Genomic DNA, 57,671 nt, shown 5'->3' with positions numbered 1-57,671 from the left:
AGTCGACGTCAGCGATGGCACCGCAGGACCGGCACACGACGTGGTGGTGGTTGTCCCCGACCCGCGACTCGTAGCGCGCAACGGAGCCCCGCGGTTGGATGCGCCGCACCAGCCCCGCGTCGGTCAGTGCGTGCAGCACGTCGTACACCGCCTGGTGGGACACTTGACCGAACCGCTCACGCACAGCACCGATGATCGCGTCGGTGTCGGCATGCGGATGGTCGTGCACCGCGGATAGCACCGCTACCCGAGGGCGCGTCACACGCAGCGCTACCTCGCGCAACATGCGCTCGAAGTCCGTAGTCGTTGGCACCTCTCGCAGTGTGCCCCACAATCTTGAATAAGTCAAGAATATGACGCAGCGTGGCGTGCACGCTGGCTCAGCCCGTAGCGACGTCGCGCTCGCCCGGCCTGTTCACCCTTTTTGTCAGATCAGCAAAAAACCTCTTCCTGTCGATCTGACATAAATGTAGGGTCGCCACCATGTCCGATGGCTCCTGGACACCTCCAACCGTCCTACTCGCGGTCGACCTCGTCATCCTGACGCTGCGTGCCTCGAAGCTTCATGTCCTGCTCGTGGAGCGGGGAATCGAGCCGTACTCGGGTACCGCGGCTCTGCCCGGCGGCTTTCTCAACAACGCCGGTGAGGACATCCTGGCTGCGGCACACCGCGAGCTCCGCGAGGAGGCGAACCTCGATGCGTCACGGCTGCACCTGGAACAACTGGGCACGTACGGAGACCCTGACCGCGACCCTCGCGGTCGGATCATCTCCGTGGCGTACCTCGCGATCGCCCCGGGACTTCCCGAACCGGTGGCGGGCACCGACGCGGCGGGGGCTTCCTGGCAGCCGGTCGAGTCGGTCCTGTCCGCACACCTGACCCTGGCCTTCGACCACCGACAGATCGTCACCGACGGTGTGGAACGGGCACGAAGCAAGCTCGAACATTCCGCACTCGCCACCGCGTTCTGCGAGACGACGTTCACGATCTCGGAGTTGCAGCGCGTCTACGAGGCGGTATGGGGAGTCCGGCTCGACCCGCGCAACTTCTATCGCAAGGTCCAGGCCGTGCCCGGCTTCATCATGCAGGCCGGACCGGAACGCAGAACCACGAAAGGACGGCCTGCCCGGCTGTTTCGGGCAGGTCCGCGAACCGTGCTCCACCCACCGCTCGTCCGACCCGACGACGCGACCACGAACAGGGGAGACCAATGACGCAGCGCCCGGTCGTGATCCTCACCGCCCTCAACCTCGAGTACGACGCCGTCCGGCAGCATCTGACCCACCCGCGGGTGCACCGCCACGAGCGGGGCACGCGATTTGAGGTCGGCATGCTGCGGGATACCGAGTGTCGCGTGGCACTCGGTATCACCGGTAAGGGAAACGAACCTGCCGCGGTTCTGGTCGAGCGGGCGATACAGCGATTCTCACCGACAGCGGTGCTGTTCGCGGGCGTGGCCGGTGCGTTGTGGGACGCGACCCCGCTGGGCGATGTCGTGCTGGCAACGCAGGTTTACGCCTACCATGGCGGCACCAGCGAGGACGACGGACTCAAAGCACGTCCACGATCCTGGGAAGTTCCCCACGCGATCAGCCAGCTCGCACACGACCTCGCCCGTAAGGCGGACTGGATCAGCCACATAGCTAACGGTTCCGCGGTGCCGCACATCCACTTCGGTCCTATTGCAGCTGGCGATATCGTGCAGAACTCGCGGATCTCGCACGAGGCTCGGTGGATCCGCCAGCACTACAACGACGCACTGGCGATCGAGATGGAATCCGCTGGCGTGGCGCAGGCCGGGCATCTGAACGGTACTCAGGTGGCCATCGTGCGGGGCATCAGCGACCGCGCCGACGGGACCAAGTCCTCCGACGAGGACCGTGCGTGGCAGCCGACGGCGGCGGCGAACGCCGCGGCGTTCGCTGTCCGACTCGCCGAGGAAATGATCAAGGAACGGGATGTGAGTGCGATGCACGAGGGAAACGACATGACCGACCGCAACACCACCATCCACAACGTCGCCTCGGGACAGGTCGGCATCCAAGCCGCACACGTAACCGGAAGCACCGTGAGGATGGAGTCACCAACCCCGTCGTCCACCGCGGCCGACCTCGTGTCCGAGCTGCGCGACCTCCGGGAGCAGTTGAAGCGCGAACGCTCCACCGGCATGCTCGACGACGACACCTACGAGGCTGCCGAAGCCGAGCTCGATATCGCGAGCGAAGCACTGGAGTCCAACACGCCGGACGGCAGGAACAGGTTCGTCGTGGCGATGAAGCGACTGGGGGGCCTGGTGACCGACGTGGCCGCGCTGGCGACGAAGGTCGCCACACTGATCGCGGTAGCGAGGGGGCTCACATGAGTGAACCCGGAGGGGCCTCGAACAACTCAGAAGCCGCGACGACCAATGCCGCGGGCGCCGGATCCACCATCGGAATCCAGGCCAACGAGGTTCGCGATTCGACCGTATACCAGGTACTTCCGGACATGTCGCCAAGTCGGAAGTACGAGGTCGGCTTGCGGTACCTGGAAGACGGCGTGCCCAGCCGGGCGCGGGAGCTCATTCACGAAGCCATCGCGCACGGGCACGAAAACGGCGAGGTCCGGTTCCACTGGATGCTGGCCATGCTCAGCAAGCGTTCGTACCGCGACCTCGCCCCGTCGGACCGCGAGAAGCTGAGCGATGTGTCCACGACGCTGCACAAGTACGACGATGACGAGTGGAAGCACGCGCTCGGAACGATATGTGAGCTGCTGAGCTGCCTGAACGATCCCCGTGGCGACCCCAGACTGGCACTGGAGAAACTGCATGCCGTGTCGAGCGACCAACGCGACAAGATCGTCCGACACCTCGATCTGGTGATCACCGGCGGCATGAAGGATGCTCTCTGGGCCGACACCCGTCGCGCGGCAGCAAACGGCAGGCTCGGTGGTAACCGCCTCGATCGGGTCTGGGCCTACTTCTACCCTGACCCGATCGACGCGCGAACGCGCCGACCCACCACGATTGCCACCTCCGCCGTCGACCGGAACCTCGCCATGATGTGGTCCGGCGTGTTCGCCATCGCCATCGGGTACCTCGGCTGGTCGGTACTCGCGCAGGCGAGCATGGCACCGATACTCGCCTACCTCGGCGCGATCGCAAGCGGGTTCCTCGGAGCCCGAACCGGCTACGAGTGGCGTTACCGTACGAGCCGGCTGCATGCCAAGGAACAGGAGTTCTTCGGCCGTAGAAGAATCAACCGAGCGCCCGACGGCGGATTCACCAGGAAAGTCGAGCGATCCTTCGAGTATTACTTCAACAAGTATGTTCCCCCGGACGCTGATCGCGACGAGTGGCTTGCCAGGACAGCCGGTATTCGCAACACCCTACGCGACGAGGTGAGCGAAATATACCGGGAAAGCAGGGTCGACATCGCGCGCGTCAACTGGTTGATCCGGCATCTCGTCAACGACATCAAGAAGCGTTGGAAGTCGGGCACCCTCTTCGATTTCTACGAGACGTACCGAACCGCACTGTCGACGAAGCTGTGGTGCGTGCTCGCTGTCACCGCATTCATCCCGACGTCGATGACTGTGGTCATCATGGCAATCCAATCGCACCCGTTGACGGCCGCACTCGCCACACTGGTCGCCCTGACCACCGGGCGGACAGTGGCGGTTCGCTGGATGAGCATCGTGAGCGAGAAGCGCCGGTTCGCCGAGGAGTGCCGGGAGTACCAACGGAACCAAGAGGAACGGCAAGCAGCGTATCAACGCTGGAAGAAGCGGCTGAAATCCACGCGTCCCAGCGAGCAGGAGATGGAGACGTGGCTGAACTGCGACAAGACCGCGCTCCTCGACGACGCCCTGCTCCACTACGGGCTGGCGTGGCGCGACATCATCGCCCACACCTTCCTGCAGGTGCCCACGCCATATTGCAAACGGACACGCGTCAAGGGCGGCCCATGGCGCTATTCGAAGTACGACCTGCGGCTGTTTTTGATCACCGACGACGGGGTACGCGAGTTCGGCACCGAGCTCGACTTCGAGCGCGCCTCGTTCCATGGTCTGGAGCGCAACAACTTCCGCTTCGACGCGGTCTCCTCGGTTCATGTCACGCACACGAGTGAGCGCAGCTACACCTTGAATCTGACGCTCATGAACGGGCCGACCAGGAGCATCCGCGTCACGGATCCGATCGTGCCGCAGCCCGATTCGGACGAGGACCCCGACGCGTTCGCTCAGATGAACCTCGACGCCGCCGGGTTCACGCACACGCTGCACATCCTGGAAGGGATCGCCGCGGAAGGCAAAGGGTGGATCGACCGCGACCCCCATGTCCACGGCCAGCGCAACGATCCTGCCCAGCGAATCAGGGATTCCCAGCCCCACGTTCGACGACCCACCCGACCGCATCGTCGGAGCTCCCGGTCTACCCGATAGGCAGGACACCGGGATGACGCACCGGCCGTAACGGCCCCGACCGCCCCTGCGGCCCGGTGCGCGGTGCGACGCCCGGCTTACCGCGCGGGGTCGGTGATGTGACTGACGGCGGCACCGGCCTGCCGGGCGAGTGCTCCCGGGACCGAGGCCTACCCACCCGAACCCCGCGCGGACATGGCTCACTTCCTGATCGAAACCGTCGTCCACCGCCATCGACGGCTCGACCCTCCGTCGCTCACGTTACCAGCGGAAGTGCCCAAGTTAGGTCTCGGTGACCGGCACCTGCAGCATCCGGATCGCCGGGCCAGGGAACAACGGGACTCGAAATTTACTCGTGTGACACTCGAAAGCCAATCGAAATATACTCCAGAAACGCAATTATCGGTTACGTCGATACACCCGAAAACTTGTTAGCTCGAAACGTTCATGATTCAATGGAAACGTGCGTATATTTAGCTTACAGGGCAGTTTGGGCGAGCCCTCCAGAACCGCATGCCTGGTCGCGCTGGCCGAGCGCGTCCTCCGACACCTGGGCGCCGATGTCGAGACGACAGATCTACGTCGAGTACGTATCCCCACGGTGGACCCACGGCTACACGATGCGGGCGCCCACCCGGATCCCGAGGTGCGGTCCCTGCTCGACTCAGCGGCTTCGGCCGATGCGTTCCTGTGGGCCAGCCCGGTTTACCACAATTCGTACTCGGGAATTCTGAAGAATGCGCTGGACCACCTGACCATCGGGCATGTCGCCCACAAACCGGTCGCGCTGTGCGCGAACGGTGGGCGGCAGGGCAGCACCCAGCCGACCGACCACCTCAGGATCGTCGCCAGGGGACTGCACGGCGTGGCGATTCCGCACGTGCTCGTGTCACGCAATGACGCGTTCAGCATCAGCGAAGGGGCATACCGGATCGCCGACAGGGCGGTCGTGACACGAATGGTCACCCTGTGCCAGCAGCTGGTCGACTACGCGCACGCACTCGCTTCGCTGCGCGATCCGGCCGCCCAGCCGGTCAGCTCGAGCCCGTCAACGGCTCCGAACGAGTCCGCCGCGGGGTGACCGTCACCTCTCCCAGAGTCACCATGCGCGAGGCTTCGACCAGGTGAACGGTGGCCTCGGCGAACTCCCCGGCCGCCAGCTGCGCGCTCCGGTCGTGCTGCTGATCCTCGCTCACGGTCCATCCGGGATGAACGACCAAGGTATCCACTCCCCACTCGGCCAGGCTGGCGCGCAATCCGCGCGCCAGCCCGACGACACCGCCCTTGCTCGCGTAGTACGCCTCGCGGTCGGGTCGTGCCACCGGCCGGGTGACGGGCTCCGATCCCACGAACAGGATCGTTCCACCATGCCGTTCCAGCACCGGCACCGCCGCCCGCACCAGGCGTGCCGTAGCGGACAGGTTGGACTCCAGCACCGCCGACCACTCTTCTGGTTCGAGCTCGGCGAGCGGCACCGCGGGGAACACCCCGGCACACGCCACCACCAGATCGATCCTGCCCCATCGCTGTACCGTCGTTTCCACCAACCCGGCCGCAGTATCGGCCTCCGTCAGGTCACCGAGCAACGGGAGGAAGCCGTCCCGTAACGATCCATCCTGCGCGGTTTGCCTGCACTGCTTGGCCGTTTCCTTCATACGGCCGCGGTTCCGTCCCTGCGCGGCGACCCGGCAGCCGCGGCGGTACCAAGCGACGGCGAGCGACCGCCCGATTCGGCCACTCGCCCCGGTGATCAGCACGACCGGCGTCCCGTCCCGCACCGGGTGGCCTTGCCTTCCCGCCTGCTCCGCGTCAGCACTCATGACACGTCATCCTCACCACGAAGCCCAACGCAGCTCCGGCGCGACTCCCGCCTGCCGGAAAACGACACCCTCCAGCCCCGGGCGGCGCAGCCAGGTCCGCACCCGCTGCAGCAACGGGATGACATGGTGGCTCGCCAGCAGCCGGTGCTCGGCGCGCGCGAGCAGCGAGTCGCGTCGGCCCGGATCGCCGGTGGCGCGCGCTTCGGCGACGAGCCGGTTGTACGTGCCGTCCGACCACTTCGACTGGTTACCCGCGGCCCGGTCCGAAACGTGCTCCCGCAGGAACGCCAGTGGCGAGTCGAAATCGGCTTTCCAAGCGACGATCGCGATCTGGTAATCACCCTGGCGTATCGACGTGTACCGCTCGGCGTATCCCCGAGGCACCACGCGCACGTCCGCGCCACTCGCGGCGAGCTGGCCCGCGACGACCTCGGCCTCCGCCCGGTTGTCCGTATTATCCCCGCACAGCAGCGAGAGGGACAACCCCGCCAGGGGTGCCGTGTCGGCGTCGCGCGGCACGGTCACCTGACGCGTCGCGGCCAGGTAACCGGAGGTCCCGTCGCTGCGCGGGACCAGACGGGTGAGCGGGACACACGCGGGCGCGGCGCGTGAGGCGACCTCTTCCGGCTCGACAGCGGCCGCGATCGCGGCACGTACCCTGCCGTCAGCCAGTTGCGGGTCCCCGGCGTTGACGAGCATGTAGACGATCGAACACTCGGGTGTTCGGGTCACGCAGTCCGGATCGATCTCCGCAACCCGCCGTTCGCTCGTGTCGGCGAGATCGACCTCGCCCGCGAGGAACCGCTCCACCGGGTCGCCACCGAGCCGCACCACCACCTCATCGGGAGGGGTGAGCTCGCGGTCCCAGTACCGGTCGTTTCTCACCAGGCGGACGAGGTCACCTTCCCGGTACTCCACCAGGTCGAACGGCCCGCTGCTCGGCATCTCGGTCACCGGTGGCGCCGACACACCGTCCATCACGTCGGCGCGCAGCGGCGCGAACGGTGGGAGCGTCCACAGCTGGGGAACGTAGGGAACCGGCTCGTCGAAGACGAACCGGACTGTATCGGACGATTCGACCGACACGCCGACCGGCGGACCGGCGCGGCCCTTGTGGTACTCCTCGGCGCCCTCCAACACGTACATCTGCCAGGCCGCACGCAACCCGTGGTCGGGATGCAGGGCGCGGAGCACCCCGAACCTGACATCCTCCGCGGTGATCGGTCGACCGTCCGACCAGGTCGCCTCCGTCCGCAACCGCACCACCAGCTCGGTGTGGCTGCCGTCTGCCTCCCAGTCCGCGGCCAACGCGGGCACCGTCCGCCCCGTGCGGTCCGTGCGAGTCAATCCCTCGAGCCAGCCGATATGGATGCGATACGACCACTCGTCGACACCCGCCTGCGGATCGAAGTTCGGTGGCTCTCCAGGGAGCCATGCCTGTATCCGCCGCTGTGTCGCGCTGCCCATTCTCATCGACGAACCTCCTCGACCTGTTCCTCCGCCTGCTGTCCGCCCTCCGGCAACGCCCACACGACCGGCTCGCCCGACCGCCACCGCTGCACCACGAACCACGGCACGGCCACGAGCAGCAGCACGGCGACCGCGTGGAACGCCCAGATCCCGGCAATGCCGAGTGCCACGCCGACCAGCCACGCGCCGCCGAACAGCCCGATCTCATGGAGCGAGAAGTACGTGCTGGTCGCCACGCCCCGCTGGGCGGCGGCGGAGCGATCCGCGTTCCAGGCCAGCAGGGCCGGGCTGGTCGCACCCATGCCCGCACCGAACAGCACAGCCGCGACCCCGGCCTGCAGGTGCGTGTCCGCCGTCCCCAGCACGGCCATGCCTGCGGCGCACACAACGAACCCGGCGAGTATCACACCGCCGCGCCCGTGGCGATCGGAGATCGGGCCCGCCAGCAGCCGGGCGATAATGCCCGCGCCCGCGTAAACCGAAAGGTAGATTCCCGGCTGGCCGAGCCCGGCGTGCTCCACCGTGAGCGGGACGAACACCGTGAACCCGGCCGATGCCACGCCGACGACGAGGCCGAACAGGCCTGGCTCGATCGCCCTCGGCGCGATCAGCGACTGCCAGCGGGGTCCAGCGGGGGTCGCCGCCCGGCCGCCGTGCACCGTGCTTGGGACGAAGCCTGCCAGACCTGCCAGCAAGGCCACGATAGCGGCCGCCGTGAAGGCGCCCACGTACCCCGATACGTCCCGCACCAGCACTACGCCCGCGGGCGCGACGATCCACGCGGTGAACATCGCGGTTCCCCACCATCCCATCGCCACACCACGCTCGGCAGCGCGCGCGTACCGGCCGACCCACCCCCCGGCCGCTGTCGTGAACATGCCCAGCCCGATTCCTTTGACCAGCCAGCTGAGCTCGATGATCACCAGGCTTGTGGTGAACGGCGGGACCGGCGTCGTGACGATCCACAGCGCGGCGCCTGCGAGCAGGAACCACCGCTCGCCGTACAGATCGACCGCCCAGCCACAGGCGATACGGGTCACGAGCGCGAGCAGGGCCGCGCTCCCGTACACCAGACCGATAGTCCCCGCCGAGTAACCGATCTCGTCGAGATACAGCGGTAACAGTGGCACGTGGGCGAACACCACCAGCCAGAAGCCGAGCGTGCCGAGCCACATCAGTTGGAAATTCCGATCCCGGAGGATCCCGTGCCCGCCGGTAGTCACACTGGTACTCACGACACCTCCTGCCATAGCTTGACGACGCGGCTCAGCCCGGAAAGGGCCGTTTCGGTCGGCCCCCCGACGGACATCCGGAGCCACCCCGTCCCCGACGGACCGAACCGGTGGCCGGCCATCACCACCACCCCAACCTCGTCACGGAGCCGGTTGACGAACGTGTCGTCGTCGCAACCGGCAGGTACCGGAACCCACAGGTAGTAACCCGCTTCCGGCCACCGCCACCGACCGACGTCGCCGGTGATGTGCCTGCCGCGGTCCCTTGTCGACGACAGCTGCTCGCGGACGTCCGCGGTAACCTCGGATTCCGTCTTCAACAGTTCGAGCGCGGCCAGCTCGCCTGCCCGCGGGGCGCCCATCGCCAGTGACCAATGCGCACGCGCGATGCGATGGCACCACCGTTCAGGAGCCTCGACCCACCCCACACGCAACCCGGCAGCGGCGAACCGCTTCGAGCAGCTGTCGAGGACGACCGTGCGATCGGCGATACCGGAATGTGCCGGCGATCGGTGAGTACCTGTCCACAACAAGCTCGTATACACCTCATCACTGATCACCAGGAGGTCGTGGTTCACCGCGGCCCGAGCGAGGGCGGCGAGATCGCGCTCTCCTGCCACCCACCCGGTCGGGTTGTGCGGGCTGTTCCAGACGATCGCGTGCGCCCCTGCCGCCCGCTCCAGGTCGGTGCGGTCGAGCGCCTCCCCCATACCCGGCACCCGGTAGCTCGCCACGCGGAAGCCGCACCTGCGCAGCGCCGACCGGTACGCGGGGTACCCCGGATCGGGCACCAGGACGGTCGCACCCCTCGGGAGCAGGGCGATCACGGTAGCCACCAGGCCGAGCGAAGCGCCGTAGGTGACGGCCACCGCCCGCCGCCCCGGCGTCTCGCGGAACCGGGCACGGTCACCGATCGCCTCCCGCAGCTTGGGCATCCCCGCCGGCTCGCTGTACCGGGATCGGGCTCCGCTCGCACGGACCATGGCGTTCGTGAGATGCCGGTGCTCGTCCAGCACTACCTCGCCAAGCGACATGTCGATAACAGGACCGGGCCGCCGTGTGGCCGTGTCACGGGCGGCGTCTGCCGTGGACGTACCGGCCTCGCCCGTCGTACCTGTCACGCGGAGCTCGGTGCCGCCCAGCGATCTCGCCAGCCGCGCTAGCTGGCGCCGCGCGCGCAGCGCGTCGGGCAGTGCACCGCCGAGCCGCACCCGGATCTGTTTACCGGCGAGCACCGCCGCCGGTCCCCCCTGGCCGTATGCCGGACCGCCGAGCAGCTGCAACGCGTTGAGCAAGGCGCCGGGAGCGCCCGAGGACGTCGCGGTCGCCCGTAGCTCGATCGAGGCCGCACGGGACACGGCCGACCGCAACGCGACGACCCGCTCGTTACGGTCACCGGCGTCCGCGGAGAACGGCGGGAGGTCACGCGTGCCGACCACCGCCGTGTCCCGTGCCGTGCCCGCCGCGGGAGCTCCAGCGGCGCGCTCCGGATCGGCATCGATCACCAACCCGGCTGCCTCTCCAGTGGTGCCGTGACCCGGTTCCGCCGATCTCATGTGACCACCGCCAGCGTGTCCTCCGCCGCCGCATCCCGAGCGAGCCACCGCAGGCCGTCAGCGAGCCGGACCTCGGGTCGATAGCCGATGGTGCGTCGCGCGGCGGCACAGTCCAGAACCGGCTGTTGTGCAGGCCGCTCCCCATCGGCCACCGTCACCGTGGCGTGCGGCACTGCCGCCGCTACCGCCTCGGCCAGCTCGTCCGCGCTGTGCGCCCTACCGGAGCCGACGTTCAGCACCCGCCAGCCCTCTACCGGTGTCGCAGCATCGGCGAGCACCGCAACGGCCGCGTCACGGGCGTGGAGGTACTCGCGTCCGCCCAGCATCGTCGGCACGCGGGTCTCGCCGACGCGTACGGCCTCTGCGACCGCGCCCGCCAGCGCGGCCCCGACCGCCGAACCACCCTTGTACTGGCCAGGACCGTACACACCGGCCAGACGCAGCGCCGAAACCGACAGCCTGCCCGAGGGCAACCGCGCGCCCGCGAGGCTACGGCCGACGCTTTCGGCCGCGAGCTTCGTCACGCCGTACAGCGACCGCGGCTCGACCGGTTCCGCCTCCGTGACGGGCTCGTGCGGGCTCAACCGGTCCCACGCGTAGACGGCGAGGCTGCTGAGCAGCACCACCCGGCCGACGCCGTGCCGGATCGCGGCCTCCACCACGGTCGCCGTGCCGGCCACGTTGATCCTGGTTGCCAGCGCAGGAGACCGGTAACACCGGCGCCCCACGACCGCCGCCGTGTGCACGATCACGTCGGGCACAGCTCCGCCGACCGCGGCGTCGACGGCCAGCGGGTCCGAGACGTCCGCGCGGATCAGGTGCGGTGTCGACCCCAATCGCCAGGCGACGTAGCCGCGACCGGGCCGCGCGTCGAGCAACGCCACCTCGTCGCCCCGGGCGGCGGCCAGCCGCGCTACCTCGGTGCCGACGAGGCCAGCACCAGTCACCAGGAACCTCATCCGCTCGCCCCGTCACGCTCGGGTGCCTCGCGGTCCCTGCCGCCAGCCACCGCACGAACCAGGATCAGCTGGCTCAACGCCGGGAACGGGTCGACGAGCCTGCCGAGCCGTCCCTGGTTCGATCCCAGGTAGCCGGTCGGCCGGAACCCGTTCCTGGCCAGCAGGTCACCGAAGCTGGGTTTGTTCAGCACCCGGATGTGCCCACCGTGCCGGTCCTGCGGGCCCGCTCCCCACATCGGCAGCGACCGCCCCGCCAGGACCCGCAACCGGTTGCCGAGGCTGTTCAGGTTGGGGGTGGAGGCCACGAGGACACCACCAGGACGCAGCAGCCTGCCCAGCTCGGCGAGGAAACCGTCGGTGTCGAAAAGATGCTCGATGATCTCGCACGCGTGAACGCCGTCGAACCGTCCGTCCGGCAACGGTACGGGTTCCTCCAGATCGTGCTCGAGCACGTCGATGCCGCGCTGCCGCGCCTGCTCAGCCATCCGGGTGTTCAGCTCGATGCCGGTCACCTCGTACCCGAGCTTCATCAGCAACGTCGCGACGTAGCCGCCCGCGCAGCCGACGTCCAGGATCCTCGCGGGTGGCGGCGGAAGCGATTCGACGAGGAAGTCGAGCCGCCGAGGTAGATGCAACAAGCCGCGTTGCGCCGCGTTGCTGAGCGAGGCAGCGTCACTTCTGATGTAGTCCTGTTTACTGGTCACTTCGCACCGCTCCCGGTCGTGATCGTGGTCGTTGCCTCGGAATCCGGCTGGCGACGTGGTGCCGCCACACTGATCGACAGCCCCGAGTTGTCGATCGACAGCTGCGCGGTCGCGCGGAAGGAGCTCCCGTCGCGTATCCGTTCGAGGAAGGGCGCCAGCTCCTCGGCGAAGACGGGCTCCGCGGTATCGTGCGCCAGCACCACAGCCTGCTCCGCCAGCCGGGGAAGCGCGTTCTCGAGCAGCGTCGCGTACACCGACTTGCGGTGTACCGGATCGTCTGCGTCGAGCAGGATCAGGTCCCACCCGTCTTCCTCGCCCACGACCTCGTGCCCGTCGCGGGCGACCACCTCCACCAGCCCGGCCGCGCCGAGCCTGGTGAAGTTCGCCTCGGCGATCGAACACGCGTCCTCGTCGGTGTCGCATCCCACGATCCGTGGCGGCGCACCCGCCGCAGGCGCGGCGGGTGCGCGCAGGTGGTCGAGGATCATGCGTCCTGCCAGCCACACGAGCGTGTTCCCGCAGTACGACCCGATGACCAGCACCCGACTGGGGCGGCAGGAATCACCGATGGCGAACAGGGCGCGGGCCATGATGGGGGTGATCGAGCTCTCCGGAACGGAGAACGTGCCGCGTACGGCCGCGCGTAACTCGTGGAACGCCGCCGTGTCGAAACGGCTGGCAGGTGGAAGCAATCCCACCGCCCCCAGCCGGGAGGTCAACTTCGACACCGCGCTATCGGCCTGCCGCTTGCCGAGACGGCGAGTCCGGCTGCCCTGCCCGCTCATCCGCGACACCCCTTTCCTCGTCCGTGCCGTCACCTGCCTGGCGGCGTTCGGGGTCCGCCATCAGTCCGACATAGGTGCCGAACCGCCGGAGGTCCTTTCGCAGCTGCGCCCGGTCCGCGTGTGACCGGGGATTTCCGATCGTGAAGGCGTACGGCGCCCACCACGCCCCCACGGCGCTGACCACCTGACGGAGCTGGTCCTCACCGTGATAGGCCGAAGAGTCGTTCATGCCGACCACCAGCCCGGCAACCACCCTGCCGCGCCACGGATCAGGACCGGTGAGGTCGAATACGTTCTTGACCACTCCGGACAGGGCGTCCCAGTAGGAAGGTGCCGAGATGACGACGGCCGAGCTCGCCGCGATCCGCTCGCACACGTGGTTCAGGTCGGCGTTGCCGTACTCCCGCCCGGTGCGTCCGTCCCACCACGGCAGCGTCAGTTCCCGCAGGTCCAGCCATGCCGATTCGTGCCCTGTCACGCGTACACCACGCTCGACCTCGCGAAGCATCTCCCGGGCCGCCGACCTGCTGTCATCTCCCGGGGCAGGCTTGCGGCTGCCACACAGTAGAGTTATTCGCTTCATCGTGAACCTTCCCGTCCGGCGGTTCCTGACACGGCGAGGGCGTCCACGAGCAAGCTGGGACTACCGCAGCCACCCCGTCCGGGGCGGAACTCCAGATCGGATCCGACGTCCTGGATCCCGGACCAGAGCCGCCGGTACGAACCAGCCAGCGCGGTGTCGGTCACCGGCCACGCCCGCTGCCCACCCTCGACCCAATAGCCGCGGACGGAGACGGAGAACCGACCGCTGGCGGGGTTCGTGCCGTGCAGGCCGAGGATCTCCTCGACGACGAGACCGTCACCGAGGGATCTCTCCAGCTCCACACGGCTGGTTTCGCCCGGCTGGATGAACAGGTTGCTCGACCCGGGACGTGGCAACGCGCGGTACGAGGAACGGACCGCGTTGGCGGTCTCGGCCGCACCCGCGTCGGCGGCGGACCGGCTGTCGTAGAGCACTCCGGTGACCACACCCCGGTCGATCAGCCTCCTGGTGCGGGACGGGAGCCCTTCGGCATCGAAGGGGCGGCTGGCCAACCCTCCCGGCAGCCTCGGATCGTCGATGACCGTCAACACCTGGCTGCCGAGCCGCTCTCCCTCCCCCGCTATCAACGACCGTCCCTTGCGGACCAGCTCGCCGGAGAGCATGAGTTCCATCCGGTCCAGCAGGTTGACGGCGGCCGCCGGGGCGATCACCACCGGGAACGTGCCCGTCGGCGCCGCACGGGCTCCCCGCGATGCCAGAGCTGCCCGGGCGGCGTGCAGCCCGACCTCCCCGGCTGGCAGCTCGACCAGCTCGCGGGACCATGTCGCGTCACTACCGGCCTGGGTGCGGCCGTCGCCGGTGCACAGGACCTCTGCCCAGGCGTAGTGCAGCGCCCCCTCACTGCAGGCGTCCACGCCGTGCGAGTTCGCTACCGCGGTCACCGCGTGCTCCAGCCCGTAGTGAATCCGGGGGACATCCGCGACGCCCGCCACGGAACGCGCCGCCTCGTTGATCGTGGCCACCGTCGCGGTCGCCCGCCTCGGGTCCCAGCGTGCCAGCTCCGGTGAGTGCAGCCCGGGGACCGGCGTCACCGCGCCGTCCGGCGCCGGTAACACGGATCCGCCGACGGTACTGGTGACCGGCCGGGTCACCGTGGCCGTTCCGAGAGCCTGTTCGGCCAGTGAACGCAACGTCAGTGACGGGGCACCGGGTTGTGCCAGTGACGTGTAGGCGTACCCGATGGCTCCCCCGCTGACCACTCGCAAGCCGACACCGCACGAGTCGGAATGGCGGATCCGTGTCACCGTCTCGCGACGGGCGCGTGCCGACCACGTGTGGTCGACACTCGCGTACGCCTCGGCTTCCTCCGCGCCGAGCGTTCGTGCCGTGTGCACCGCGTCCCGCGCGGTCTCGCGTGCCAGCTCACCCTGTGCCGACATCGCTACCTCCTACCGTGACGCTTCGGACGCGAATGGTCGGCTGCCCCACCGAGACCATGGCCTTCTGCCCTTCCTTGCCGCAGACCGAGGGAACCAGGGAGAGGTCATGGCCGACACGATCCACTCCGGACAGGACTTCTCGCCCGTTGCCGACGATGGCGACATCGGCGAGCGGCTCCGCGAGCTTGCCGTTGGTGATCCGGTATCCTTCCCGGACCGTGAACGTGAACGAACCCGTCGCCGGGTCAGCGACACCGCCCGAGAAGCTTCGGGCGTAGATGCCGTCGGGGGTCTCGCCGATGATCTCGTCGGGGTCGTCATCTCCTGCCGCGATGAACGTGTTCGTCATCCGCGGCACAGGAAGGTGCCGGAACGAAGCGCGTCTGGCGTTTCCGGTGCGCCTGCCCGCGAACGTGCGCGCGGTGTCCCGGTCGTGCAGGTAGCCTGCCAGCACGCCACCGTCGACGAGGACGGTGCGCGAGGCGACGGTCGCTTCGTCGTCGACGGCGGCCGAGCCCCAGGCCGCGGGCACGGTCTGGTCGTCGATGATGGTGACGCGGTCGTCGGCGACCCGGCTGCCGAGCATGCCGTCGAAGGCCGCGCCAGGCAGGTGCAGGCAATCAGCTTCCAGCGGGTGCCCGCACACCTCGTGGAGCAGGACGCCGCCGACTCCCGGGCCGACCACCATGGTCCGCTCGCCAGCAGGCGCGGGCCGCGCATCCAGCAGCACCACCGCCTGCCGCGCTGCCTCGGCGGCCACCTCCTCCGGGCGTGCGACCCGCTCCAGCAGTTCCAGACCGCCGGTACCGCCCGGCGCCCAGGAACCATGGCCGGTCCGTCCCCGCCGGTCCCGCGCCGTCGCCTGCACCCGCAGCCGGAGCCGGGACCGGTGTTCGGTGGCGTAACTCCCCTCCGTGGTCGCGATCTGGAGGTCGTGCGCGCTCTCGAACAGCCGCGCGGTCAGCCCGGTGATCATCGGGTCGGCGGCGCGCCCGGCCGCCACCGCGCGTTCCAGATACCCCACCCGTGCCGACCAGCTCGCGGAGTCCGACGGTGTGCGCACCGGCGACGGCGTGGTGGCGGTGACCGGTGCGAGCCTGATGTCGCTCCCGTTGGGCACCCCGGTCCCGAGCAGCTCAACCACGCGGCGCGCGGTGCTCAGCAGCTCCGAAGGCGACAGGCGCTCGGTGCAGGCGTGCACGCTCGTATCGCCCCGCACCGCCCTGATACCCGCGCCGCGCTGGCTGCCGTAGCTACCGTAGCTCGCACTGTCCTCCTCCAGCAGCAGCGAGCGCGCCCTCCGGTCCTCCACGAACACATCGCCGTACTCGGCACCGGCACGCCGCAGCTCGGTCAGGATCTGCTCGAGGACCGCACGCGGCACCAGCTCCGATTCGGCCCCATGGGAGCCCGTGGCTACCGGTTCGATCGCACGCGGTTCGGTCACGGCCGTGCTCCTTCCGCTTGCCGCAGGGGTTCCGGACGGTCCACAGCGGCCGACGACAGGTAGACGTTGAGGTCCACATCCGGTGTCGGTTCGAGATCGATGCCGGGGATGTAAGCGGGGAGTTTCGGGGCGGGAGGTTCCGGGGCTTCCTCCAGGTCGGCGGGGGTCAGCGAGGTTAGGGTCGGGTGCCCGGTCAGCCGGATCCAGCGCAGGACGGCCGCTGCGGTCCACTCCCAGCCCGAGCGCCAGGCCGCCGCGACCAGACCTCGCGCCTGGCTCCGGCATGCGAGGGGATCCCGGAGTCGCCACGCCATCCGCAGCCCCGATCGGAACTGCGTGACCGCATCGTGGATCCTGCCGGAATCCAGCAGCACGAACGCCAGAGCGTAGCGGATCCGCTCGGCGTGGAAGCGGTCGTCCGACTCCTCGGCCAGATGCAGGGCCTCACCGAGCAGCCGCAACGACTCGCCGGGACGGCCAGCCTTCCAGGTCAGGACGCCGACCCGGTACCGGTACACGGACTCGAAACGGTAGCTACTGCCGGGACGGCGCAGGTACTGCCCGAACGCTCGCTCCCAGAAGTCGATGGCGGAGTCGAACTCGCCGAGCATCTCCAGCACGAACGCGATATTCGCGAGCAGGTTGTACCGCAGATAGATCCGCCGAGGTTGCCTGCCGTAGGTAACCATCCTGAACGCGGCGAACTCTGTGCGAAGCACATCGTACAGCACCGCGGGCCGTTGCTGTGGCACGAGCCCCCGAGCGCGGAGTGAGGCCACGAGCGCGCGGCCGTTGAGCAGCCATGCGCGTTCGAACGGGACATCGTCGACGCCCTCGAGGGAGTCGTCCGGAACAGAATCCGATTCGGAGAGTGCATCGAGGGTAGCCAGGCCGAGGCGGTACTCGCTGTCGGCGGCATCGAGATCGTACTGGCGCTTGGTGAGCAGCAACCCCCGAAGGTAGTGCAGGTGCGCCCGCGATGCCGACCGGTCGGTGGCCTCGAGTGCCTCGGCCAGAGCCCCGGCAGCCAGGTTCGGTTCGCCGATATTGGCGTCGCACAGCCCGACCAGGCGCCACAGATCGGCACGCAGGCCCGATGGCGGGTCGGAGAGCAAGTGCTCGGCCAGCAGGTACGCCCTGTCGTAGTTGTGTCCGACCAGCTCCTCGGCGACCGCCGCGAGGGCGGCTCCGCTACCGTCCGGCAGTTCCACCGGATCCGGCAGCGCGGGCAGCACATGCTCCGCACGCGCGCCGGATCCGAACTCCGTCACCTGCGGGGACCATTCGAGCCGCAGCCGCTCCCAGAGACGGGTGCGAGCGAGGCAGCGGCGCCGCGCCAACGAGCGGGCAGGCTCCTCGTCGACGGGTTCGGCAGGCGTGGCGCGCGGATCCCCGTGGCACAGTCCGACCAACCGGATCCCGTCGGTCGGCTCGGCGAGCCAGATCAGCCGGTTGAGCACCCGCAGAGTCGGGCGATCGAGCAGGTCGAGGCCGTGCACCACGACGTCGGTCGGCCGCTCGCGAGCCAGCAAGCGTATCGCTTCGAGCAAGAACCGGGCGACCTGATCGATGCGAACGGCGGACTCCAGCGATTCCCTGCTGATACGCCGGATGATCGCGAACGTCACAGCATGAGCGTCCAGCGCGGACCTGCGGGGGCCTGGTTCGGACAGCAGCGAGGGATCCAGGAAGCGCAGCCCGTCGGCGTACCGGGCGACCAGCGGCCTGCCCGCCTCGCCAAGGCGGGTTATGAGCTCGCGCGCCAGCCAGGACGCGGCGTGGTAGCTGGGCAGGCCGCTCGCCGGGTGGTAACCGGGAACCGGCAGCGTGCAGCGGTCGGGCGATCGCGGGTCGACTCCGCTCGCGGCGAGAACCCGCTCTGAGGGCATCGCTGCCAGTTCACCGAGCCCGACGAGCCAGGATACAGCCCTGGTGGAACGCCCGGCCGCGGCCGTACCGCTCTTATCGTTGGAACTGCGGGCGGTCATCACTCCCCCTGGGGGTCGATCGTGTCAGGGTGGTCAAGGTTGCGGTGGGGAGCACCGCCCCACCGCAACCCCGGTCGGGAAATGACCTCACACGTCGTTCCTGGTGAGTATCACCAGCTGATCGCGCGCTCGGCCGTCTCGACTTCATCCTCGAGTTCGTCGGCGTCGACTTGTGCCAGGAGGTCGTCGACCTCGACGAGCAGGTCCTTCGGCAACTGCGACATACGGTTCACCTCCCTCCGATGAGGACTGTGTCGACGGCCACCGACAGTTGACAGAACCGGAGATCTCCGAGCGAGGACGCTAGCAACGCGCACAAAAAAGGTCAACGAAAAAAGTTTTGATGAGAAACCGAAAAGAAAGATCGAGTTCTAGTGCAGCAATCATTCGTACCGACCACATACTCCCCCTTTTACATCATGACACGAACCACTCCGGATACCCCGAACGTTCTATTTCTCGAACCGTGGTCGAGTGCCGATCGGAATGACGTCGAGCGCGTCGAGTATTCAAGTTCACACGTTCAGAGCAGAAATCCGCACACGCGCAGCCCCGCTACAGGGCGAGTACGATCGTGATTCGAGCGATGGCGTACCCACCGCCGGGCGACCATCCCGCACCAAGGATCGGTAAGCCGCCGGACGCCCCGGTCACGGGCGATCGGACCACGGACTGATTCGCCCGACGATCTGAACCGCTTCCTCGTCGTTCAGCGCGCGCAGCGCCGCATCCGAGATCTCGCGATGGGTGAGCCAGCGCGTGCCACCACCGGCGGTGTCGGTGAACCCGAGTACGACCGCGCGGTACCGACGCGGCTGAGCGAAGGCATCCGGCACGTGCGCCGCATCGTGGCTGGGGTCTCTGCCCGCGCTGCCGCGGAGGTTGACCACCACGGCGTCACGGGTGAGCAGCCGGGCGATCGCCGTGTGGACCGCAGCGGTATGCGGCGAGTGCACCCACGTGATCGCGCCGCGCGGTGCGCCGCAGCCAGTGGCCGCGATCGCCGCGGCCACTGCCTCGGCCAGATCGTCCGGCCGAGCCCAGTCACCGGTTACCGGCATGACGCCGGGAACCTGTCCAAGGCGCTCGGGACGTCGCGCCACGCTGAGGACGAGTGAGCCGTCCCTCGCGAGGGTTCGGACGGCAGGTCCGAGCATGCCGGTTCCCCCGACAACCAACACCGGTGAGGGGTAGTGGGAAGACACCGGCCGGAAACGTACCGATCACCGCCCGCGCCGTCAATCTCCGTGGCGACAGCACAGGCCACGAGCCTGCTATCGCCCCGGCGTCCCAGCGACGTTCGACGCATAGGATCACCTGCATTGCCGGTAGCGAACAGTGGGAGTGGTCGGGGTGGCCGAGCTGTACGACGGTATCGGGGCAGGGTACGCAACCACGCGCCGTACCGATGCGCGATGGATGTCGGCCATCCTCGAGGCGCTGGGGCCGTCCCGGTCGGTGCTGGATGTGGGCTCCGGGACGGGTTCTTACGAACCGGCCTGCCGCGCGGTGTACGCGGTCGAGCCGTCCGAGACGATGATCCGGCAACGACCGGCTACCGCGGCACCCGTGGTGCGCGCCATGGCCGAGGCGCTGCCGCTGCGAGATGACGCGGTGGATGCCACGCTGGCGGTACTCACCGTGCACCACTGGCCGGACTGGCGACGTGGCCTGGCCGAGCTGCGCCGCGTGGCCCCGCTACGTGTCGTGCTCGCCTACGACACGCGACGGCACAGCGAGTTCTGGCTCGTTCGCGACTACGTCCCCGAGATCGCCGAGCTGGAGCTGCGCCGTCCCTCGGCCGACGACATCGCCGGAGAGTTGGACGCCGAGCCTGTGACGCCGCTGCCGGTGCCCGCGGATTTCACCGACGGCGTGTTCCCCGCCTACTGGAAACGCCCGGGCGCGTACCTGTCCCCGCAGGTGCGGCGCGGTTGTTCCGCACTGGCACAGGCCCCCGCGGGGGCGGTCGAGCGCGGCCTCGTCCGGCTGCGCGAGGACCTACTGTCCGGCCGGTGGCACGAGCGCTACCGGGAGCTGCTCGACCTCACCGAATGGGACGCGGGCTTCCGCCTCATCGTGTCCAGGCGAAGCACACCGTCCCCGGGTACTACGACATAGCCCCCAGGCAAGCGGCGCGGGCCCGGCGATGGGCCGCAGGGGGCACGGGCGCGATGACGGGAACTCCACGCTCGACCAGGATGCGGCGTCCGTCCACAATGCACAAATAATCACTTTAAGTAACTGATATATTACCTAATGTAGCTCGTTGAGTGGTACCGACCCGGATTCGGCCCGTGTGAACCTGGAAACCCTCGCCCACCACAGTTTCCCTTCCGCACAGGAGACGCAGGCATGCCCGACCTGCCGAGCGAACTGACCAGCATCCTCACCGCGAACTTCGACGTCCCCGACGCCGAGATCTCCCCTGGTAGGTCCCTCAACGATCTCGGCATCGACTCCGTGGCCACCGTGGAACTCGCCGACCTCCTGCAGCAGCAGTACCGGATCACCATCGACGACGAGGAGCTGAGCACCAACAACACGGTGGAACAGCTGATCGGCCTCGTCGCAGCGAAAACGGACGGCACATGAGCGGGCACGCGCCCGCAGCCATCACCGGGATCGGATTGGTCACCCCCGCAGGCATCGATCGAACCACCAACTGGGAAACGGTTCGCGCGGGAATCACCACCGCACGCGCCGTCGACACCCTCGCGGGCTCCCCTGTCGAATTCGCCAGCGTCGTCCCGGACACCTTCGACGTGGACCGGCTCACGGGTCGCCGCCTGTCCCGCCACTACGATCGCAGCACCCAGCTCGCGCTCATCGCGGCCAGGGAGGCACTCGACGAGGCCCGGCTCACCCCCTCCGAGCGTGCCGACGCGCGCATGGCTGTCGTGATCGGCACCGCGTTCGGCGGAGTCGAGACGTTCGAGGAGAACCACGCGCGCTTCCTGTCAGGCGGCCCGCAGGCGGTCAACGCCCGGTTCCTGCCGAGGGGCCTGGTGAACATGGTGGCAGGCAACCTGTCCATCGAACTGGGCGCGACGGGCCCCAGCATGATCGTCTCCACCGCCTGCGCGTCCGGTGCGACCGCGATCGGGATCGGGCTCGACCTGCTGCGGTCCGGTGCCACCGACATCGTGGTCTGCGGCGGCAGCGACGCCAGCGTCACGCCCCTGCACGTGGCCGGTTTCCACAAGCTCCGTGCCCTGTCACAGGGACGGCAGCACCCCCCGGCCAGCGCCTCACGCCCGTTCGACGCGGGCCACGACGGCTTCGTCATGGCCGAAGGCGCGGCAGTCCTTGTCCTGACACGCGAGACCGACGCCGCCGCGCTCGGTACCCGCCCCTACGCCACGGTCGCCGGGTACGGCACCACCTCCGACGCGTACCACATCACCGCCCCGCACCCCGAGGGCCACGGGGCCGCGACCGCGATCCGCGACGCCTGCCGTGCCGCCGAGCTCGCCCCGGAGGAAATCGACCACGTCAACGCGCACGCCACCTCGACCCCGACCGGCGATGTCGCCGAGGCCGAGGTGATCGCCAGGACCACCCCGAACGCGGTCGTGACCTCCACGAAAGGCGTGACCGGCCACACCCTTGGCGCGGCCGGGGCGATCGAGGCCGCCTACACCGCGCTCGCGCTGCACACCCGGACCGTGCCGCCGACCGCGAACCTTCACACCCCGTGTGACAAGGCTGGCGCGCTCGACCTCGTCATCCGATACGCCCGATCCGGACGATTCGACACCGCTCTCTCCAGCAGCTTCGGGTTCGGCGGGCACAACACCGTCCTCGCCTTCACCTGCTCCTGACTCGCGAAAGGACACTGCCATGGCGAAGATCGCCGTCATCACCGGTGGCACCGCAGGCATCGGACTCGCCTGCGCCGAGGCTTTCCTCGCGGACGGGGACACCGTGGTGATCTCCGGCCGCTCCGCCGAACGCGGCAGCAAAGCACTCGCCGGGCTCGACGCGGGCGCTCGCGCCCGATACATCCCCTGCGACGTCACCGACCCGGCCCAGGTCCGCGAGCTCATCGAGGAGACCGTCACCGAGTACCGGCGCATCGACGTACTGGTCAACAACGCCGGAGGGGTCATCGACCAGGGTCGCCCGCTGAGCGAGCTCGACGAGGACAACCTCGACCGGGCTTTCACGCTGAACGTCAACTCGGCATTCTGGGCCTGCCGCGCAGCCCTGCGTCACATGCTGCCGCGCGGGTACGGCCGCATCATCAACATGGCCTCCATCGCGGGCAAGATCGGCATCCCCGGCCTGATCGGCTACTCCACCACCAAGCACGCCCTGATCGGGTTCACCAAGACCCTCGCCAAGGAGACCACCACGCGCGGCGTCACCGTCAACGCCGTTTGCCCCGGCATCACCGACACGGAGCTGGTCGAACGTGAGGCCAAGGCGCCGATCGAAGCCGCCGGGTTCGACTTCGGGCAGCTGGCGGCCCGGCTCACCGGCGACCTCGGCCGCATTATCGATCCCGCCGAGGTCGCCGCCATCGTCCGCACCCTTGCCTCGCCGCAATGTGCCGCGATCTCCGGAACCACGATCAACATCGATGGCGGGTACACCCAGTTCTGACCCGTGTCGAACGACCCGGTGGAGCCACCCTACGGAAAGGACCACTGTGGAGAGGAGCCTTCATGCCATCGACACCGTGGTTGGCACGTGAGCCCAACCCCAGCGCCGACCAGCACCTCGTCTGCCTGCCGTACTCGGGAGCACCGCTGTCGCTGTTCGGCGAGTGGCGCATCCCCGGCGTCGACGTGTTACCGCTGATCCTCCCCGGCAGGGGACCCCGGGCGCACGAGCCGCTGCCTGCGTCACTGTGGGACCTAGCCACGGGGATCGCCGAGGACGTCCTCCCCCTCCTCGGCGACCGCCGGTACGCGCTACTCGGTCACTCGATGGGAGCCTGGCTCGCCCACGCCGTGGCCACGCACCTCGCCGAACGCGACGCGCCTGGTCCGGAACGGCTGATCGTGCTGTCCGCCCCGCCCCCGCACCTGCCCGCCCGCCGATTCTCCTCCCTGCACGACCTACCGGACGCGGACATGGTCGACGAGGTCATCCGCCTCGGCGGCGCACCGGAGTCCGCTCGGGACACGCTTCGCGCCAACGTCGACGTGGTCCGGGCCGACGCGACCGCCATCGGCCGATACCGGCCGAACGGCCACACGCTTCGCTGCCCGATCACCGCCATCGCCGGAGCGCGCGACCCGCTGTTCGAGATCGCTGACCTCATGGCCTGGAACGAGATCACGCGCGGGGACGTCTCCCTCCACTTCCTCGATGCCGGGCACTTCACCGTGACCGACTGCCGCGACGCGATCATCGGCATCACCGCCCGTGACACCGGGGCCACCGCACACGGACCCGAGCCCGTCGCGCTGGTCGGCGCGGCCTGCCGGTTCCCGGGGGCAAGCAACCCCGCCGAGTTCTGGGACCTGCTCCACAGCGGGCGCACCGCCGTGCGGACCGTACCGCCGGACCGTGCCCCTTACCGTGAAGCCGAGGTCATGTCGTTCGGCGGGTTCATCGACGACGTCGCCTGCTTCGATGCCGGGTACTTCGAGTTCGGCACGCGCGAGGCGCACCGGAGCGACCCCCGGTTGCGCCTCCTGCTGATGACCGTGCAGGAAGCCATCGACGACGCGGGCATGAACACCGACGACATCTCGGGCCCCCGCTCCGGCGTCTGGGTCGGCGAGTCCCATTCCGACTACTGGGACCTGTCAACGCCCGTGGCCGACGCCAACATGTACACGCTGTCCGGTGGCGGGCTGAAGAGTTTCCTTTCGGGCCGGGTCTCGCACTTCTTCGACCTTCAGGGGCCGTCGATCACCCTGGACACCTCGTGCTCCGCGTCACTGACCGCGGTCCACGCGGCGTGCAGGGCGCTACGCGCCGGTGAGGTCGACACCGCGTTCGCCGCTGGAGCGCACCTGATCCTCAACCCCCACGCCGGACCGTCCCCCGGTCTCGCCGGGGTGCTGTCGCCGCACGGTCGTTCCGCGTTCGCCAGCGCTGACGCCGACGGTTACGCCCGTGCCGAGGGTATCGGCGCCGTCGTGCTGAAACGGCTCGACGACGCCCTCAACGATCGCGACCCGATCCGTGCAGTCCTCGAAGGCAGCGCGATCAACGCCAACGGGCGCTCCGCACGCAACATCGTCGCCACCAGCGTGCCCGGGCAGGTACGGATGATGCGGACGGCGCTCGCCGACGCCGGGTGCGGCCCCGGCGAGATCGCCTACGTGGAGGCTCACGGCGCAGGAACCGAGGTCGGTGACGGCGTCGAGCTCGCGGCCCTGCACGAGGTCTACGGGCACAACCCCGGTCCGTGCCTCGTCGGATCGGTCAAGACCAACATCGGCCATCTGGAACCCGCAGCCGGCATCGCAGGGCTCCTCAAGACCGTCCTCGCGCTCCAGCACGGCCGGATACCCGCGTCGCTGCATCACAAGGAACCCGCCCCGGTCATCGATTGGGAGCGTTCGGCACTCCGGGTGCCCACCACGCTGGAGCCGTGGCCGTGTCGGGGGCGCAGGCGCGCCGCCGTCTCCAGTTTCGGAGTTTCCGGCGCCAACGCCCACGCCGTCGTCGCCGCCCCACCCGACCAACCGACAGCGCGATCACGGCACCCGCAGCGTGCCTGGAACCTCCGTCCCTACTGGTACACCGAGGTGATGCCGCGATGACCCCGAACCCGCTGTTCGGTGACCGTATGCCCGTCTGGGCCGAGCTGGACGAGCTGCTCGGCAAGCCCGAGTTCGATCCGAACCTCACCGGCGTCAACGCCACGTACCAGCGCCTGCGGGCCTTCGGCGGCGTCCTCGGTCCCGCGCGGGAGGTACACCGCGCTCCCGAGCGCCTGCTTGCCGGGATGGAATGGGCCGGGATCGTCGACCCCACGCTGATGCACGCCGCGATGGTGCACTACGGCGTGGCCACCACCGCGCTCGTCGAGTGCGGGCACCCCAACGAGGACCTGGACCGGCTTACCGCTGACCTCGACGCGATGACCGCCCCCGGCGTGATCGTGAGCACCGAGCTCGGCCGGGGCAGTTCCCAGTCCACCACCCGAACCGAGGCACGGTACGGGCGTGAAGCGGGCACGTTCACCCTGCATACCCCGGACGACGCGGCATTGAAGATCATGCCTAACGCGGGATGGACAGGGCTGGCCCGTGTCGCGGTCGTCAACGCCCGGCTCGTCGTCGACGGCGCCGATCACGGGGTGCACGCGTTCGCCGTTCGCCTCCCGCACCCGAGGGTCGACATCGCCACGGTGCCAGGCGGTGCACCGATGCCGCTGGACTACTCGGTCATCCGGTTCGACCATGCCGAACTCCCCTACGGCTGCTGGCTCGCCGACAACGCGGAGATCACCTCGACCGGTGCTTATGATCCGCTGACACCGCAGCAACGGCTGGGACGTTCCCTTGGCGGCGTCAACGCGGCCGTCGCCTCCGCGGCCGTGGCGCTGGCCGCCGCCGCCCGCGCCACGGCCGCGATCACCACCCGATTCACGACCCAACGCCTCGTCGGCGACCCCGGAACGCCGGTGCTGCGGCTGGCCCCCCACCGCGCCGAACTCGCCTCCGCCATCGCCCAGGTCTATGCCATCACGTGCTACGCCGACCGTGTCGGCCACGAGTTCGTCGACGAGCGGCTCAACCACACCTCCGGTGCTGCCAGGGGCGCAGGCGCCACGCGCTACGCGCCATGGCTCGCAGGTGACGCCGACCGCACCCTCGCCAAGGTCGCCGCAGCCACCACGCTCGAAACCGTGGCCGCCACCTGCAGGCGGCTCTGCGGCTGTCACGGCGTGCTGCACACCAACCGCATCAGCGTCTACGAGGACATGGCGAAATCGTTCCACGCCGCCGGAGGGGACAGCCGCCTGCTACTGCTGGAAGCAGGCAAGCGACTGCTCGCGGGCACCGATGCTCCCGCCGTGCCAGGGGCAGTGGGTATCGACACCCCCGACGCTCGCAGCACCCTCCGGCTCGCGTCGCTGCACGAGCGGGTACTCGCCGACCAGCTGCGAAACCATGTCGACCTGGACGATCCCGGCCGATATCTCCCCAGTATCGAGCAACTCGCCCGGGTACACCTCGTGCGCCGCACGCTCCAGGTGTTCGACGAAGCCGTCACCGGCTGCGATCCGTGGCACGGCATGCTCGACGCGGCACGCCACCTCTACGGTATCGACACGCTGCTGGATTCGGCCGCCTGGCACCTGAATCACGGCTCACTGCGCCCCGGCGACGTCGACGTTCTCCGTGCCGCCCGTGTCACAGCGGTCGAGAACGTCATCGAGCACCTCGGCCGGCTCGTCGACGGGCTGGCCGTTCCGCCGGGCCGCGCTGGTGGGTACATCGGGCGCGAAGACTACATCGGACGCGTGGCCTCGCTGCTCGGCCGGTGAACCCGGTCCCGGCACCACCCAGACCTTAACGTCAGTTTTGATTGTAAGTTCTGCACCACAGACCTCTGTGTCAGTGATCTGAATCACTGACACAGAGGTCGTCATGACTGTTTATCGAGTTCATATCCCTGCTTAGTCATATCGTTCAGCCCGGCTCGCGCCTTGCCCGTCGGCAATCAGGTATGTATGTTTCTGGCATGTGGTGGCGGTACCGGCGTCGCCCGTGCGGCGACTGCGGGCACGCGAACGAAGGAGCGCTGTGGTGAGCAAGGCATACGTCGTCGGTGTGGGGATGACGAAGTTCGAGAAACCGGGTCGCCGCGAGGGGTGGGACTACCCGGCGATGGCCCGCGAGTCGGGCACGAACGCCCTGGCCGACGCCGGCCTGCCCTACGAGTCCGTCGAGCAGGCCTATGTGGGTTACGTCTACGGCGAGTCGACCTCGGGGCAGCGGGCGGTCTACGAGCTGGGCATGACCGGGATCCCGGTGGTCAACGTCAACAACAACTGCTCGACCGGGTCGACCGCGCTGTACCTGGCGGCGCAGGCGATCCGCGGCGGCGCGGCCAACTGCGTGCTGGCGCTGGGATTCGAGAAGATGCAGCCCGGCTCGCTCGGGGCCACCTACGACGACCGCGAACAGCCGATGATGAACCACATCCAGGCGCTGGCCGAGATCTCCGAAGTGGCCATGCCACCCGCGCCGTGGATGTTCGGGGCCGCGGGCCGCGAGCACATGAAACAGCACGGCTCGACCCCGGAGCACTTCGCGATGATCGGCGAGAAGAACCACCGGCACTCGGCGGGTAATCCGTACGCGCAGTTCCAGGACGTCTACTCGCTCGCCGAGATCCTCGACGCGGAGATGATCTACGAGCCGCTCACCAAGCTCCAGTGCTCCCCCACCTCTGACGGTTCCGGCGCGGCGATCCTCGCCAGCGAGGAGTTCGTCGCCAGCCACGACCTGGCCGGGCAGGCGATCGAGATTGCCGCGCAGACCATGACCACCGACTTCACTTCCACTTTCGACGGCACGGCGAAGAACATCGTCGGCTACGACATGACCGCCCAGGCCGCGCGCCGGGTCTACGAGCAGTCGGGACTCGGCCCGGAGGATATCGCGGTGATCGAGCTGCACGACTGCTTCTCGGCCAACGAGCTGCTGACCTACGAGGCCCTGGGATTGTGCGGCGAGGGTGAGGCGCCTTCGCTGATCGAGGCGGGGGCGACCACCTACGGCGGCCGGTGGGTGGTCAATCCTTCCGGCGGGCTGATCTCCAAGGGGCACCCGCTCGGTGCCACCGGACTGGCCCAGTGTGCCGAGCTCACCTGGCAGCTGCGCGGCCAGGCAGGACCCCGCCAGGTGGACGGCGCCGCGTCGAAGGGCGCCGCCGCGCTGCAACACAACATCGGTCTCGGCGGCGCCGCCGTCGTCACCGCCTACCGGCCTGCCCAACGGTAGGCATCGATCACGACAACCGGCTGCCTGCCGGGAAAGGAGAAGCCATGGGTTCGGTCACGTCCGAGGTCACGATCCCTGCCCTACCGGAGACGGTGTGGCAGGTGTTCGCCAACCCAGCCAACTTCGAGCGGTGGTTGACCATCCACTCCAAGTGGAAGGGTGAGGTCCCCGACGGATTCACCCAGGGAAGCCAGATCACCCAGGTGGTGTCGATGCTGGGGATGCCCAACACCATTACCTGGACCGTCGAGGAATACGACGAACCCAAGATCGCCAAGATCTCCGGGACCGGGATGGCAGGCGTGCGGGTGTCGATCACGCTGTCGGCCGCCCCCAGCGAGGATGGCGGCACGCTGGCCACACTGGACGCCGAGTTCAGCGGGCAGATGATCGTCGGGGCACTGGGCAAGGCCGTGGAGAAAGATGCGCAGAAGCAGCTGGACGAGTCCATGGCGAACTTCGCTGCGCTGGTCAGCTGAGCGGGATCCTGGAGGCACGGGATGAGCGAGGAGTTGCGGTTCGACCCGAGCGGGGTCGGCAGCTGGACCGAACCGACCCGGTTCGAGGTCACCCGCGAGCGGCTGGCCGAGTACGCGGCGGCGACCAACGACCCGATCGCCGCGCACACCGCCGGGGATGTGGCGGCGCCGGTGTTCGCGATCGTGCCGGTGTTCCAGTCGCTGATGGAGCCCGCGCTCGAGGTAGTGCCCCCGTCGCTGATCGGCAGGATCGTGCACGGCGAGCAGGACTTCCGGTTCCACCGCCCGATCAAGCCAGGCGACGTGCTGACCTCACGTGCGAGGATGCTCGGCTACCAGGGGCTGGCCAAGGGCAGTAGGGCGTGCGTGTACACCGAGAGCCGCGACGAAGCGGGCGACCTGGTCAACGAGCAGTACGTGACGTTCTTCGTACGCGGTTTCGACTGCGGCGAGACAGTCGGCGAGCTCGCCCCGGAACACCGCTTCGACGACGCGCTGCGAGACAGCGAGCCGGCTGCGGAGGTGACCGCGCACATCGACGAGGACCAGACCTTCCGCTACAGCCCCGCGGCGGGCGATCCCATGCCGATCCACCTCGACGAGCAGGTGGCCAAGGACGCCGGGCTGCCGGGCATCATCGTGCACGGGCTCTGCACCATGGCGTTCACGTCCTGGGCGGTACTCACCGAGCTGGCTGGGTCCGATGTGGGCAGGCTGCGCAAGCTGGCGGTGCGGTTCTCCAAGCCCGTGCTGCCCGGCCAGGAGATCACCACCCGCCTCTGGCGGTCGAGTCGCGACGGCGACGTGACCAGCTACATCTACGAGACCACGGTCGGCGAGACCCGGGTGATCACCGACGGGCTGGCCGAGATCGCCGACTGACCCGATTCACGACAACGAGCACAACGAGCAAGGAGCGTCGACTGTGGGTGTACTGGACGGACGTGTCGCCGTGATCACCGGGGCGGGGCGCGGGATCGGGCGCGAGCACGCGCTGCTGTTCGCCGCCGAGGGCGCGACCGTGGTGGTCAACGATCTCGGCGGCGGCAACGACGGCGAGGGGGCCGATGCCGGACCAGCACGTGAGGTGGCAGACGAGATCACCTCGTCCGGTGGCCGTGCGGTGGCCAACACCGGCAACATCGCCGACTGGGACGACGCCCGCGAGCTGGTCGAGCAGGCGGTGACCGAGTTCGGGCGGCTTGACGTGGTGGTCAACAACGCAGGCATCCTGCGCGACGGCTTTATCGCGGGCTTGGCGGAAACCCAGTGGGATGCGGTGATCGATGTGCATCTCAAAGGGCATTTCGCGGTGTTGCGTCACGCCGCTGCCTACTGGAAGGACCGGACGAAAGCCGGTGAGCAGGTCAGCGCCTCGGTGATCAACACTGCCTCGGACTCCGGGCTGACGATGCCGAATGCGGGACAGGCCAATTACGGTGCCGCCAAGGCGGCCATCGCCGCCATGACCCAGGTGGCCGCCGCCGAGCTCGACCGCTACGGGGTGCGGGTGAACGCCATAGCCCCCATCGCCCGCACCCGGCTGACCCTGGCGACCCCCGGCATGGGCGCGCTGTTCGCTCAGGAGGTGCCCGAGGGTGAGTTCGACGCCTTCTCGCCAGCCAACATCTCCCCGCTGGTGGCTTACCTCGCCACCGAGAAGTGCCCGTTCACCGGCAAGGTCTTCGGGGTCCAAGGTGGGGCGATCACCGAGCTGGCAGGTTGGCACGGGGTGCGTACCATCGAGACCGACGGCCCATGGCGCATCGACGACATCGCCGCACGGCTGCCCGAGGAGGCCTCGTCATGATCGAGTGGTCCGAGTCCGACGAGCTCATCCGCGAGGCCATCCGGGAGTTCATCGACAACGAGATCCGCCCTTACCGCGACGAGCTGGAAAGCGGCAAGGTGCCGCCGTACGACATCATCCGCAAGCTGTTCTCCAGCTTCGGCGTGGGCGCGATGGCCACCGAGGCGTTCGAGCAGTATCTCGAGCACCACGAAGCGACATCCACCGCCGCACCCGGTGAGGACAATGACGGTTCCGCAGCGGGCGGCGCCGGGTTCCGGCTGGCCGGGCAGGAAAGCATGCTGCTTGTGGCCATTTCCGAGCTGGCCGGGGTGTCGCTGGGGATCCTGGCCTCGGCGAGTGTGAGCCTCGGCCTCGCCGCGGGAACCATCGCCTCGACCGGCACCATCGAGCAGCAGCGACGCTGGGTGCCGCCGCTGTTGACGTTCGACAAGGTCGGCGCGTGGGCGATCACCGAGCCCGAAGCCGGATCCGACGCCTTCGGCGGCATGACCACCACCGTCCGCCGTGACGGCAGCGGTGGCTACGTGCTGTCCGGGCACAAGACCTTCATCACCAACGGCCCGTACGCCGACACCATCGTCGTCTACGCCAAGCTCGACGAGCAGGACGGCACACCCCTGCGGGAGCGGCCGGTGCTGACCTTCGTCCTCGACGGCGACATGGATGGCCTGGAACGGTCCACGCCGTTCAAGAAGATGGGGCTTGGCTCCTCCCCTACCGGCGAGCTGTCCTTCCACCAGATCCATCTCGGACCCGAGCGGCTGCTCGGTGGCGCCGAACCCACGCCCGGCGGCCGCGACACCCGGAGCGACGCGGGGCGGGCCAGCGCCAGGGCGAACTTCACCGCCGAACGTATCGGCGTGGCCGCGCTGTCGCTGGGCATCATCAACGAATGCCACCGACTCTGCGTCGACTACGCCCGCGAGCGCACGCTGTGGGACCAGGAGATCGGCCGGTTCCAGCTCATCCAGGCCAAGCTCGCCGAGATGGAGATCGCCCGGCTGAACACCCAGAACATGATCTTCCAGACCATCGCCAAACTCCGCGAAGGCACGTTCCCCTCACTCGCCGAGGCTTCGGCCATGAAGCTCTACTCCTCCCGCGCGGCCACCGAGGTAGCCATGGAAGCCGTCCAGCTCTTCGGCGGTAACGGCTATATGACCGAGTACCACGTCGAGCAGCTCGCCCGCGACGCCAAGGGCCTCATGATCTACGCGGGCAGCAACGAGATCCAGACCACCCACATCGCCAAAGGACTCCTCGGCTGGTAGGTCCCGAACCACCTGCTGCCGCGACGCCATGACAGGTGAACGCCTAGGCATGCGGCACACCGGCGAGCCGGTACCGGCACACCACGCTGGGTGTGGTTCCTCGGGATCGCCGTCGGCACCGTCATGCTGCTGCTGATCGCGCTGCTGCTGCGACCACGAGCTCGCAGACTCACCCTGACCGTGCACGTCACGGTTACGGCGGGTTGGCAACGCGAGCGGCAGGCAGAGCACTCCAGCAGCACGCGCGGATCCCGATGATTCGGCCCGCGGCGTTGCGGGTATTCCTGGAAGAGCAGCCATCGTGTCGCCTCGAGCAAGGAGACCGCAGCGATGACACGTGACTACGACGATCGCGCCACGCCCGAATCGGCCGGCCCCGGTGAGGCGGGGCCGCAGCACCAATCGACCCAGCAGCAGCCCAAGCCAGGGGAGGACGAGGAGCGCTGGATGACCGACGACACCGTGGTTGACGACGAGGAAGAGCTCCAGGAACCACCCGATTGACTCGTCCGCTGGCCAGATGGCTTCGCAGCCGGCGACAGTTGCCGGATACAGATGGGTGGTGACCACTATGACGACCGAAGAAGGAAGTGAGGACGGCGTCCAGGCCATCATGACCGATCACCGTGAACTGGACGAGATCTTCACGGAGCTCGAACAGCAGAGCCCGGTGAGCTGGGAGTACCGCAGACAGCTCGTGGACCACCTCATCGCCGGGCTCGTGCGGCATCTGGCCGCCGAGGAGCAGTATGCCTTTCCCGAGGTTCGTGAGCGCTTCCCCGACGGCGACGCGATCGCCGACCACCACATCGGCGAGCACGCCGCTCTGGAACACCGGATGAAGGAGCTCGAATCCCTGTCTCCTTCGGATGATCGTTTCGAGAAGCTGCTCGGTGAAGTGACCCGGCGTGCGCGCGACCACTTTGCCGAGGAGGAGCGCGACGTCCTCCCCCGCCTATACCGTGCGTGCACCCAAGAGCAACGCGATCTGCTCGGCGGCAAGATGCGGCTCGCCAAGGATGGCGCCCCGATCCATCCCCATCCCGCCGCGCCGGACAAACCACCGGGCAACCTCATCATCGATCCGGGGCTCGGCATCATCGACAAGATCAGGCGCACCCTGACCGGCGGTGGATCCGCGGCAGGATAACGAGAGCCAGACCACCCACGAGGACATCGCGGACGCGCTAGGCATCAGTATCCAGGGCCCTTGTCGCCGAGCAGCACCTGCGGTCTGGTTCGCGTCCCGCCAGGGCCAGCCCGCCTGCGAACCGGTCCGCGTGGGCGAAGGCGACCACAGTCGGAGCTCTCAGCCACCCGCCATCGCACCGACCACCAGGAACGGCTCGTCACCGGCGATGACCGGCGCAGGCAGCGGCGCATCCGGCGGCTCGTGCGAGAGGTCCTGCTCGCACGCGAAAAACCGCAGGTAGGCGCGTCGCTTGCCGGTCTCGTGGTCCCGCATGGTCCCGCGCAGCGCGGGGAACCTTTCCTCGAGGGCGTCGAGCACGGCACGCTGGCTGGCTTCGCCGTCGAGGGCCAGCGCGACCTCCCCGTCGATGCGCGCCAGCGCGCGCAGTTGGGTCGGTAGTACGACACGAATCATGTCAGCGTCTGCACCTCCACGGAGAGGACCGGCGGCAGATCGCGCACGATCGGTTCCCAATGGTCCCCCGCATTGGCGGAGACGTACACCTGACCTCCCGTCGTGCCGAAGTACACACCGCACTCGTCGAGTGCGTCGACGGCCATCGCGTCACGCAGCACGTTCACGTACGCGTGCTGCTGCGGCAGCCCGGAGGTCAGCGCCTCCCACTCATTACCTCCGGTGCGGCTGCGATACACCCGCAGCTTGCCCTCCGGTGGGTAGTGCTCGGCGTCGCTGGTGATCGGTACCACGTAGACGGTGTCCGGCTCGTGACTGTGTACGGCGATGGGAAACCCGAAGTCACTCGGCAGGTCACCGCTGATCTCGTACCAGGAGTCGCCTGCGTCGTCACTGCGCATGACGTCCCAGTGTTTCTGCATGAACAGCACATCGGGACGCGAGGGGTGCATAGCGATACGGTGCACGCAATGCCCGACCTCTGCCTCCGGGTCTGGGATGCCGTCGGATTCCAGACCCTGGTTGATCGGCTGCCACGTCTTCCCGGTGTCATCGGTACGGAACGCCCCGGCAGCCGAGATCGCGGTGGTCAACCGTTCCGGTTTGGCCGGGTGCTGCACGATCGTGTGCAGGCACAACCCGCCCGCTCCCGGTTGCCACGACGATCCGGAACCGTGCTCACGTAACCCGCGCAGCTCCTGCCACGAGGCGCCGCCGTCATTCGAGCGAAACAGCGCGGCGTCCTGCACACCCGCGTACACGGTGTCCGGGTCCGTCAACGACGGCGCGAGGTGCCAGACGCGGGTGAACTCCCACGGGCGGTCCGTACCGTCGTACCACTGGTGCGTACCGGGCACTCCCGCGTAGGTGAACTCATTACCGACCGCCTCCCAGGACATGCCCCCGTCGTCCGAGCGCTGGATCACCTGTCCGAACCAGTCCATCGACTGCGAGACGAACACCCGGTCCGGATCCGCGGGTGAACCGGCCACGTGGTAGATCTCCCACCCGCCGAAATACGGGCCGTCCACCCGCCACTGGTCACGTTTACCGTCCGAGGTCAGCACGAACGCGCCCTTGCGGGTACCGACCAGTACACGTACCGAACTCATGTGGGCTCCTTCCACTCCTGATTCCACTCCTGGCGCGGTGGCTTCGAGGTGTTGACCGCCGCCGCGGGCGAAAGTCATCGCACCCGGCCCGGAGTCCTTTCCCCGGCGCCGGTACCGCCACTGGAACCAGAGCGTCGAGGACACATGTGCGGGAGCCGGGGACATCGCCAAAGGCCTCCTCGGCAGGTCACCGGTCCGGCCTGCCGGGCCGTCAGGCCTACCGCCGCCGGGATACCGGCACCCCGTGGCCTGCCCCGCCGGTGTGCCGCCACGAGGCCGCTGCGCCCTCGGTGGTGGGCTGCCGGGTGTACCCGGCGCGCAGGCCGTTGGCGATCACGACGATCTCGGCGACCTCGTGAACCAGCACCACCGCGGCCAACCCGAGCGTGCCGGACAGCGCCAGCGGCACGAGCACGGTGATGATCGCCAACGACAACCCGACGTTCTGCCACACGATGGTGCGTGCGCGCCGGGCGTGGGCCAGCGCACGCGGCAGCAGCCGGAGGTCGTCGCCGAGCAGGGCGACGTCGGCGGTGTCGATGGCGACGTCGCTGCCTGCCGCGCCCATGGCGATACCGACATCGACAGCTGCCAGCGCGGGCGCGTCGTTGATACCGTCACCGACCATGGCCGTACCGCGCCGGGCGTCGGAGGAGGCAACAGCACGCGCCTTACCCTCCGGTCGCTGGTGGGCATGCACCGCGCCGGGCTCGATCCCGGCGCTGTTGGCCATCGCCGCCGCGGTCACCGCGTTGTCGCCGGTGAGCATCAGCACCCGGTAGCCGTGGCGTCGCAGCCAGCCCACCGTCGACGCCGCCTCGGCACGCAGCTCGTCGCGCACCCCGATCGCGCCGATCACACGTCCGCCGTGCTCGACGAGCACCACGGTGGCGCCATCGGCCTGCAACCGCCGCACCGCCGGTGCCAGCTCGCCCGGGTCGATCCACCCCGGACGGCCCAACCGGACCTTCCGTCCCTCGACCGTCCCGGCGATTCCGGCCCCCGGGACCGCCATCACGTCCTCGACATCCAGCACGGGATCTCCACCGGCCGCGCGAGCCAGCACCGCTCGCGCGAGCGGGTGTTCGCTGCGCGCCTCCAGCGCAGCTGCCACGGTCAGTACCCGGTCCGACGCCTCGTCCCCAGCGGCGACCACCTCGGCCACCTCCGGTTCGTTGCGAGTGAGGGTGCCGGTCTTGTCCAACGCGACCGTCCGGACGCGACCGAGCGCCTCCAACGCGGCGCCGCCCTTGACGAGCACCCCGAAGCGGCTGGCCGCGCCGATCGCCGCCGCAACCGACACCGGCACCGAGATCGCCAGCGCACACGGCGAAGCCGCCACCAACACCACCAGCGCTCGCTCCAGCCACACCGCGGGCTCGCCGAGCAACGCACCCACCGCGGCGATCAGTGTCGCGGTAGCCAGAATCCCCGGTACCAGCGGCCGGGCGATCCGGTCAGCCAGGCGCTGAGCGGTGCCTTTACGGGCCTGCTCGGTCTCCACGATGCGCACGATGCGAGCCAGCGTGTTGTCCTCGGCCGTGGTAGTGGCCGCGACCTCCAGCACGCCGGGGCCGTTGACCGACCCGGCCAGCACCTCGTCGCCTTCGCCGAGCTCCACCGGCATCGATTCCCCGGTGACCGCCGAGGTGTCCAGGGCGCTGCGACCCGAACGGATCACACCATCCGTGGCCACCCGCTCGCCGGGCCGGACCACCAGGATGTCGCCGACACGCAGCCGCTCGACGCCGACGGTGTGTTCGGCGCCGTCCCGCAGCACCACCGCGCTGCGTGGTGCCAGCTCGAGCAGGGCGCGCAGGCCCCGCCGCGTGCGGGTGGTCGCGTACGCCTCCAGCCCCTCGGCCAGGGAGTAGAGGAAGGCCAGCACGGCGGCCTCGCCGAGCTCGCCAAGCGCCACCGCACCCGCGGCCGCGATGGTCATCAACGTGCCCACCCCGATGCTGCCCCGCAGCAGCAGCCGGAGCGTGCCGGGCACGAAGGTCACCGCGCCCGCGACCAGCGCCGCCCCCTGCAGCAGCGACGCCAACCACCCCGGCGCCCCCAACCAGCCCGCGCCGTATCCCGCCGCCAGCAGCAGCCCGGACACCGCCGCGAGGCGCATCGTAGGCACCCGCCACAGCGCGCGGCGCCGGCCGCCATCGGAGCCTGCGCCGTGCCCCGTCTCGGGCTCGGCACACCCGCAGGCGTCGGTCATCGCCCCTCCCGTGCGGCGTCGCCGGGGTCTGTACCGGAATCGTCGCCGGAATCGACGCCGGGGTCGACGCCGTAGGTCGGGCACAGCGCCACCGCCCGGCCCGTGGCCGCGAGCAGGTTCTCGGCCGAGGCGAGCAGATCAAGCAGCTCCGGCCACCGCAGCCGGTAGAACACCTGACGCCCGGCCGTCCGGCCCTCCACCAGGTCACAGTCACGCAGGCAGGCGACATGCTGGGACACAGTGGACTGCGCGAGCCCCAGCTCGCTCACCAGGTCGGCGACCCGTGCCTCGCCGAGGGCCAGGCGGCGCACGATCGTCAGCCGGGACTCGTCGGCCAGGCTGTGGAACAGGGCGGCGGCCACGGCGGTATCGGGAACACCGGCTTCGCCGGCCGCGTCGATTCGATCGATCGTCATATAGCGATGATATCGTCTCGTGACGATTTCGTCGAGCAGTGGCTGGCCGGAGTTCCACCGCAGGCCGCCGCACCCACCGCGCTGTCGTAGCCTGGGACGATGACGATCGCTACCACCGCGGGCGCCCGATGAGCGCGCGCTTCCGGGAACTCGCATGGAGCTCGACCCCGCTGGGTGAGCTGGTGCTGCGGCGCCGGTGGGACCCGGCTGTGGAGACCGAGGTGTACGAGATCAAGCTCGACGACGAGTTCCTGATGTCGAGCCTGTTCACCGTCGCTGAGGAGGAGATCGCGCGGCGCGCGCTCGCCGAGCTCGACCGGACCCACCCGGAGACCCCGCTCGACGTGGCTGTCGGCGGGCTCGGGCTCGGCTACACCGCTCGGCAGGTGCTGGCAGCCCCTCGCGTGCGGTCGCTCGTGGTGATCGAGGCACTGGGCGAGGTCATCGCCTGGCACCGCGACCGGCTCGTCCCCGCGGGGGCGGGGCTGGCCGACGATGCCCGCTGCCGCCTGCTGCACGGCGACTTCTTCGCGATGCTGCGCTCCCCTGCCGGGCTGGACCCCGAGGAGCCGGGCAGGCGGTTCCACGCGGTCGTGGTCGACATCGACCACTCGCCGCGCCACCTGCTGGACCCGAGCCACGGCGACTTCTACCGGCCCGACGGGCTGCGCGCGCTCGCTGGACACCTCCACCCCGGCGGGGTTTTCACGTTGTGGTCCAACGACCCCCCGGACGAGGAATTCACCACGGCCTTACGGCACTGCTTCGACACCGCACGCGCCGAGGTGGTGCGCTTCCCCAACCCCCTACAGCGCCGCGAAGCCACCGCCACCGTGTACCTGGCGACCGTCGCGTCCGGCGATCCCGACCGGTAACCGCTCCCGGTGTCTGTGGTTCTGCGTGTCCTGCCACGGACCGTAGGATGCACGGGTGGCGGTTACAGGACAATCCACCCAGACCACCGCGGCAGACAGCGGCACCCGGTCCGGCGCACCCGGGGTGCAGGCCGCGGTGTGGGCGCTGCACATGGCGCTGCCGCTGCTGGCGCTGTGGCTGTTGGTCACCCGTCCCGAGTTCGACGTGCGGTGGGAACACAGCGAGTCGCATTTCGCCATGGTGCTCGTCGCCGCCCTGATCAACGTGGGGCTCGGCGTGCTGGTGTTCCGCGGGGCGGCACGGCGACACGACGCGCGGCTGCTGCTGGTCGCGCTCGCCTTCCTGCTGGCCGCCGGGTTCTTCGCGCTGCACGCGCTGGAATCCCCCGGGATCATCCTGGAGGAGAACGCGGGATTCCTGCTCTCGGTGCCGGTCGGGCTGTTCCTCGCGGCGATCCTCGCCGCGGTCTCCTCGATCGAGTTCGCCGAGTCCGGGGCCGCCCGGCTGGCGGCAGCGCGCGTGCCGCTGCTGGCCGCCACGGCGGCGGTGGTCGCGGTCTGGGGTGTCTGGTCGTTCGGTGAGCTTCCGCCGCTGGACCGGCCGCTCACATCCGAACAGGCCGAGCGACCATTGCTGCTGCTGGCGGTGGGCGGGATGGCGCTGTATGGCATCGCGGCCGCGCGTTACTACCTGATCCACCGCAGGCGCCCCGCGGTGATCCTCATCAGCCTCATCACCGCCTTCGTCCTGCTCGCCGAGGCCATGCTGGCCGTGGCGCTCGGCAGGAACTGGCACGCCTCGTGGTGGGAATGGCACGTGCTCATGCTGATCGCGTTCGCGTTCGTCGCCTACAGCGCCTATATCCAGTACCGGCGTGAAGGCTCACCCACTGGCCTGTTCCACGGGGTCGCGTTGGGCCGCACCATCGAACGGATCCGGCAGGATCACGCCGCCGCGCTCGAGGAGATGGCCACCGCCATGCGCAGGCACGCCGAGGGCGCCGATGGGGAACCGCTGTCCCGGGTCGCCGACCGCCTCGCCGGTCGGTTCCAGCTCACCGAGCGCCAGCTCGAGGTGCTCGAACGCGCCGCGGACGCGCTCGGTGCGGAACGCGCGCAGCGTAGGCGGCTCGGCGGTCTCGTACGGGTGGGGCGGGAGGCCCGGGTGATTCGCGACGAGACCGAGCTCCTCGACCGCGCGATGAGCATCGTCGCCGAGACCTTCGCGCCGGACCGCGTCAGCGTGCACCTGGCAGGCAGGGACGTACCCGACGATCCGTGGCACGAGCAGGCGATGGGCTCCCTCGAAGCGGTGGAACCCCCCGACGGCCGACGCTACGTGGTCCCCCTGGATGTCAAGGGCAACGCGGCAGGCACGCTCGAAGCGCGCCGGGAGGTGGGCACGTTCGGCGAGGCCGACCGTTCCGTGCTGCGCTCGCTGGCCAACCAGCTCTCGATCGTGCTGGAGAACGCGCGCCTGTACCACCAGCTGGAAGGCCTGTTCCGTACCTACATGTCGCCCGATGTGGCCACCGCGCTGCTCGCCGACCCCGACCAGGCGGGGTTGGGTGGTTCGGTGACCGAGGTGTCGGTGCTCATGGCCGACCTCAGAGGTTTCACGCCGTTCTCCGACCGGGTGCGCCCCGACGAGGTCGTTGCCATGCTCAACGAGTACTTCGGGGCGGTCGTGCCGGTGATCCTGCACGAAGGCGGCACGGTGGTGCAGTTCGTCGGTGACGCGGTGATGGCGGTGTTCAACGCGCCTGCCAGGCAGCCGGACCACGCGCGGCGCGCGGCGCGGGCCGCGCTGCGGTTGCAACATGTCGCTGCGGGTATCGCCGCGGGACGGCAGGATTGGCCACGGTTCCGTGTCGGTGTCACCACCGGCCCGGCGCTGGTCGGCAACGTCGGCAGCGCCGAGTTCCGCAACTTCGCCTGCATCGGCGATACCACCAACCTGGCCGCCCGGCTGGAAGGTCTCGCCGAGCCCGGCCAGGTTGTCGTCGGGGCGGCCACCCTGGCCGGGCTCGGGGACGGCGCCGAGGTCACCCCGCTCGGTGCCGTGGAGTTGAAGGGCAAGCCGGACCCGGTGGAGGCCTTCGTGCTGCACCGGGTCACCCCGTAACCTCGACCACGTGACGACGCACTGGCCGATCCTCGACCCGCTGCTGCCGGAGCAGCGGCGGCAGGTGCTGGCCGCGGGGCGGCGCCGCGAGTTCGCCCGCAAAGAGGTGGTGTTCCACGAAGGGGACCCGGGCGACTCGCTGCACCTGGTGCAACGCGGCCACGTCGCGGTCCGCATCACCACGCCGATGGGCGACGTGGCGACGCTCACGGTCGTGGGGCCGGGCCGGACGTTCGGCGAGCTCGCGCTGCTCGATCCCGCCGCCCGGCGTTCGGCGACCTGCGTCGCGCTGGAACGCACCGAGACCTGGTCGTTGCACCGCGATCAGGTCGACCGGCTGCGGCGAGAACACCCGGCCATCGACCGGTTCTTCCTCGAGATGCTCGCCACTTACGTCCATCGCCTGTCCGAACACCTGGTCCAAGCGCTGTACGTACCCGCCGACCGGCGCGTGGCGCTGCGGCTGCTCGATCTGGTGGCGACCTACGGGCTCGGCAGGGCGATCCCGCTCACCCAGGACGATCTCGCCAGCCTGGCGGGAACCTCCCGCGCGACGGTGAACCGGCTCCTCGGCGAGCTCGAGACCGACCGTGCGGTCACGGTGGCACGGGGCCGCATCACGGTGCTCGACGAGCGGCCCGTTCGGCGGCGCGCGGGCACGGCGCCCCCGACCGCGCCCTGACGGTGTCCCCACCGCTCGGCGCGATCACGCTACCCGCTCACCGGGATCCAGACCGGCCTGCGCGGCGAGGAAGGCGAGCACCTCGGCGGTGATCGCGATGCCCGCGCCGCGCGCGGTGGCGCCGTGGCCCAGCTCGGGGATCGAGCGCAGTAGGATCGGGCGTCGGTCCGATGTGGCGTGCTGCAGCGCCGCGCACTGCTTCCACGCGTGCCACGGTGGCACGCGGGTATCACCTTCCTTGGCCAGCAGCAGCGTGGCCGGGTACGCCGTGCCCGGCCGCACGTGGTGGTACGGCGAGTAGGACAGCAACCACCCCAACTCCTCGGGCACGTCGGCGCTGCCGTACTCGGCGCGCCAGTGCCTGCCCAGACCGCCCCGCTCGTATCTCACCATGTCCAGCAGCGGCGCCACGCACGCGACGGCGCGGTACAGCTCGGGACGCTGCACCGCGGCAGCTCCCATCAGCAGCCCGCCGTTGCTGGCGCCGAGCAGGCACAGCCGCGACGGGTCCGTCCAGCCGTGCCGGACCAGCCACCCGGCCGCGGCGTGCACATCGGCGATGGCGGCGGGTTTGCGTGCGCGGCTGCCCGCGCGATGCCACGCCTGGCCCTCGTCTCCCCCGCCGCGCACGCACGGCACCGCGGCGAGGCCGCCTGCTGCCACCCAGGTCAGCAGCTCGGGGTGATACCGGGGCGTCATGGCCACGCCGAACCCGCCGTAGGCGGTCAGCAGCAGCGGCCGCGGCCCTGGCGGGCGCTCGACGTCCGGTCCAGGGAGCAACAGGAACATGCGCACCGGCGTGCCATCGGCCGAGCGGTAGCTGACCTGGCGGGTGACGACGTCGCCTGCCGCGCCCGTGACCCGGTTCGCGATCCCGGAGTCGCGCCTGCCGCGGCGGGTGTCGTAGCGGGTGTCGTAGCGGATGGCAGTGGCTGGCGTGAGGTGGTCGGTATAGCCGAACCACAGGTACGGCCCGCCGGGCGGCTGCTCACCGAGCCGGGTGACCGTGCCCGCGCCCGGCAGCGGGACCGTGCCCCGGCGCTTGCCCGTGGTGGCCTCGTGCAGCGCGAGCTCGTGCACGCCGCGGCTGCGGTGGGCCACCGCCAGCAACCGCCGTCCCCTTGCGCCGGTCAGCGGCGCGAACGCGTCGATCGTCGCGCCCGCCGCCGGGGTCACCAGCTCGTGCCAGTGCCGGGGGTCGGGTTCGGCCGGGTCGGTGACACAAACGCGGCCGCGCGCCGCGTCGAGGGTCGTGAGCAGGTACAGCAGGCCGTCGGGGCCGATTCGGGCGGATGTGCGGGCCTCCGGCTCTCGCTGCACAGGCAGGAACCGCGGCGACGTGATATCGCAGGCGGCCAGGTCGGCTATCCACAGCTCGGTGCCGGCCGCTGGCCCCTCGAACGCGGTGACCAGCAGCCAGCGCCCACCCTCAACGGCCACCCGGTATCCGGTCGGCGGCGGGTGGTTCGCACCGAAGACGAGGGGGTCCCCGGTGGCCGCCTTGCCGAGCCGGTGCAGCCACACACGGCGATTCCGGGTGAGGTGCGCGGCATCGCCGCGTATAGCCGCGCAGGTGGCCTCCTCGCTGCGCACGTAGTAGAAACCGGACCCGTCGGGCAACCAGGCGACCGGGGAGTAGCGCACGTGATCGATGGGTCCGTCCGCCAGCGCTCCGGTGTCCACATCGATCACCCGCAGCTCGGCACGTTCGGTGCCACCGGCGGAGAGCTGGTAGGCGAGCAACCGGCCGTCGGGGGCTGGTTCCCACGCGTCCAGCGTGGTGGAACCGGTGGGGTCGATCGCGCACGGGTCCAGCACCACCCGCGCACGCCTGGTCCCGCCGGGCAGCTCGCCTTCGTCGACGACCAGCACCGGGTGATCCGCCGCGGGTTCCCCGCGCAGCCAGAACGTGCGGTCGCCGCGGCGGACGGGCACCGAGCGGTACCCGGCGGCCTCCAGCACCGCGAGACTGCGCCGCCAAGCCACGTGCCCCGGCAACGACGCCAGGTGGTGCTCGGCGACCGCGCGCTGCCGGGTCAGCCACGCGCCGGTCCGGACGCTGCCGGAGTCCTCCAGCCAGCGGTAGGGGTCGGCGACACGGTAGCCGTGCCGTGTCTCGACCAGTTCCTGCCGCCACGCCGCCGGGTAGGGGGCACGGCCCACCCCACCCCCCTGCGGGCTCCCGGTTCCGGGGTTCATGCATCACCTCCTTGCCGAACGGCGTGGGGGTGCAGCCGGAGTCGGCGGCACCCCCACGTGAACCGGGTGACGACCTACTTCTGATCGGTGTTGTTGCACCCGATGCTGAGGGTGCTGTACGGCATCTCCTCGCCGGTGTCGGCGGCCAGGTTCTGCAGCGCCAGGATCTCGGACATGGTGGTGCTCCTTTCGTGAACTTACGGCTTTCTGTTCGGTTACCTCTGATCACTGTGGATCGATATCGCGGCGTTCTCCCGCCGCGGGGGCGCTCGCGCCCCCTGCAGGGCGCCGATGCGTGTCACGGGATCGCGCATCCTGATCACCTCCCGTGCCCTGCTGTCGCGTGGTCGGGATGGCCGGTGCGGCCCGGGGGGCCGGCCCGCACCATCCGATCGAGGGTGAAGAACTGGTCGTGGTTGCCGTGCAGCACGCGGTGCAGCGCCAGCAGGATCCCGGACGATCCGCTCCACAGCTCGGCGCTGTACCGCAGCGATCCCTCGCCGAGGAAGCGGATCCCGTCACCGGCCGGGACGGCGTACTTGAACAACCCCTTCGCCAGGCGCAACGGCTCGTGCGGATCCGTGACACCGGCGTGTGCCCCGTCGTCGGCCATGGCCAGCACCAGCCCGGCCAGGCCCCGGTACAGGCCGGGCTCCGCGGTGCAGATCTTGGCGGTATGCCGGGCGGTGCGCGGCAACGCGGCCGACAGGCGCTCGTCGTCGAGCAGGGTCACGTAGCGGGTCAGCACCGTGGTCACGCCACCCGAACCTGCGGCGAGGTAGCTCATCGCCCGGTCGGTGACCGCGTCGTCGGGGAAGCCGAGCGCATCCCCCGGCAGCGCGATGGCCCTGTCGAGCTCGGCGTGCAGCAACCCCGCGCCGTGCGCCAGGTAGCGCTCCTCGCCGGTCACCCTGCCCAGGTAGTACAGGAACAGCGCGAGCCCAGCCCTGCCGCGCAGCAGGCCGACGGCGTCGTGAGGACCGAGCGTCGGTGTCGGGCTATCGATGCCCAGCAGCGAGTCGCCGTAGGACGCCGCCCGTTCCAGCAGCCCGGCGTCGCCGGTGTGGGCGTGCAGGGCCAGGTGGGTCAGCCCGATCCCGGCGGCGCCCTCGCCGAGCGTGGTCGACAGCAGCGTCAGCGGGTGCCGTGCGGCGTGGTCGAGCAGATCACCGGCCTCGTCGAGCAGTCCCCGATCAGCCAGCACCCAGGCCAGGCCCGCGGAGCCGACGTGCAGGCCCGGTGGCAGGTGCTCGCGCTGCTCCAGCGCGTCGCGCCGTAGCCGAGCGAGTACCGGCTCCGGCACTTCCACCCCCGCGTGGTGCAGCGCGTGCACCACCCCGGCGGTGCCGTAGGCGACGCAGCTGGTGTTGCTGGTGTGCCCGCGTGGCACGGTGGGAAACACCCGGTTCGGGTTGGCCGGATCGGCGGTGCGCAGCAGGTCCCGCGCGATACCATCGGCGAGTTCGGCCAGCCACCTGCGCGGCCGCGCGGCGACTTCGTCGGGCGTGGGCAGGTGAGCGTGCCGGCCACCGGTGCGGCCCGCGCGGTAGTTGCGGGTGGCCAGCCGCCACAACCGCGCGGGGATAGGGGCCGCCTCGGCCAGCTCGGCATGGAGGTGCTCGAGGCAGCCGGGGCTGCGCTCTGCCACCGGGTGCATCGGCCACAGCAGGAACAGCGCCAGCGCCGCGAAGCCGTACTCGTCCTGCGCGAGGGGGTCGTCGCTCGGGGCCCCCCCCGGCGGGACGAACCCGCCGGTTCCCATAGGCACCGGCGGATCGGTCACGGGCGAGGCCGCCTCGAAATCAACCAGCCGCACGTCCCCGTCCGGTGTGACCAGCACGTTGCCCGGGCTGAGGTCGCCGAACCGGTAGCCGAGCTCGTGCAACCGGTCCAGCTCCCGGCGCAGCCCGTCGAGCAGGCTCAGGCTGCGGGCGTAGTGGGCCTCGTCGTGCGCGCGGGTGCGGTCGGCGGCGAGCGCGGGGTGGTCGGTGGCCAGCATCCGGTACAGCGGTGTGCCGGTGACGAACTCGGTGACCAGGAACTCGTGCTCCCATTCCCGGAAGTAGTCGAGCGGTTCCGGGCAGCGGCCGGGCGCGGCGGCATGGACACCGCACAGCACCTCGTGTTCCCTGCGCAACCGCTGCTGCGCGGTGCTGTGGTCCCAGAACAGCCCGTTGTGGGCGCGGGCTTCCTTGAGGAACACGCGGCGGCCGGTGGCGGTCTCGGCCTCGTAGGTGCCTCCGGCGTTGCTGTGCGCGACGGCCCGCAGCACGCGATACCCGCGGATGCGGATGGACCCGTCGCCGGACGGCGCGTTGTCGGGGGGCGGCCACTGTTCACCGAACGGATCGGTGATCCCCCCTGGCAGCGTGAACCCGGTGCCGCGGCGGTCTTCGACGTGCTCCCCGGACCCGTCGCGAACCAACGTCTCCGCCGAACCGTCGGGTCGCACCCTGGCGGGTGCGCGGAAGGCACCGTACCGGTAGTGCACCACCCGCGAATCCCGGTAGCGGCGGTCGGTCAGCACATACGGGCCACGCTCGCCGGCCAACTCGCCAGCCAGCCGGTCCATCAGCCGCCGCGCTGACTGCTCGTCCGGCGGGTAGCAGGTGCAGAACTTGCCAGACTGCGGGCGCGGCCCGTGCTTGTGGTGCAGGTGCAGGAAGAACAGCTCGGCGGAGAGGTGCTTGAACGGCACGCGCTCGGCCACGCACGCCGCCGCGACGGTGTCCAGCACGTGCTGGGCACGCTCCAGCCGCGCAGACACGTGGACCTTCCATCCCTGCTCCGGGCCGGTGTCGCGGGCGGGCCGCCACGCCGTCCAGATGCCACTGTCGGTACGTAGCCATCCCCTCGGGACGGGGTGCGGCCGGTATTCCCGGCCGCGCTCGCTCGCCCGCTCGATCGGCTCGTAGAACTCGGTGCCTGCGAGCGCGTAGCTGTGCTGGGGAATCGCCATCGCTCATCCCCTCCCTTGGCGTGCCAGCAACTCGGCTCGGCGGCGGGTGAGGTGTGCCAGCGCCAGCTCGCTCACGCGCTCGGCCCCGGTGGTGGCCTCGGCGGCGAGGTGCCGGTGCACGGCGGCCAGCCTGCCGTAGTAGCCTGCCACCTCGGCGGCTCCGGCGCCCCGTGCGGGGCGGTGCAGGCCGAGGCAGGTCAGCTCGGACAGCGTGTTGGTGGGGCGGTTCCCGCCCGCGGTGACGTCCCGCATCGCGACCTCCTGATGTCTGGTGCTGGACATCAGCGTGCTGGAGGAGGCGGCGGGATTCCGTCACGGCGGTGACGCTGACAGTGTCACGTCCGCGACAGTCGTGGCGGCCGGTGCTCGCCGCGCGGCCGCCACGACGGGCCGACAGGGTACCGATGAGTCCCACCCCGCCACACGGTCGGTACCGGCGACAGTGATGCGGACAGCACACAGTAAGGAGACGCCATCATGACCGCGAACCACTCCGACGACCGGCAACCTCAGCCCGACGAGCAGCTACGCGCCCTCGACCGCCTGGTCGGCCGCTGGCGGATGTCCGGCGACGTGACGGGCGAGACCCGCTACTCCTGGCTCGACGGCGGGTTCTTCCTGAGGCAGGACGTCGACGTCACACTGTTCGGCCAGCACGTCACCGGGATCGAGATCATCGGTCGCGAGAAACCGTTCGGTGTGGAGCAGCCGGGCGAGGACATCAAGGCCCGCTTCTACGACAACCAGGGCAACACCCTCGACTACATCTACGAGCTCGACGGGGACACGGTCACCATCTGGGGCGGGGAGAAGGGCTCACCCGCGTACTTCCGCGGCGAGTTCAGCGCCGACGGCACGACCCTGGCCGGCGACTGGGTCTGGCCGGGCGGCGGCTACCACGCCGTACACACCAAAGTGGACTGATATCCCGGTCAGCCGGGGTGCCGCGCGGTCGCCCCCGCCGTGGGGACCGTCGTGGTGTTGCTCACCATTGCCCCGCAGGTGCCCTCGGCGCGATCGCGGTCGGCTTCGCGTGCGCGGCCGTGGTACGCGAGCGGCGGCGGTCGCGATGACGCGGGTGGTGTCGCTGGTGCTGGCCGCCGTCACGGTTGCCTCGCGGGTGCTGCCGATCTGCTCCCGCTGTGACGGCAAGGCGGGGTCACGCGCCTCCGGTGCCGGTCAGCTCACCTGCGGTGGGGCCAGTGGACCGATCACGTACTCGTCCTCCGGCTCGTGTGGCTCGGGGAAGTCGCTGGCCGCGAACAGCTCGCGCCCGGTCATCTCCGCGTTCCACCGCGCCGCGAACGAGCGGAACATCGCCAGCGAGGCTTCGTTGTCCGGAGTGACGGTGGTGGCGAGGTACCGCACACCCTGGGCGGTGACCCTGGTGAACAGGTCGTCGAGCAGCCGCCCCGCGAGACCCTCGCCGCGCTGCGAGGCGTCCACGGCCACCTGCCACACCATGACCGTGTCGTGGGCTTCCTGCTTGCGGTAGCCGAGCACGAAGCCCACGACCTCGCCGTCGCGGCGTGCCACCACCGAGGTTCCCGCGAAGTCCACGCACCACATCAGGTAGGCGTACGAGGAGTTCAGGTCGAGCTTGCCCGAATCCCGTGCCACGCGCCACAGCGCGGCACCATCGGACTGGGCGGGCTTGCCGATCGTCACCTCTCCGGACATGTCACCACCATCTCGACGGACACTCGGGCATCAACGTAACAGACGGTACCGGCGGTGCGGGCGGGCCACACCGCCGGTACCGCGTGGCACTAGTTCCAGTCGAGGCCGGTGCCGCTCCGGTAGTCGGTGACGCGGGTCTCGAAGAAATTCTTCTCCTTGGCCAGATCGACCGCTTCCGACATCCACGGGAACGGGTTGCCGACATCGTCGAAGACGAGATCGAGCCCGAGCTGGACGCAGCGGCGGTTGGTGATGAACCGCATGTACTGCTCGCACAGCTCGGCGTTGAGGCCCAGCATGCCCCGCGGCATGGTGTCACGGGCGTAGGCGATCTCCAGCTCACAGCCCTCGGCGAGCATCTCGCGCACCTCACGCTGGAAGGCCGACCCCCACAGCTGGGGATTCTCCCGTTTGATCTGGTTGACGCAGTCGATACCGAAGTTCAGGTGCACGGACTCGTCACGGAGGATGTACTGGTACTGCTCAGCGATTCCGACCATCTTGTTCCGCCTGCCGAGCGAGAGCACCTGGGCGAAACCGGTGTAGAACCACATGCCCTCGACGACCACGTAGAAGGCGATGAGGTCACGCAGGAACTCCTGGTCTCGCGCTACGGTCCCGGTGGCGAACGAACTGTCCTGCAGGTGCTGCGTGTAGCGCAGCGCCCAGGCATCCTTGTCGGCGATCGACGGTACCTCCCGGTACATATTGAACAGCTCACCCTCGTCGAGGCCGAGACTCTCGCAGATGTACTGGAAGGCGTGGGTGTGCACCGCCTCCTCGAAAGCCTGGCGCAGCAGGTACTGTCGGCATTCCGGGTTGGTGATGTGCCGGTAGACGGCGAGCACGAGGTTGTTGGCCACGAGTGATTCCGCTGTGGCGAAGAAGCCGAGGTTGCGCTGCAACATCAGCCGCTCGTCGCCGGTGAGCCCGTCCTCGCTCTTCCACAACGCGAGATCGGCGTGCATACCGACCTCGGTCGGCATCCAGTGGTTGGCACAGCCCGCGAGGTACTTCTCCCACGCCCAGTGGTACTTCAGCGGGAGTAGCTGGTTGACGTCGGCACGGGCGTTGATCATCGACTTGTCGTCGACGGTCACGCGGGCCGCTCCCCGATCGATGGTGCCGAGCCCTATCGCCCCCGCAGGGTAGGTGTCCGTGGTGTCCGTGGTGGTCGCGTCGCTGGCGGATGGCGTCATGTGATGCTCCTGACAGTGCTGTCGCGGTGGTTGGCTGGCCGGCTACTGCGCTTCGTCGCGGGCGGTGCGTGTCGCCGCATCGCAGGCGCGCCGGTCACTGGCACGCCTCGCAGTCCTCGTCGCCGGTGCCGCAGGAGTAGGTCACCGTGGCTGGGACGGCATTGAGCGCACCGTCGGCGCGGTCCAGCGTGCTCTTCTCCACGCGGGTGGCCGCCCGCGTGCGCAGGTAGTAGGTGGTCTTCAGCCCCTTGCGCCACGCGTGCCGGTACAGCTCGTCGAGCGCGCGGCCGCTCGGCGTGTCGATGTAGAGGTTCAGCGACTGTGCCTGGTCGATCCACTTCTGCCTGCGCGAGGCGGCTTCGACCAGCCACCTGCTGTCGATCTCGAACGCGGTGGCGTACAGCCGCTTCAGCTGTTCCGGCACCCTGTCGATCGTGGCGAGGCTGCCGTCTTGCCGCTTGAGCTCAGCGGCGATCTCTTCGTCCCACAGGCCGTGGCGCTTGAGGTCCTCGACGAGGCACGGATTGATCACGGTGAACTCGCCGGACATGTTCGACTTGACGTAGAGGTTGCGGAACACCGGTTCGACCGAGGGCGACACGCCGCAGATGTTGGCGATGGTCGCCGTCGGCGCCACGGCCAGCACCGTGGAGTTACGCATCCCCCGCTGCCGCACCCGCTCACGCAGTGCCTGCCACGCGAGGGTGGTCGATGTGTCGACATCGCACTCGCCGTCCTCGCGGGATCCGGCGAGCAGCCGGAGCGAGTCGATGGGGAGTATCCCTTCGCTCCACAGTGATCCTTCGTACGACTCGTACCTTCCCCGCTCGGCTGCCAGCCTGCTCGACGCGTCGATGGCGTGGTAGCTGACCAACTCCATGCTGCGGTCGGCGAACTCCACCGCCTGCTCGCTGTCGACGGGCGCGCCGATCGCGAACAGCGTCTCGGCATAACCCATGACGCCGAGACCGATGGGGCGGTGCCGCAGGTTCGCCGCCCGTGCCTCGTCAACGGTGTAGAAGTTGATGTCGATGACGTTGTCGAGCATGCGCACGGCGGTGCGCACCGTGCTTTCCAGCAGGCGATCGTCGATCCGGGCACCGGAGAGGTGCGCGGCCAGGTTCACCGACCCCAGGTTGCACACCGCCACCTCCTCAGCACTGGTGTTCAGGGTGATCTCGGTACAGAGATTGGAGGAGTGCACCACACCCGCGTGGCGCTGCGGTGAGCGCAGGTTGCAGGGATCCTTGAAGGTGATCCACGGGTGGCCGGTCTCGAACAGCATGGTCAGCATGCGCCGCCAGAGGTCAACCGCCCGCACCGTCCGGTGCACGCGGATCTCGCCGCGTCGCGCCGCGTGCTCGTAGGCGCGGTAGCGCTCGGCGAACGCGTGGCCGTAGAGCTCGTGCAAGTCGGGTACCTCGTCGGGGGAGAACAACGTCCACTCGCCGTCGGTGACGACCCGCCGGAGGAACTCGTCCGGCACCCAGTTCGCGGTGTTCATGTCGTGGGTCCGCCTGCGCTCGTCCCCGGTGTTCTTGCGCAGTTCGAGGAACTCTTCGATGTCGATGTGCCAGGTCTCCAGGTAGGCACAGGCCGCACCCTTACGCTTGCCTCCCTGGTTGACCGCGATCGCGGTGTCGTTGGCGATCTTGAGGAACGGCACGACGCCCTGCGATTTCCCGTTGGTGCCCGCGATGTGTGCACCGAGCCCGCGCACCGGCGTCCAGTCGTTGCCCAACCCGCCCGAGTACTTCGCGAGCAACGCGTTGTTCCGGTACGAACGGAAGATCGCGTCCAGGCTGTCGTCTACAGTGGTCAAGAAGCATGAGGACAGCTGGGGGCGCGTGGTGCCCGCGTTGAACAGCGTCGGTGTGGATGCCATGAAGCGGAACGTCGACAGCAGCTCGTAGAACTCCACGGCTCGGCGGTCGGGGTCGTCCTCGCGAAGCGCCAGCCCCATGGCCACCCGCATGAAGAACGCCTGTGGCAGCTCGTAACGGATCCCACCGTCGTGCAGCAGGTACCGGTCGTACAGGGTGCGCAGCCCGAGGAACTCGAAACTGAGGTCCCTGTCCGGCACCAGCGCAGCGCCCACCCGTGCCAGGTCGAACCGCGCCATCGCGGGATCGAGCTGGCCCAGCTCGACGGCGCGATGTACGAACGCGGTGAAGTAACCGGGGTAACGTTCACGCATCTGCTCCTGATCCGGCCGGTGCGACGCGCCAGGTCGCTCAGCGGTCGACCCGCCAGCTACGGCAGCCGCCAGGTAGGACAGTGCCTCCCCGCGCAGCGTGTCCAGCAGCAACCGCGCGGTCACCCGGGAGTACCCGGGTTCGGTCTCGATCAGCGTGCGCGCGCTCATGACAAGTGCCTCGTCGAGTTCCGCGGCGCTCATCCCGTCGTACAGGCACGGCCAACAGGCGTCCAGCACCGCGGCCGGATCCACCCCGTCCACGTCCCTACAGGCCTGCTCGACCACCGCCCGCACCCGGCTAGCGTCCAGCGGGTACCGCGCTCCCCCGGCGTCGACGATCGACACCTCGGGGGGCGATGGTGCGGCGTACAGCGTTTCGGTCACCGTTGCTCTCCTCTCGCGAGCTCGAACGACGATGCCCGGTACCTCGACGCGAGCGCGCGAGAGCGCGATGACCACCCCGGCCACCGGCACGGCCGGCTCCCGGTGCCACCGGATCGCCTGCGCGGACCCACCCTCGAGGTCCCGGACGGCGCGCACCGCGTGGTGCGCGCACCGATGGCAGGTCTTCGGACTCGCGGGCGTTCGGCCACGCCGGCCGTTCCTACTGGCCGTCGCTTCCCAGGCGCGGCGCGCCCAGTGCGTGATGACGGCGGTCGTTCCCACTCACCGCTGCGGGGCAGTCCCGGATTCGCACCGGGTTCCCTGTTGCCACACCGGGTGCGGCGGCACCCGGTGAACCATCGGCAGCATGCACCCTACATGTTGGGGCCGCCGGAGCAACGACTCCCATATAGGCGTGTCGCTTGGGGGTGGCGATGAATCTCGCGGACGGCCGCGGCTCAGCCGGTCCGCTGGTGTTTGCGGAGTTCCTTGCGGCCAAGGGAGGCTTTGTGCACCTCGTCGGGGCCGTCGGCGAAGCGGAGGGTGCGGATGCCCGCGTACCATTCGGCCAGCGGGGTGTCCTGGCTCAACCCGGCGGCGCCGTGGATCTGGATAGCCTTGTCGAGGATCCATTCCACAGTGGCCGGGGTGGCGACCTTGATGGCCTGGATCTCGGTGTGCGCGGCCCGGTTGCCCTCGGTGTCCATCAGCCACGCGGCTTTGAGTACGAGCAGCCGCAGCTGCTCGATCCGTACCCGCGTCTCGGCGACCCAGTCACGGATCACGCCCTGCTCGCCGAGCGGACGACCGAAGGCGACGCGATCGCCCGCGCGCTGGCAGGTCAGCTCGAGCGCGCGTTCGGCGATGCCGATCGAACGCATACAGTGGTGGATCCGTCCCGGCCCGAGCCTGGCCTGCGCGATGGCGAACCCGTCGCCCTCGTTGCCGATCAGATTATCCGCCGGTACCCGCACGTCCGAGAAGGACAGCTCGGCGTGTCCGCCGTGGTCGCTGTCGTCGTAACCGAACACCGTCATGCCACGCTCGATCGTCAGCCCCGGCGTCTCACGCGGCACCAGGATCATGCTCTGCTGGCGGTGGGGATCGGCTTCCGGGTCCGTCTTGCCCATCACGATGAATACCGCTGCCTCGGGGTTCAACGCCCCGGTGATCCACCACTTGCGACCATTGATGACGTACTCGTCGCCGTCGCGGGTGATGCTGGTGGCGATGTTGGTCGCATCGGAGGAGGCCACCTCCGGCTCGGTCATCGCGAACGCCGAGCGGATGCGGCCGTCCAGCAGCGGCTCCAGCCACTCCTTCCGCTGCCGCTCGGTGCCGAACATGGACAGCACCTCCATGTTGCCAGTGTCCGGCGCGGAACAGTTCAGCGCCACCGGCGCCAGGCGAGGGCTACGCCCGGTGATCTCGGCCAGCGGGGCGTACTGCAGGTTCGTCAGCCCGGCACCGTCGTCGCCGGGCAGGAAGAAGTTCCACAGCCCCCTGGCACGCGCCTGCTGCTTGAGCTCGGCGACCACTGGCACCGTGGCCCACGGGTGCTCGCGCCGGGTCAGCTGCCTGGCGAACTCCGGCTCCGCCGGGTAAACGCACTCGTCCATGAACGCCGTCAGCCGCGCCCGCAACTCCTCGGTGCGCTCGTCGAACGCGAAATCCATCAGCTCTCCTTCACCGCGTCCAGACCGGACGCCACGATCGGTTCCACGACCGCACCCACTGATTCGAAGCCGGAGCCGACGGTCGCGCCTTGGGTGTACCGGTAGTGGATCCCTTCCAGGATCACGGCCAGCTTGAAGTGCGCCAGCCCGAGATAGAAGCCCATGTCGGGCAGGCTGCGCCCGGACGCGGCCGCGTAGGCTGCCAGCATCTCGCCCGGTTCCAGGAACCCCGGAGCGTCACCGGCATCGGCCACCGCGTCCGAACCCCGGATCTCCGACAGGCCGCGGTAGGTCGCCAGCAGCGCCACGTCGGTAAGCGGATCCCCGAGGGTGGCCATCTCCCAATCCAGCACCGCGGCGACCTCGTCGGCATCGTCGATCAGCAAGTTGTCCAGCCGGTAGTCACCGTGCACGATCGCGGGCGGCGCGTCCGCGGGAACCCGGCGCTCCAGGCGCACGTGGAGCTCGTCGATACCGGGCACCTCCCTGCTGCGGGAGGCGTCCAGCTGCTTGCGCCAGCGCCGCACCTGGCGCTCGAGGAATCCCTCGGGCCTACCGAAATCGCCCAGCCCGACCGCGTGCGGATCCACCGCGTGCAGCCGCGCCAGTACCTCCACCATGCCGGCGCTGATCGATCGGGTCCGCTCACGACCGAGCTCGCGCAACTCCGTGTCCCTGCGGTAGGTCCGGCCCGCGACGCGCTCCATGACATAGAACGGCGCGCCGAGAACGGCAGTGTCCTCGCACAGCACGACGGTGGCGGGAACGGGAACCTCCGAACCCGCCAGCGCGCTGATCACCCGGTACTCCCGGCCCATGTCGTGCGCGGTCGCCAGCACATGCCCCAGCGGCGGCCTGCGCACCACCCAGGACGAAACACCATCGGTGACACGGTAGGTCAAGTTCGACCGGCCACCGGTGATCAACTCCCCACGCAACGGTCCAGCGACCAAGCCAGGAACGGCGCCGTCCAGGTACTCCCGCAACGCGGCCAGGTCCAGCCCCGGCAGCTCCGACGGCTCCGACGGCTCCGACGGCTCCGACGACACGGCATCACTCATCGACACTCCCCTGCTCGGTCGCTGATCAGGGCACTAGCAACGCGACGGTCTCGGCCACACACGCCGGTTTCTGCGCGTCTTCGAGTTCGATGGTCACCCGCGTGACGACCTGCGCGCCCTGCTCCCCTCGGGTGACCTCCACCAGCTCCAGCCCCGCTCGCACGCGCGAGCCCACCGGAACCGCCGAGGGGAAGCGCACCTTGTTCAACCCGTAATTGACGCCCATGCTCAGGCCGTCCACCCGGTAGACCTGATGTGCCAGGTGCGGGATGAGCGAGAGCGTGAGGTATCCGTGCGCGACAGTGCCACCGAACGGTCCCCGTGCCGCGCGCTCGACGTCGACGTGGATCCACTGGTGATCATCGGTGGCATCGGCGAACTGGTTCACCCGCTGCTGGGTGATCTCCAGCCAGTCGCTGTATCCCAGGTGCTCACCCGTCGCCGCGGCCAGCTCGTCCAGCCCGGTGAATACCCGCACGCTGCGTCACTCCCTTCCGGCCGGGGCCGCCAGGCCGCGGCACCATCGTCACTGTCTGGGCGACCGCGGTGGTCACGGATACTGGAACCATACCAACTGGTCGGTAGCTCGTCGACCTGGCTCGGCGATCAGGGGCCCACTCAGCCCGTACCCGGTTCACCGGTCGCCTGCGCGGGTGTCGCGAGCCGGTCGAGCGCGGCGACCACCAGGGCCTGCACCCCGGCGGTCAGGGTGGGTTGCTTCACCGGCGCGAACCGGGGTGAGTGGTTGGAGGGGATATCGGCATCGACCCGCCCCTCGGCAGCGGCCGCCCGGTACTCGTCCGGTTCCCAACCTCCCAGCCACCAGTAGTACAGCGGCGCCCCTGCCCTAGTGGCGAACCACCCCACGTCCTCGCTGCCGTACGTCGCGGGCGCGGCCATCAGCCGCTCCTGGCCGAGGTAGGCGCCGAAAGCGCTGTTGACGGCGGTGGCCGTGGCCTCGTCGTTGACTGTCGACGGGAACTCGCTCAACCGCACGATCTCCGGCTCGCGAGGCGACGAGGACGCCGTCGCCTCGGCCCTGGCCATCCGCCCGATCGCGGCCAGCACGCGTTCGCGCACCGCGTCGTCGAAGGTGCGCACGTTCACGGTGAGCACTGCGTGGTCGGCGATGACGTTGGGAGCTTCGCCCGCTCGCAGGGATCCGACGGTGACCACCGCCTGCTCACCGGGCGCTACCTCGCGGGCGACGATGCCCTGCAACCGCTGCACCAGGGCGGCGGCCATCACCACCGGATCGACAGTGCTCTCCGGCCGCGAACCGTGCCCTCCCGAGCCGTACATGGTGATCCGGAAACTGTCGGCGGCGGCCATGGCAAGTCCCTCGCGGTAGGCCAGCACGCCGGCGGGGAACGAGGAGACGTGCTGCCCGAGCACCACATCGGGCACGGGCACGTGCGCGTACAGGCCGTCGTCGAGCATCGCGGCCGCGCCCTTACCCTCCTCCTCGTTGGGCTGACACACGGCGACGACCGTGCCACGCCACCACTGGCGGCCCGCCGCGAGCGACTCGGCCGCCCCCAGCAGGCACGTGACGTGCACATCGTGGCCGCAGGCATGCATGACAGACACCTCACGGCCGTCGCTGCCGCGCTGCGCGCCGGTGGCCGCGTAAGGCAGGCCAGTGGCCTCCGCGACCGGCAGGGCGTCCATATCGGCGCGCAGCAATACCGTGGGGCCGTCGCCGTTGCGCAGCACACCGGCCACTCCTGTGCCGCCGAACCCGCCTGTCACCTCGTAGCCCGCGCCGCGGAGCCACCGCTGGCACGCCGCTGCCGTACGGGTCTCGGCGAAGCCGAGTTCCGGATGGCGGTGCAGGTCCTCGTAGAGGGCCTCCAACTCGGGCATCCGGCTGTCCAGCGAACGGAGGCACCCCGTTGCCACCGCCGTCGTACGTTCGTCCATTGTGGCCCCTTCAGTTCCCGGCGGTGCGCCCTGGCGGCCGACTACCCCCGGCCGCCGTCACGGAGCCTACCCGCTTGGGTCACCGTCAAGTGGGCATCGCGCCCACCAGCGCCACCCGACCCACGGTCGTGCCATCGGCCAACCGCTGCAGCCCGTCAGCCACCTCGTCGAGCCGCAACCGCTCGCTGACCAGCGGGGCAACGGAACGCTCCGCCGCGAGCGCGCTCAGGTCCTCGTGGCAGCGGCGCACCGCGCTGGGGTCCTTGCTGTTGTACAGGCCCCAGTGCAGGCCGAGGATCGAGTAGTTCTTCACCAGCGCATGGTTGAGCGCCGCCTGCTGGATCTCGCCACCGGCGAACCCGACGATCACGATGCGCCCCTCGAAGGCGATGCACTTGGTAGATCGCCGGTAAGTGTCCCCGCCGACCGGGTCGTACACCACGTCCGCGCCGCGGCCCTCGGTGACCTCCTTGACGACCGCGACGAAATCCTCGGTGTGCCGGTCGACCACCACGTCGGCGCCGAGCGCGCGTGCCACCTCCGCCTTGTCGGGGCCGCCGACCACGCCGACAACCGTGGCACCGGCGGCCTTGGCCAGCTGCACGGCCGCGCTGCCGACACCGCCCGCTGCGGCGTGCACCAGCACCGTCTCGCCCGGTCGCAGGGCCGCCCTGCGGTGCAGCGCGAACCAGCCTGTCTGGTAGGCGATGCAGAACGATGCCGCTTCGGTGTCGTCCAACCCCTCGGGGGCGGGGAAGGTCACCGCGGCCTCCATCAGTGCCTGCTCGGCATACGCACCGGAAGGCAGCGCGGCAGGGCCGATGACACGATCACCCTGGGCGAGCCCGGTCACCGCCGAGCCCACCGCGGTCACCTCACCGCACAGCTCCACGCCGGGTGTGAACGGCAGCTCGGGGCTGACCTGGTACTCGCCGCGGCACAGCAGCACGTCCGGGAAGTTGCCGGCGGCAGCCCGCACGCGCACCTGGACCTGGTTCGGTCCCGGTTCCGGCACCGCCACGTCCTCGAGCTGCATCACCTCAGCAGGCTCGCCGAGCCGGGAAACCCGCCACGCGCGCATCACATACCTCCCGTCAGCGTCACGCCCCCGTCGAGCACCACTGTCTGACCGGTGAGCCAGGAGGCATCGGCCGACAGCAGGAAGGCGACCGCGCTACCCACGTCGGATGGCACACCCAACCTGCCTGCCGGGTAGGCGGCGGCGACCTCCTCCTCCCTGTCCTCGTAGAGCGCGCTGGCGAAAGCCGTCTTCACCACCGCGGGCGCCACCGCGTTCACCCGGATACCGGGACCGAGCTCCACCGCCAGCTCGGCGGTCAGGTGCGACAGCATCGCCTTGCTCGCCCCGTAGAACCCGATGCCGGGGGCGGGCTTGAGGCCTGCCACCGATGAAACGTTGACGACCGCGCCGCCGTGCTCGCCCAGGTACGCGCGATGAGCCTGCTGCGTCCAGGACAGCGCCGACAGGCAGTTCACTTCCACGATCTTGCGCGCGGCCGCGAGATC

General features: G+C 69.4%; 51 protein-coding genes and 1 riboswitch (2 of these 52 cut by a window edge). Of the genes, 22 read left to right on the top strand and 29 right to left on the bottom strand.

Going from position 1 to position 57,671, the window contains the following annotated elements:
* On the bottom strand, positions 1-313 hold the 5' portion of the coding sequence (locus tag F8178_RS05725; protein WP_317493608.1) for a Fur family transcriptional regulator. It extends 107 nt beyond the left edge of the window; the window shows 313 of its 420 coding nt (coding positions 1-313); the start codon lies at positions 311-313; its stop codon lies off the left edge, out of view.
* Between the two features lie 170 nt (positions 314-483).
* Between F8178_RS05725 and F8178_RS05720 the strand changes: the two genes are divergently transcribed.
* From F8178_RS05720 to F8178_RS05705, 4 genes are all read left to right on the top strand, one after another.
* Positions 484-1,215, top strand: coding sequence for an NUDIX hydrolase (locus tag F8178_RS05720; RefSeq protein ID WP_317493607.1), 732 nt, complete (start codon positions 484-486; stop codon positions 1,213-1,215).
* Entirely contained in the window at positions 1,212-2,363 is a 1,152-nt protein-coding gene (locus tag F8178_RS05715; RefSeq protein ID WP_317493606.1) for a 5'-methylthioadenosine/S-adenosylhomocysteine nucleosidase, read from the top strand. The genes F8178_RS05720 and F8178_RS05715 overlap by 4 nt, the downstream gene beginning before the upstream one ends.
* Positions 2,360-4,426 (top strand): hypothetical protein, encoded by a 2,067-nt coding sequence (locus tag F8178_RS05710; protein WP_317493605.1) that lies wholly within the window; start codon positions 2,360-2,362, stop codon positions 4,424-4,426. Before F8178_RS05715 ends, F8178_RS05710 begins: the two co-directional genes overlap by 4 nt.
* Positions 4,427-4,868: 442 nt before the next feature.
* Positions 4,869-5,486: an NAD(P)H-dependent oxidoreductase gene (locus F8178_RS05705; RefSeq protein WP_317493604.1), complete on the top strand. Its 618-nt coding sequence runs from the start codon at positions 4,869-4,871 to the stop codon at positions 5,484-5,486.
* On the opposite strand, the gene F8178_RS05700 is transcribed toward F8178_RS05705, so the two are convergent.
* From F8178_RS05700 to F8178_RS05645, 12 genes are all read right to left on the bottom strand, one after another.
* Positions 5,440-6,225: an SDR family oxidoreductase gene (locus F8178_RS05700; RefSeq protein ID WP_317493603.1), complete on the bottom strand. Its 786-nt coding sequence runs from the start codon at positions 6,223-6,225 to the stop codon at positions 5,440-5,442. The genes F8178_RS05705 and F8178_RS05700 overlap by 47 nt on opposite strands.
* Positions 6,226-6,237: 12 nt before the next feature.
* Positions 6,238-7,698 carry a peptide ABC transporter substrate-binding protein gene (locus tag F8178_RS05695; protein ID WP_317493602.1) on the bottom strand — a complete coding sequence of 487 codons (1,461 nt, stop codon included), beginning with the start codon at positions 7,696-7,698 and terminating at the stop codon, positions 6,238-6,240.
* Positions 7,695-8,930, bottom strand: a complete 1,236-nt coding sequence (locus F8178_RS05690; RefSeq protein ID WP_317493601.1) for an MFS transporter — start codon at positions 8,928-8,930, stop codon at positions 7,695-7,697. Before F8178_RS05690 ends, F8178_RS05695 begins: the two co-directional genes overlap by 4 nt.
* Positions 8,927-10,483 (bottom strand): pyridoxal phosphate-dependent aminotransferase, encoded by a 1,557-nt coding sequence (locus F8178_RS05685; RefSeq protein WP_317493600.1) that lies wholly within the window; start codon positions 10,481-10,483, stop codon positions 8,927-8,929. Before F8178_RS05685 ends, F8178_RS05690 begins: the two co-directional genes overlap by 4 nt.
* Positions 10,480-11,430 carry an NAD(P)-dependent oxidoreductase gene (locus F8178_RS05680; RefSeq protein WP_317493599.1) on the bottom strand — a complete coding sequence of 317 codons (951 nt, stop codon included), beginning with the start codon at positions 11,428-11,430 and terminating at the stop codon, positions 10,480-10,482. The genes F8178_RS05685 and F8178_RS05680 overlap by 4 nt, the downstream gene beginning before the upstream one ends.
* An 8-nt stretch (positions 11,431-11,438) precedes the next feature.
* Positions 11,439-12,146, bottom strand: a complete 708-nt coding sequence (locus F8178_RS05675; protein WP_317493598.1) for a class I SAM-dependent methyltransferase — start codon at positions 12,144-12,146, stop codon at positions 11,439-11,441.
* Positions 12,143-12,931, bottom strand: coding sequence for a class I SAM-dependent methyltransferase (locus F8178_RS05670; RefSeq protein ID WP_317493597.1), 789 nt, complete (start codon positions 12,929-12,931; stop codon positions 12,143-12,145). The genes F8178_RS05675 and F8178_RS05670 overlap by 4 nt, the downstream gene beginning before the upstream one ends.
* Positions 12,879-13,514: an NAD(P)H-dependent oxidoreductase gene (locus tag F8178_RS05665; protein WP_317493596.1), complete on the bottom strand. Its 636-nt coding sequence runs from the start codon at positions 13,512-13,514 to the stop codon at positions 12,879-12,881. The genes F8178_RS05670 and F8178_RS05665 overlap by 53 nt, the downstream gene beginning before the upstream one ends.
* Positions 13,511-14,914 carry a TldD/PmbA family protein gene (locus F8178_RS05660; RefSeq protein WP_317493595.1) on the bottom strand — a complete coding sequence of 468 codons (1,404 nt, stop codon included), beginning with the start codon at positions 14,912-14,914 and terminating at the stop codon, positions 13,511-13,513. Before F8178_RS05660 ends, F8178_RS05665 begins: the two co-directional genes overlap by 4 nt.
* On the bottom strand, positions 14,898-16,361 hold the full coding sequence (locus F8178_RS05655; RefSeq protein ID WP_317493594.1) for a TldD/PmbA family protein: 1,464 nt from the start codon (positions 16,359-16,361) through the stop codon (positions 14,898-14,900). Before F8178_RS05655 ends, F8178_RS05660 begins: the two co-directional genes overlap by 17 nt.
* A complete protein-coding gene (locus F8178_RS05650) occupies positions 16,358-18,349 on the bottom strand; it encodes a tetratricopeptide repeat protein (protein WP_317493593.1) in 1,992 nt (663 codons plus the stop codon). The genes F8178_RS05655 and F8178_RS05650 overlap by 4 nt, the downstream gene beginning before the upstream one ends.
* A gap of 650 nt (positions 18,350-18,999) precedes the next feature.
* Positions 19,000-19,554, bottom strand: coding sequence for a hypothetical protein (locus F8178_RS05645; protein WP_317493592.1), 555 nt, complete (start codon positions 19,552-19,554; stop codon positions 19,000-19,002).
* A gap of 214 nt (positions 19,555-19,768) precedes the next feature.
* Here F8178_RS05645 and F8178_RS05640 point away from each other — a divergent pair, with 214 nt between their 5' ends.
* The 14 genes from F8178_RS05640 (at position 19,769) to F8178_RS05575 (ending at position 32,985) form a co-directional block, all read left to right on the top strand.
* Positions 19,769-20,470, top strand: a complete 702-nt coding sequence (locus F8178_RS05640) for a class I SAM-dependent methyltransferase (protein WP_396345078.1) — start codon at positions 19,769-19,771, stop codon at positions 20,468-20,470.
* Between the two features lie 234 nt (positions 20,471-20,704).
* On the top strand, positions 20,705-20,944 hold the full coding sequence (locus tag F8178_RS05635; RefSeq protein WP_317493590.1) for an acyl carrier protein: 240 nt from the start codon (positions 20,705-20,707) through the stop codon (positions 20,942-20,944).
* Positions 20,941-22,173 (top strand): beta-ketoacyl-[acyl-carrier-protein] synthase family protein, encoded by a 1,233-nt coding sequence (locus F8178_RS05630; protein WP_317493589.1) that lies wholly within the window; start codon positions 20,941-20,943, stop codon positions 22,171-22,173. The genes F8178_RS05635 and F8178_RS05630 overlap by 4 nt, the downstream gene beginning before the upstream one ends.
* A gap of 19 nt (positions 22,174-22,192) precedes the next feature.
* Positions 22,193-22,957, top strand: coding sequence for an SDR family oxidoreductase (locus tag F8178_RS05625; protein ID WP_317493588.1), 765 nt, complete (start codon positions 22,193-22,195; stop codon positions 22,955-22,957).
* 62 nt (positions 22,958-23,019) lie between these two features.
* A complete protein-coding gene (locus F8178_RS05620) occupies positions 23,020-25,077 on the top strand; it encodes a beta-ketoacyl synthase N-terminal-like domain-containing protein (RefSeq protein WP_317493587.1) in 2,058 nt (685 codons plus the stop codon).
* On the top strand, positions 25,074-26,810 hold the full coding sequence (locus F8178_RS05615) for a hypothetical protein (RefSeq protein ID WP_317493586.1): 1,737 nt from the start codon (positions 25,074-25,076) through the stop codon (positions 26,808-26,810). Before F8178_RS05620 ends, F8178_RS05615 begins: the two co-directional genes overlap by 4 nt.
* A gap of 259 nt (positions 26,811-27,069) precedes the next feature.
* Positions 27,070-28,272: a lipid-transfer protein gene (locus F8178_RS05610; protein ID WP_317493585.1), complete on the top strand. Its 1,203-nt coding sequence runs from the start codon at positions 27,070-27,072 to the stop codon at positions 28,270-28,272.
* A gap of 44 nt (positions 28,273-28,316) precedes the next feature.
* Positions 28,317-28,751 carry an SRPBCC family protein gene (locus F8178_RS05605; protein ID WP_317493584.1) on the top strand — a complete coding sequence of 145 codons (435 nt, stop codon included), beginning with the start codon at positions 28,317-28,319 and terminating at the stop codon, positions 28,749-28,751.
* 21 nt (positions 28,752-28,772) lie between these two features.
* Positions 28,773-29,633, top strand: a complete 861-nt coding sequence (locus F8178_RS05600) for a MaoC/PaaZ C-terminal domain-containing protein (RefSeq protein ID WP_317493583.1) — start codon at positions 28,773-28,775, stop codon at positions 29,631-29,633.
* Positions 29,634-29,676: 43 nt separating this feature from the next.
* A complete protein-coding gene (locus F8178_RS05595) occupies positions 29,677-30,561 on the top strand; it encodes an SDR family oxidoreductase (protein WP_317493582.1) in 885 nt (294 codons plus the stop codon).
* Positions 30,558-31,835 carry an acyl-CoA dehydrogenase family protein gene (locus F8178_RS05590; protein ID WP_317493581.1) on the top strand — a complete coding sequence of 426 codons (1,278 nt, stop codon included), beginning with the start codon at positions 30,558-30,560 and terminating at the stop codon, positions 31,833-31,835. Before F8178_RS05595 ends, F8178_RS05590 begins: the two co-directional genes overlap by 4 nt.
* A gap of 90 nt (positions 31,836-31,925) precedes the next feature.
* The gene (locus F8178_RS05585) at positions 31,926-32,093 is read left to right on the top strand and encodes a hypothetical protein (RefSeq protein WP_317493580.1); all 168 of its coding nucleotides are present in this window, start codon (positions 31,926-31,928) and stop codon (positions 32,091-32,093) included.
* A gap of 72 nt (positions 32,094-32,165) precedes the next feature.
* Complete coding sequence (locus F8178_RS05580) at positions 32,166-32,339, top strand: hypothetical protein (RefSeq protein ID WP_317493579.1); 174 nt, start codon at positions 32,166-32,168, stop codon at positions 32,337-32,339.
* Between the two features lie 67 nt (positions 32,340-32,406).
* A complete protein-coding gene (locus F8178_RS05575; RefSeq protein ID WP_317493578.1) occupies positions 32,407-32,985 on the top strand; it encodes a hemerythrin domain-containing protein in 579 nt (192 codons plus the stop codon).
* Between the two features lie 159 nt (positions 32,986-33,144).
* Here F8178_RS05575 and F8178_RS05570 read toward each other — a convergent pair whose 3' ends face one another.
* From F8178_RS05570 to F8178_RS05555, 4 genes are all read right to left on the bottom strand, one after another.
* Entirely contained in the window at positions 33,145-33,441 is a 297-nt protein-coding gene (locus F8178_RS05570; protein WP_317493577.1) for a MoaD/ThiS family protein, read from the bottom strand.
* A complete protein-coding gene (locus F8178_RS05565; protein WP_317493576.1) occupies positions 33,438-34,553 on the bottom strand; it encodes an exo-alpha-sialidase in 1,116 nt (371 codons plus the stop codon). Before F8178_RS05565 ends, F8178_RS05570 begins: the two co-directional genes overlap by 4 nt.
* A gap of 217 nt (positions 34,554-34,770) precedes the next feature.
* Positions 34,771-36,768 carry a cation-translocating P-type ATPase gene (locus F8178_RS05560; RefSeq protein ID WP_317493575.1) on the bottom strand — a complete coding sequence of 666 codons (1,998 nt, stop codon included), beginning with the start codon at positions 36,766-36,768 and terminating at the stop codon, positions 34,771-34,773.
* Complete coding sequence (locus F8178_RS05555; protein ID WP_317493574.1) at positions 36,765-37,184, bottom strand: metalloregulator ArsR/SmtB family transcription factor; 420 nt, start codon at positions 37,182-37,184, stop codon at positions 36,765-36,767. The genes F8178_RS05560 and F8178_RS05555 overlap by 4 nt, the downstream gene beginning before the upstream one ends.
* A gap of 128 nt (positions 37,185-37,312) precedes the next feature.
* On the opposite strand from F8178_RS05555, the gene F8178_RS05550 reads away from it, so the two are divergent.
* From F8178_RS05550 to F8178_RS05540, 3 genes are read left to right on the top strand one after another with little or no spacing between them, the layout of a single operon-like run.
* Positions 37,313-38,059 carry a spermidine synthase gene (locus tag F8178_RS05550; protein WP_317493573.1) on the top strand — a complete coding sequence of 249 codons (747 nt, stop codon included), beginning with the start codon at positions 37,313-37,315 and terminating at the stop codon, positions 38,057-38,059.
* A 55-nt stretch (positions 38,060-38,114) separates the two neighbouring features.
* Complete coding sequence (locus tag F8178_RS05545) at positions 38,115-40,184, top strand: adenylate/guanylate cyclase domain-containing protein (RefSeq protein ID WP_317493572.1); 2,070 nt, start codon at positions 38,115-38,117, stop codon at positions 40,182-40,184.
* A gap of 10 nt (positions 40,185-40,194) precedes the next feature.
* A complete protein-coding gene (locus F8178_RS05540; RefSeq protein ID WP_317493571.1) occupies positions 40,195-40,866 on the top strand; it encodes a Crp/Fnr family transcriptional regulator in 672 nt (223 codons plus the stop codon).
* Between the two features lie 24 nt (positions 40,867-40,890).
* Here F8178_RS05540 and F8178_RS05535 read toward each other — a convergent pair whose 3' ends face one another.
* The 3 genes from F8178_RS05535 to F8178_RS05525 form a co-directional block, all read right to left on the bottom strand.
* Positions 40,891-43,065, bottom strand: a complete 2,175-nt coding sequence (locus F8178_RS05535) for a prolyl oligopeptidase family serine peptidase (RefSeq protein WP_317493570.1) — start codon at positions 43,063-43,065, stop codon at positions 40,891-40,893.
* A 319-nt stretch (positions 43,066-43,384) separates the two neighbouring features.
* Positions 43,385-46,024: a class III lanthionine synthetase LanKC gene (lanKC, locus tag F8178_RS05530; RefSeq protein ID WP_317493569.1), complete on the bottom strand. Its 2,640-nt coding sequence runs from the start codon at positions 46,022-46,024 to the stop codon at positions 43,385-43,387.
* A 3-nt stretch (positions 46,025-46,027) separates the two neighbouring features.
* Positions 46,028-46,276: a hypothetical protein gene (locus F8178_RS05525; protein WP_317493568.1), complete on the bottom strand. Its 249-nt coding sequence runs from the start codon at positions 46,274-46,276 to the stop codon at positions 46,028-46,030.
* A gap of 225 nt (positions 46,277-46,501) precedes the next feature.
* On the opposite strand from F8178_RS05525, the gene F8178_RS05520 reads away from it, so the two are divergent.
* The gene (locus F8178_RS05520; RefSeq protein WP_317493567.1) at positions 46,502-46,948 is read left to right on the top strand and encodes a hypothetical protein; all 447 of its coding nucleotides are present in this window, start codon (positions 46,502-46,504) and stop codon (positions 46,946-46,948) included.
* A gap of 255 nt (positions 46,949-47,203) precedes the next feature.
* Here F8178_RS05520 and ectA read toward each other — a convergent pair whose 3' ends face one another.
* The 9 genes from ectA to F8178_RS05475 form a co-directional block, all read right to left on the bottom strand.
* On the bottom strand, positions 47,204-47,704 hold the full coding sequence (gene ectA / locus F8178_RS05515) for a diaminobutyrate acetyltransferase (RefSeq protein WP_317493566.1): 501 nt from the start codon (positions 47,702-47,704) through the stop codon (positions 47,204-47,206).
* An 89-nt stretch (positions 47,705-47,793) separates the two neighbouring features.
* Positions 47,794-48,903, bottom strand: coding sequence for a ribonucleotide-diphosphate reductase subunit beta (locus F8178_RS05510; protein WP_317493565.1), 1,110 nt, complete (start codon positions 48,901-48,903; stop codon positions 47,794-47,796).
* A gap of 94 nt (positions 48,904-48,997) precedes the next feature.
* Complete coding sequence (locus tag F8178_RS05505; RefSeq protein ID WP_396344981.1) at positions 48,998-51,484, bottom strand: ribonucleoside-diphosphate reductase subunit alpha; 2,487 nt, start codon at positions 51,482-51,484, stop codon at positions 48,998-49,000.
* Between the two features lie 158 nt (positions 51,485-51,642).
* Positions 51,643-51,860, bottom strand: a riboswitch (cobalamin riboswitch).
* Positions 51,861-51,942: 82 nt separating this feature from the next.
* Complete coding sequence (locus F8178_RS05500) at positions 51,943-53,160, bottom strand: acyl-CoA dehydrogenase family protein (protein ID WP_317493564.1); 1,218 nt, start codon at positions 53,158-53,160, stop codon at positions 51,943-51,945.
* Positions 53,160-54,221 (bottom strand): phosphotransferase family protein, encoded by a 1,062-nt coding sequence (locus F8178_RS05495; protein ID WP_317493563.1) that lies wholly within the window; start codon positions 54,219-54,221, stop codon positions 53,160-53,162. The genes F8178_RS05500 and F8178_RS05495 overlap by 1 nt, the downstream gene beginning before the upstream one ends.
* A 25-nt stretch (positions 54,222-54,246) precedes the next feature.
* Positions 54,247-54,699, bottom strand: coding sequence for a MaoC family dehydratase (locus F8178_RS05490; RefSeq protein ID WP_317493562.1), 453 nt, complete (start codon positions 54,697-54,699; stop codon positions 54,247-54,249).
* 140 nt (positions 54,700-54,839) lie between these two features.
* A complete protein-coding gene (locus F8178_RS05485) occupies positions 54,840-56,144 on the bottom strand; it encodes an amidohydrolase (protein ID WP_317493561.1) in 1,305 nt (434 codons plus the stop codon).
* A gap of 85 nt (positions 56,145-56,229) precedes the next feature.
* Positions 56,230-57,225 (bottom strand): NADPH:quinone oxidoreductase family protein, encoded by a 996-nt coding sequence (locus tag F8178_RS05480; RefSeq protein WP_317493560.1) that lies wholly within the window; start codon positions 57,223-57,225, stop codon positions 56,230-56,232.
* Positions 57,225-57,671: the 3' portion of an SDR family oxidoreductase gene (locus F8178_RS05475; protein WP_317493559.1), read on the bottom strand. Its footprint extends 309 nt past the window's final position; the window shows 447 of its 756 coding nt (coding positions 310-756); the start codon falls outside the window, past its right edge; it ends in the stop codon at positions 57,225-57,227. Before F8178_RS05475 ends, F8178_RS05480 begins: the two co-directional genes overlap by 1 nt.

It is taken from the genome of Haloechinothrix sp. LS1_15 (assembly GCF_033042135.1).
Classification (GTDB): domain Bacteria; phylum Actinomycetota; class Actinomycetes; order Mycobacteriales; family Pseudonocardiaceae; genus Haloechinothrix.
Note: the sequence above shows the minus strand (reverse complement) of the source record. Positions and strands in the feature narration are given on the sequence as shown.

Bases quoted from the DNA above. Each gene is read 5' to 3' on its own strand.
- F8178_RS05550 (WP_317493573.1), top strand. From the start codon at position 37,313: ATGAGCGCGCGCTTCCGGGAACTCGCATGGAGCTCGACCCCGCTGGGT.
- F8178_RS05565 (WP_317493576.1), bottom strand. From the start codon at position 34,553: ATGAGTTCGGTACGTGTACTGGTCGGTACCCGCAAGGGCGCGTTCGTG.
- F8178_RS05525 (WP_317493568.1), bottom strand. From the start codon at position 46,276: ATGCGGGACGTCACCGCGGGCGGGAACCGCCCCACCAACACGCTGTCC.
- ectA (WP_317493566.1), bottom strand. From the start codon at position 47,704: ATGTCCGGAGAGGTGACGATCGGCAAGCCCGCCCAGTCCGATGGTGCC.
- F8178_RS05555 (WP_317493574.1), bottom strand. From the start codon at position 37,184: ATGACGATCGATCGAATCGACGCGGCCGGCGAAGCCGGTGTTCCCGAT.
- F8178_RS05480 (WP_317493560.1), bottom strand. From the start codon at position 57,225: ATGCGCGCGTGGCGGGTTTCCCGGCTCGGCGAGCCTGCTGAGGTGATG.
- F8178_RS05485 (WP_317493561.1), bottom strand. From the start codon at position 56,144: ATGGACGAACGTACGACGGCGGTGGCAACGGGGTGCCTCCGTTCGCTG.
- F8178_RS05635 (WP_317493590.1), top strand. From the start codon at position 20,705: ATGCCCGACCTGCCGAGCGAACTGACCAGCATCCTCACCGCGAACTTC.
- F8178_RS05665 (WP_317493596.1), bottom strand. From the start codon at position 13,514: ATGAAGCGAATAACTCTACTGTGTGGCAGCCGCAAGCCTGCCCCGGGA.
- F8178_RS05560 (WP_317493575.1), bottom strand. From the start codon at position 36,768: ATGACCGACGCCTGCGGGTGTGCCGAGCCCGAGACGGGGCACGGCGCA.
- F8178_RS05630 (WP_317493589.1), top strand. From the start codon at position 20,941: ATGAGCGGGCACGCGCCCGCAGCCATCACCGGGATCGGATTGGTCACC.
- F8178_RS05615 (WP_317493586.1), top strand. From the start codon at position 25,074: ATGACCCCGAACCCGCTGTTCGGTGACCGTATGCCCGTCTGGGCCGAG.
- F8178_RS05700 (WP_317493603.1), bottom strand. From the start codon at position 6,225: ATGAGTGCTGACGCGGAGCAGGCGGGAAGGCAAGGCCACCCGGTGCGG.
- F8178_RS05695 (WP_317493602.1), bottom strand. From the start codon at position 7,698: ATGAGAATGGGCAGCGCGACACAGCGGCGGATACAGGCATGGCTCCCT.
- F8178_RS05520 (WP_317493567.1), top strand. From the start codon at position 46,502: ATGACCGCGAACCACTCCGACGACCGGCAACCTCAGCCCGACGAGCAG.
- F8178_RS05600 (WP_317493583.1), top strand. From the start codon at position 28,773: ATGAGCGAGGAGTTGCGGTTCGACCCGAGCGGGGTCGGCAGCTGGACC.
- F8178_RS05620 (WP_317493587.1), top strand. From the start codon at position 23,020: ATGCCATCGACACCGTGGTTGGCACGTGAGCCCAACCCCAGCGCCGAC.
- lanKC (WP_317493569.1), bottom strand. From the start codon at position 46,024: ATGGCGATTCCCCAGCACAGCTACGCGCTCGCAGGCACCGAGTTCTAC.
- F8178_RS05715 (WP_317493606.1), top strand. From the start codon at position 1,212: ATGACGCAGCGCCCGGTCGTGATCCTCACCGCCCTCAACCTCGAGTAC.
- F8178_RS05500 (WP_317493564.1), bottom strand. From the start codon at position 53,160: ATGGATTTCGCGTTCGACGAGCGCACCGAGGAGTTGCGGGCGCGGCTG.
- F8178_RS05625 (WP_317493588.1), top strand. From the start codon at position 22,193: ATGGCGAAGATCGCCGTCATCACCGGTGGCACCGCAGGCATCGGACTC.
- F8178_RS05640 (WP_396345078.1), top strand. From the start codon at position 19,769: ATGTCGGCCATCCTCGAGGCGCTGGGGCCGTCCCGGTCGGTGCTGGAT.
- F8178_RS05650 (WP_317493593.1), bottom strand. From the start codon at position 18,349: ATGACCGCCCGCAGTTCCAACGATAAGAGCGGTACGGCCGCGGCCGGG.
- F8178_RS05510 (WP_317493565.1), bottom strand. From the start codon at position 48,903: ATGACGCCATCCGCCAGCGACGCGACCACCACGGACACCACGGACACC.
- F8178_RS05605 (WP_317493584.1), top strand. From the start codon at position 28,317: ATGGGTTCGGTCACGTCCGAGGTCACGATCCCTGCCCTACCGGAGACG.
- F8178_RS05720 (WP_317493607.1), top strand. From the start codon at position 484: ATGTCCGATGGCTCCTGGACACCTCCAACCGTCCTACTCGCGGTCGAC.
- F8178_RS05710 (WP_317493605.1), top strand. From the start codon at position 2,360: ATGAGTGAACCCGGAGGGGCCTCGAACAACTCAGAAGCCGCGACGACC.
- F8178_RS05670 (WP_317493597.1), bottom strand. From the start codon at position 12,931: ATGAGCGGGCAGGGCAGCCGGACTCGCCGTCTCGGCAAGCGGCAGGCC.
- F8178_RS05575 (WP_317493578.1), top strand. From the start codon at position 32,407: ATGACGACCGAAGAAGGAAGTGAGGACGGCGTCCAGGCCATCATGACC.
- F8178_RS05580 (WP_317493579.1), top strand. From the start codon at position 32,166: ATGACACGTGACTACGACGATCGCGCCACGCCCGAATCGGCCGGCCCC.
- F8178_RS05685 (WP_317493600.1), bottom strand. From the start codon at position 10,483: ATGAGATCGGCGGAACCGGGTCACGGCACCACTGGAGAGGCAGCCGGG.
- F8178_RS05535 (WP_317493570.1), bottom strand. From the start codon at position 43,065: ATGAACCCCGGAACCGGGAGCCCGCAGGGGGGTGGGGTGGGCCGTGCC.
- F8178_RS05660 (WP_317493595.1), bottom strand. From the start codon at position 14,914: ATGTCGGCACAGGGTGAGCTGGCACGCGAGACCGCGCGGGACGCGGTG.
- F8178_RS05590 (WP_317493581.1), top strand. From the start codon at position 30,558: ATGATCGAGTGGTCCGAGTCCGACGAGCTCATCCGCGAGGCCATCCGG.
- F8178_RS05570 (WP_317493577.1), bottom strand. From the start codon at position 33,441: ATGATTCGTGTCGTACTACCGACCCAACTGCGCGCGCTGGCGCGCATC.
- F8178_RS05495 (WP_317493563.1), bottom strand. From the start codon at position 54,221: ATGAGTGATGCCGTGTCGTCGGAGCCGTCGGAGCCGTCGGAGCCGTCG.